70 protein-coding genes, 2 rRNA genes and 1 other annotated feature (1 of these 73 running past the window's edge) are annotated in these 55,883 nt (G+C 48.7%); of the genes, 71 read left to right on the top strand and 1 reads right to left on the bottom strand.

The window, feature by feature from the left end:
* From BM200_RS28450 to pssA, 10 genes are all read left to right on the top strand, one after another.
* Positions 1-129, top strand: a 23S ribosomal RNA gene (locus tag BM200_RS28450); the annotation flags it as partial.
* A gap of 97 nt (positions 130-226) precedes the next feature.
* Positions 227-343 (top strand): 5S ribosomal RNA (gene rrf, locus BM200_RS28455).
* A 633-nt stretch (positions 344-976) separates the two neighbouring features.
* Complete coding sequence (locus tag BM200_RS28465) at positions 977-1,438, top strand: CtsR family transcriptional regulator (protein WP_091190636.1); 462 nt, start codon at positions 977-979, stop codon at positions 1,436-1,438.
* Positions 1,439-1,476: 38 nt separating this feature from the next.
* On the top strand, positions 1,477-2,001 hold the full coding sequence (gene mcsA / locus BM200_RS28470) for a protein-arginine kinase activator protein McsA (protein WP_091190639.1): 525 nt from the start codon (positions 1,477-1,479) through the stop codon (positions 1,999-2,001).
* A 22-nt stretch (positions 2,002-2,023) separates the two neighbouring features.
* Positions 2,024-3,103, top strand: coding sequence for a protein-arginine kinase McsB (gene mcsB / locus BM200_RS28475; protein ID WP_091190641.1), 1,080 nt, complete (start codon positions 2,024-2,026; stop codon positions 3,101-3,103).
* Positions 3,104-3,106: 3 nt separating this feature from the next.
* Positions 3,107-5,560: an ATP-dependent protease ATP-binding subunit ClpC gene (clpC, locus tag BM200_RS28480; RefSeq protein WP_091190643.1), complete on the top strand. Its 2,454-nt coding sequence runs from the start codon at positions 3,107-3,109 to the stop codon at positions 5,558-5,560.
* 146 nt (positions 5,561-5,706) lie between these two features.
* Positions 5,707-6,063: an antibiotic biosynthesis monooxygenase gene (locus BM200_RS28485; RefSeq protein WP_091190646.1), complete on the top strand. Its 357-nt coding sequence runs from the start codon at positions 5,707-5,709 to the stop codon at positions 6,061-6,063.
* A gap of 185 nt (positions 6,064-6,248) precedes the next feature.
* Positions 6,249-7,616 (top strand): DNA repair protein RadA, encoded by a 1,368-nt coding sequence (gene radA, locus BM200_RS28490; protein ID WP_091190648.1) that lies wholly within the window; start codon positions 6,249-6,251, stop codon positions 7,614-7,616.
* Between the two features lie 10 nt (positions 7,617-7,626).
* A complete protein-coding gene (gene disA, locus BM200_RS28495) occupies positions 7,627-8,703 on the top strand; it encodes a DNA integrity scanning diadenylate cyclase DisA (protein ID WP_091190650.1) in 1,077 nt (358 codons plus the stop codon).
* An 87-nt stretch (positions 8,704-8,790) separates the two neighbouring features.
* Positions 8,791-9,534, top strand: a complete 744-nt coding sequence (gene pssA, locus BM200_RS28500; protein ID WP_091190652.1) for a CDP-diacylglycerol--serine O-phosphatidyltransferase — start codon at positions 8,791-8,793, stop codon at positions 9,532-9,534.
* A 147-nt stretch (positions 9,535-9,681) separates the two neighbouring features.
* On the opposite strand, the gene BM200_RS28505 is transcribed toward pssA, so the two are convergent.
* Positions 9,682-10,077: a nucleoside triphosphate pyrophosphohydrolase family protein gene (locus BM200_RS28505; RefSeq protein ID WP_091190766.1), complete on the bottom strand. Its 396-nt coding sequence runs from the start codon at positions 10,075-10,077 to the stop codon at positions 9,682-9,684.
* A 150-nt stretch (positions 10,078-10,227) separates the two neighbouring features.
* On the opposite strand from BM200_RS28505, the gene BM200_RS28510 reads away from it, so the two are divergent.
* The 61 genes from BM200_RS28510 to truA all read left to right on the top strand — a co-directional run.
* Positions 10,228-11,319 (top strand): PIN/TRAM domain-containing protein, encoded by a 1,092-nt coding sequence (locus BM200_RS28510; protein WP_091190654.1) that lies wholly within the window; start codon positions 10,228-10,230, stop codon positions 11,317-11,319.
* A gap of 49 nt (positions 11,320-11,368) precedes the next feature.
* Positions 11,369-12,079 carry a 2-C-methyl-D-erythritol 4-phosphate cytidylyltransferase gene (ispD, locus tag BM200_RS28515; RefSeq protein WP_091190656.1) on the top strand — a complete coding sequence of 237 codons (711 nt, stop codon included), beginning with the start codon at positions 11,369-11,371 and terminating at the stop codon, positions 12,077-12,079.
* Entirely contained in the window at positions 12,076-12,564 is a 489-nt protein-coding gene (gene ispF / locus BM200_RS28520; RefSeq protein ID WP_091190658.1) for a 2-C-methyl-D-erythritol 2,4-cyclodiphosphate synthase, read from the top strand. The genes ispD and ispF overlap by 4 nt, the downstream gene beginning before the upstream one ends.
* Before the next feature lie 33 nt (positions 12,565-12,597).
* On the top strand, positions 12,598-14,061 hold the full coding sequence (gene gltX, locus BM200_RS28525) for a glutamate--tRNA ligase (protein ID WP_091190661.1): 1,464 nt from the start codon (positions 12,598-12,600) through the stop codon (positions 14,059-14,061).
* A gap of 231 nt (positions 14,062-14,292) precedes the next feature.
* Positions 14,293-14,424, top strand: a complete 132-nt coding sequence (locus tag BM200_RS30695; protein ID WP_281248458.1) for a hypothetical protein — start codon at positions 14,293-14,295, stop codon at positions 14,422-14,424.
* Positions 14,425-14,595: 171 nt separating this feature from the next.
* Positions 14,596-15,258 carry a serine O-acetyltransferase gene (cysE, locus tag BM200_RS28530; RefSeq protein WP_091190664.1) on the top strand — a complete coding sequence of 221 codons (663 nt, stop codon included), beginning with the start codon at positions 14,596-14,598 and terminating at the stop codon, positions 15,256-15,258.
* Positions 15,255-16,670, top strand: coding sequence for a cysteine--tRNA ligase (gene cysS / locus BM200_RS28535; RefSeq protein ID WP_091190666.1), 1,416 nt, complete (start codon positions 15,255-15,257; stop codon positions 16,668-16,670). The genes cysE and cysS overlap by 4 nt, the downstream gene beginning before the upstream one ends.
* Before the next feature lie 35 nt (positions 16,671-16,705).
* The gene (locus BM200_RS28540; RefSeq protein WP_425434640.1) at positions 16,706-17,203 is read left to right on the top strand and encodes a Mini-ribonuclease 3; all 498 of its coding nucleotides are present in this window, start codon (positions 16,706-16,708) and stop codon (positions 17,201-17,203) included.
* Between the two features lie 23 nt (positions 17,204-17,226).
* On the top strand, positions 17,227-17,955 hold the full coding sequence (gene rlmB, locus BM200_RS28545) for a 23S rRNA (guanosine(2251)-2'-O)-methyltransferase RlmB (RefSeq protein ID WP_091190770.1): 729 nt from the start codon (positions 17,227-17,229) through the stop codon (positions 17,953-17,955).
* 3 nt (positions 17,956-17,958) lie between these two features.
* Complete coding sequence (locus BM200_RS28550; RefSeq protein ID WP_091190668.1) at positions 17,959-18,483, top strand: NYN domain-containing protein; 525 nt, start codon at positions 17,959-17,961, stop codon at positions 18,481-18,483.
* A gap of 229 nt (positions 18,484-18,712) precedes the next feature.
* The gene (gene sigH, locus BM200_RS28555; RefSeq protein ID WP_091190671.1) at positions 18,713-19,363 is read left to right on the top strand and encodes an RNA polymerase sporulation sigma factor SigH; all 651 of its coding nucleotides are present in this window, start codon (positions 18,713-18,715) and stop codon (positions 19,361-19,363) included.
* Positions 19,364-19,692: 329 nt separating this feature from the next.
* The gene (rpmG, locus tag BM200_RS28560) at positions 19,693-19,842 is read left to right on the top strand and encodes a 50S ribosomal protein L33 (RefSeq protein WP_015847242.1); all 150 of its coding nucleotides are present in this window, start codon (positions 19,693-19,695) and stop codon (positions 19,840-19,842) included.
* A 17-nt stretch (positions 19,843-19,859) separates the two neighbouring features.
* The gene (gene secE / locus BM200_RS28565) at positions 19,860-20,069 is read left to right on the top strand and encodes a preprotein translocase subunit SecE (RefSeq protein WP_091190672.1); all 210 of its coding nucleotides are present in this window, start codon (positions 19,860-19,862) and stop codon (positions 20,067-20,069) included.
* A gap of 23 nt (positions 20,070-20,092) precedes the next feature.
* Positions 20,093-20,626: a transcription termination/antitermination protein NusG gene (nusG, locus tag BM200_RS28570; protein WP_091190675.1), complete on the top strand. Its 534-nt coding sequence runs from the start codon at positions 20,093-20,095 to the stop codon at positions 20,624-20,626.
* A 49-nt stretch (positions 20,627-20,675) separates the two neighbouring features.
* Positions 20,676-21,101 (top strand): 50S ribosomal protein L11, encoded by a 426-nt coding sequence (gene rplK, locus BM200_RS28575; RefSeq protein ID WP_091190677.1) that lies wholly within the window; start codon positions 20,676-20,678, stop codon positions 21,099-21,101.
* 136 nt (positions 21,102-21,237) lie between these two features.
* Positions 21,238-21,930, top strand: a complete 693-nt coding sequence (rplA, locus tag BM200_RS28580) for a 50S ribosomal protein L1 (RefSeq protein ID WP_091190679.1) — start codon at positions 21,238-21,240, stop codon at positions 21,928-21,930.
* A 21-nt stretch (positions 21,931-21,951) separates the two neighbouring features.
* Positions 21,952-22,103 (top strand) — a sequence feature (ribosomal protein L10 leader region).
* Between the two features lie 57 nt (positions 22,104-22,160).
* A complete protein-coding gene (rplJ, locus tag BM200_RS28585) occupies positions 22,161-22,661 on the top strand; it encodes a 50S ribosomal protein L10 (RefSeq protein ID WP_091190681.1) in 501 nt (166 codons plus the stop codon).
* 94 nt (positions 22,662-22,755) lie between these two features.
* Entirely contained in the window at positions 22,756-23,115 is a 360-nt protein-coding gene (gene rplL, locus BM200_RS28590) for a 50S ribosomal protein L7/L12 (protein ID WP_015847236.1), read from the top strand.
* A 101-nt stretch (positions 23,116-23,216) separates the two neighbouring features.
* A complete protein-coding gene (locus tag BM200_RS28595) occupies positions 23,217-23,819 on the top strand; it encodes a class I SAM-dependent methyltransferase (RefSeq protein WP_091190684.1) in 603 nt (200 codons plus the stop codon).
* Positions 23,820-24,116: 297 nt separating this feature from the next.
* A complete protein-coding gene (gene rpoB / locus BM200_RS28600; protein ID WP_091190686.1) occupies positions 24,117-27,680 on the top strand; it encodes a DNA-directed RNA polymerase subunit beta in 3,564 nt (1,187 codons plus the stop codon).
* Between the two features lie 120 nt (positions 27,681-27,800).
* Complete coding sequence (gene rpoC / locus BM200_RS28605; protein WP_425434641.1) at positions 27,801-31,400, top strand: DNA-directed RNA polymerase subunit beta'; 3,600 nt, start codon at positions 27,801-27,803, stop codon at positions 31,398-31,400.
* Positions 31,401-31,642: 242 nt separating this feature from the next.
* A complete protein-coding gene (locus BM200_RS28610; RefSeq protein ID WP_091190691.1) occupies positions 31,643-31,873 on the top strand; it encodes a ribosomal L7Ae/L30e/S12e/Gadd45 family protein in 231 nt (76 codons plus the stop codon).
* 155 nt (positions 31,874-32,028) lie between these two features.
* Complete coding sequence (gene rpsL, locus BM200_RS28615) at positions 32,029-32,448, top strand: 30S ribosomal protein S12 (RefSeq protein WP_091190694.1); 420 nt, start codon at positions 32,029-32,031, stop codon at positions 32,446-32,448.
* 63 nt (positions 32,449-32,511) lie between these two features.
* On the top strand, positions 32,512-32,982 hold the full coding sequence (gene rpsG / locus BM200_RS28620; protein WP_091190695.1) for a 30S ribosomal protein S7: 471 nt from the start codon (positions 32,512-32,514) through the stop codon (positions 32,980-32,982).
* 53 nt (positions 32,983-33,035) lie between these two features.
* Positions 33,036-35,111 (top strand): elongation factor G, encoded by a 2,076-nt coding sequence (gene fusA, locus BM200_RS28625; protein WP_091190697.1) that lies wholly within the window; start codon positions 33,036-33,038, stop codon positions 35,109-35,111.
* Between the two features lie 115 nt (positions 35,112-35,226).
* Complete coding sequence (tuf, locus tag BM200_RS28630) at positions 35,227-36,417, top strand: elongation factor Tu (protein WP_015847228.1); 1,191 nt, start codon at positions 35,227-35,229, stop codon at positions 36,415-36,417.
* A gap of 191 nt (positions 36,418-36,608) precedes the next feature.
* Positions 36,609-37,676 (top strand): ABC transporter substrate-binding protein, encoded by a 1,068-nt coding sequence (locus BM200_RS28635; RefSeq protein ID WP_091190699.1) that lies wholly within the window; start codon positions 36,609-36,611, stop codon positions 37,674-37,676.
* 69 nt (positions 37,677-37,745) lie between these two features.
* Entirely contained in the window at positions 37,746-38,660 is a 915-nt protein-coding gene (locus BM200_RS28640; RefSeq protein ID WP_091190702.1) for an ABC transporter permease, read from the top strand.
* Complete coding sequence (locus BM200_RS28645) at positions 38,660-39,454, top strand: ABC transporter ATP-binding protein (protein WP_091190704.1); 795 nt, start codon at positions 38,660-38,662, stop codon at positions 39,452-39,454. Before BM200_RS28640 ends, BM200_RS28645 begins: the two co-directional genes overlap by 1 nt.
* A gap of 399 nt (positions 39,455-39,853) precedes the next feature.
* Positions 39,854-40,162, top strand: coding sequence for a 30S ribosomal protein S10 (gene rpsJ, locus BM200_RS28650; protein ID WP_005544556.1), 309 nt, complete (start codon positions 39,854-39,856; stop codon positions 40,160-40,162).
* 39 nt (positions 40,163-40,201) lie between these two features.
* On the top strand, positions 40,202-40,825 hold the full coding sequence (rplC, locus tag BM200_RS28655) for a 50S ribosomal protein L3 (RefSeq protein WP_091190705.1): 624 nt from the start codon (positions 40,202-40,204) through the stop codon (positions 40,823-40,825).
* A 25-nt stretch (positions 40,826-40,850) separates the two neighbouring features.
* Positions 40,851-41,474, top strand: coding sequence for a 50S ribosomal protein L4 (gene rplD, locus BM200_RS28660; RefSeq protein WP_091190708.1), 624 nt, complete (start codon positions 40,851-40,853; stop codon positions 41,472-41,474).
* On the top strand, positions 41,474-41,767 hold the full coding sequence (gene rplW / locus BM200_RS28665) for a 50S ribosomal protein L23 (RefSeq protein WP_091190709.1): 294 nt from the start codon (positions 41,474-41,476) through the stop codon (positions 41,765-41,767). The genes rplD and rplW overlap by 1 nt, the downstream gene beginning before the upstream one ends.
* 17 nt (positions 41,768-41,784) lie before the next feature.
* A complete protein-coding gene (gene rplB, locus BM200_RS28670; RefSeq protein ID WP_091190712.1) occupies positions 41,785-42,615 on the top strand; it encodes a 50S ribosomal protein L2 in 831 nt (276 codons plus the stop codon).
* Between the two features lie 66 nt (positions 42,616-42,681).
* Positions 42,682-42,963, top strand: a complete 282-nt coding sequence (gene rpsS / locus BM200_RS28675) for a 30S ribosomal protein S19 (protein ID WP_091190714.1) — start codon at positions 42,682-42,684, stop codon at positions 42,961-42,963.
* Between the two features lie 42 nt (positions 42,964-43,005).
* The gene (gene rplV, locus BM200_RS28680; protein ID WP_015847219.1) at positions 43,006-43,341 is read left to right on the top strand and encodes a 50S ribosomal protein L22; all 336 of its coding nucleotides are present in this window, start codon (positions 43,006-43,008) and stop codon (positions 43,339-43,341) included.
* Positions 43,342-43,354: 13 nt separating this feature from the next.
* On the top strand, positions 43,355-44,017 hold the full coding sequence (gene rpsC / locus BM200_RS28685) for a 30S ribosomal protein S3 (protein ID WP_015847218.1): 663 nt from the start codon (positions 43,355-43,357) through the stop codon (positions 44,015-44,017).
* A 2-nt stretch (positions 44,018-44,019) separates the two neighbouring features.
* On the top strand, positions 44,020-44,454 hold the full coding sequence (rplP, locus tag BM200_RS28690) for a 50S ribosomal protein L16 (protein WP_091190717.1): 435 nt from the start codon (positions 44,020-44,022) through the stop codon (positions 44,452-44,454).
* Positions 44,444-44,644, top strand: coding sequence for a 50S ribosomal protein L29 (gene rpmC, locus BM200_RS28695; protein ID WP_091190718.1), 201 nt, complete (start codon positions 44,444-44,446; stop codon positions 44,642-44,644). Before rplP ends, rpmC begins: the two co-directional genes overlap by 11 nt.
* 50 nt (positions 44,645-44,694) lie before the next feature.
* Positions 44,695-44,958 carry a 30S ribosomal protein S17 gene (gene rpsQ, locus BM200_RS28700; RefSeq protein WP_015847215.1) on the top strand — a complete coding sequence of 88 codons (264 nt, stop codon included), beginning with the start codon at positions 44,695-44,697 and terminating at the stop codon, positions 44,956-44,958.
* 46 nt (positions 44,959-45,004) lie between these two features.
* On the top strand, positions 45,005-45,373 hold the full coding sequence (rplN, locus tag BM200_RS28705) for a 50S ribosomal protein L14 (RefSeq protein ID WP_015847214.1): 369 nt from the start codon (positions 45,005-45,007) through the stop codon (positions 45,371-45,373).
* A gap of 58 nt (positions 45,374-45,431) precedes the next feature.
* Positions 45,432-45,785 (top strand): 50S ribosomal protein L24, encoded by a 354-nt coding sequence (gene rplX, locus BM200_RS28710; RefSeq protein WP_091190720.1) that lies wholly within the window; start codon positions 45,432-45,434, stop codon positions 45,783-45,785.
* A gap of 31 nt (positions 45,786-45,816) precedes the next feature.
* On the top strand, positions 45,817-46,359 hold the full coding sequence (gene rplE / locus BM200_RS28715) for a 50S ribosomal protein L5 (protein WP_091190722.1): 543 nt from the start codon (positions 45,817-45,819) through the stop codon (positions 46,357-46,359).
* A gap of 26 nt (positions 46,360-46,385) precedes the next feature.
* Positions 46,386-46,571 carry a type Z 30S ribosomal protein S14 gene (locus BM200_RS28720; RefSeq protein ID WP_013312154.1) on the top strand — a complete coding sequence of 62 codons (186 nt, stop codon included), beginning with the start codon at positions 46,386-46,388 and terminating at the stop codon, positions 46,569-46,571.
* 31 nt (positions 46,572-46,602) lie between these two features.
* A complete protein-coding gene (gene rpsH / locus BM200_RS28725; RefSeq protein ID WP_091190725.1) occupies positions 46,603-47,001 on the top strand; it encodes a 30S ribosomal protein S8 in 399 nt (132 codons plus the stop codon).
* Between the two features lie 30 nt (positions 47,002-47,031).
* Complete coding sequence (gene rplF / locus BM200_RS28730; RefSeq protein ID WP_091190727.1) at positions 47,032-47,574, top strand: 50S ribosomal protein L6; 543 nt, start codon at positions 47,032-47,034, stop codon at positions 47,572-47,574.
* A gap of 61 nt (positions 47,575-47,635) precedes the next feature.
* A complete protein-coding gene (rplR, locus tag BM200_RS28735) occupies positions 47,636-48,004 on the top strand; it encodes a 50S ribosomal protein L18 (RefSeq protein ID WP_091190728.1) in 369 nt (122 codons plus the stop codon).
* Between the two features lie 30 nt (positions 48,005-48,034).
* The gene (gene rpsE / locus BM200_RS28740; protein WP_091190731.1) at positions 48,035-48,532 is read left to right on the top strand and encodes a 30S ribosomal protein S5; all 498 of its coding nucleotides are present in this window, start codon (positions 48,035-48,037) and stop codon (positions 48,530-48,532) included.
* Positions 48,533-48,545: 13 nt separating this feature from the next.
* Entirely contained in the window at positions 48,546-48,725 is a 180-nt protein-coding gene (gene rpmD / locus BM200_RS28745) for a 50S ribosomal protein L30 (RefSeq protein WP_091190734.1), read from the top strand.
* Positions 48,726-48,769: 44 nt separating this feature from the next.
* Positions 48,770-49,210, top strand: coding sequence for a 50S ribosomal protein L15 (gene rplO, locus BM200_RS28750; RefSeq protein WP_091190736.1), 441 nt, complete (start codon positions 48,770-48,772; stop codon positions 49,208-49,210).
* Positions 49,211-50,512, top strand: a complete 1,302-nt coding sequence (gene secY / locus BM200_RS28755) for a preprotein translocase subunit SecY (protein WP_091190738.1) — start codon at positions 49,211-49,213, stop codon at positions 50,510-50,512.
* Positions 50,513-50,603: 91 nt separating this feature from the next.
* The gene (locus BM200_RS28760) at positions 50,604-51,254 is read left to right on the top strand and encodes an adenylate kinase (protein ID WP_091190740.1); all 651 of its coding nucleotides are present in this window, start codon (positions 50,604-50,606) and stop codon (positions 51,252-51,254) included.
* Positions 51,254-52,012 carry a type I methionyl aminopeptidase gene (map, locus tag BM200_RS28765; protein WP_091190742.1) on the top strand — a complete coding sequence of 253 codons (759 nt, stop codon included), beginning with the start codon at positions 51,254-51,256 and terminating at the stop codon, positions 52,010-52,012. The genes BM200_RS28760 and map overlap by 1 nt, the downstream gene beginning before the upstream one ends.
* A 6-nt stretch (positions 52,013-52,018) precedes the next feature.
* Positions 52,019-52,300, top strand: coding sequence for a KOW domain-containing RNA-binding protein (locus BM200_RS28770; protein WP_091190745.1), 282 nt, complete (start codon positions 52,019-52,021; stop codon positions 52,298-52,300).
* A gap of 2 nt (positions 52,301-52,302) precedes the next feature.
* Complete coding sequence (gene infA / locus BM200_RS28775; RefSeq protein WP_015847200.1) at positions 52,303-52,518, top strand: translation initiation factor IF-1; 216 nt, start codon at positions 52,303-52,305, stop codon at positions 52,516-52,518.
* Positions 52,519-52,562: 44 nt separating this feature from the next.
* Entirely contained in the window at positions 52,563-52,676 is a 114-nt protein-coding gene (gene rpmJ, locus BM200_RS28780; RefSeq protein ID WP_003333770.1) for a 50S ribosomal protein L36, read from the top strand.
* An 18-nt stretch (positions 52,677-52,694) separates the two neighbouring features.
* The gene (gene rpsM / locus BM200_RS28785; protein WP_091190746.1) at positions 52,695-53,063 is read left to right on the top strand and encodes a 30S ribosomal protein S13; all 369 of its coding nucleotides are present in this window, start codon (positions 52,695-52,697) and stop codon (positions 53,061-53,063) included.
* A 20-nt stretch (positions 53,064-53,083) separates the two neighbouring features.
* Positions 53,084-53,479, top strand: a complete 396-nt coding sequence (rpsK, locus tag BM200_RS28790; RefSeq protein WP_015847198.1) for a 30S ribosomal protein S11 — start codon at positions 53,084-53,086, stop codon at positions 53,477-53,479.
* A gap of 126 nt (positions 53,480-53,605) precedes the next feature.
* Entirely contained in the window at positions 53,606-54,550 is a 945-nt protein-coding gene (locus BM200_RS28795; protein WP_015847197.1) for a DNA-directed RNA polymerase subunit alpha, read from the top strand.
* Positions 54,551-54,598: 48 nt separating this feature from the next.
* On the top strand, positions 54,599-54,964 hold the full coding sequence (gene rplQ / locus BM200_RS28800) for a 50S ribosomal protein L17 (protein ID WP_091190749.1): 366 nt from the start codon (positions 54,599-54,601) through the stop codon (positions 54,962-54,964).
* A gap of 426 nt (positions 54,965-55,390) precedes the next feature.
* Positions 55,391-55,883, top strand: the 5' portion of a protein-coding gene (truA, locus tag BM200_RS28805) for a tRNA pseudouridine(38-40) synthase TruA (RefSeq protein ID WP_091190751.1). The gene runs 254 nt beyond the window's last position; the window shows 493 of its 747 coding nt (coding positions 1-493); its start codon is at positions 55,391-55,393; its stop codon lies off the right edge, out of view.

The raw sequence follows: 55,883 nt of genomic DNA on the forward strand, positions 1-55,883 counted from the left end.
GAAGCCCCCCTCAAGATGAGATTTCCCAATTAGTAAGACCCCTTGAAGACGACGAGGTTGATAGGTTCGGGGTGGAAGCACAGCAATGTGTGGAGCTGACGAATACTAATCGGTCGAGGGCTTATCCTAATAAATACGAAGTAGTTGTACTTCGAAAGCATAGGCTTTGAACTTAAGGAATTCAAACTTTCGCATCCAGTTTTCAAGGCGCAAATAACGCCTTACGTTTGGTGGCGATGGCGGAGGGGAACCACGCGTTCCCATACCGAACACGACCGTTAAGCCCTCCAGCGCCAATGGTACTTGGACCGCAGGGTCCTGGGAGAGTAGGACGTCGCCAAGCAATGAAGAGCCTGTCGCATTTAGCGGCAGGCTTTTTGTTTCCACTACTCCTCACTTATCAACGGTTCATCCACACCCTGAACAGCTGATCCACACTAGGATTAAGCTGCTTTTTTGTTTTGATATCCACATGTGAATAGTCGCTCAATTGCAATTTATCTGTCGCTTTGTAGATAAAGTTGTGTATAAATGGTGAAATCCCTGTATTCATGCGCTTTAGCGGTAGGGATAACTGAATAACCTGGTGGATAGAGCTCGTGCGAACAAACCTTTTGTCCGCAGCCTGTTTACAATACGCAGCATATGGTTGAATAACTATATAGAGCACGTGCATCGTTTGATCTTTTATACACGGGCTTATTCACAAGTGTGTGTATTCCGTGGAGGAATAGCTTGGAATACACCGGCTGCTGCTTGTTATTGAGACGGACTGTGTATAAATCAGCTCCATCCGCACCATGATAGATAATGGCGATAGTATGAGTGTCAAATTATCAGAAAATTGAAATTCCATGTATTGACCTTTCCTGATTTTTGCGTATAATAAAGTTAAAGTCAAAGAAAGTCAAAGTCAGTTGGGGCAGCATTTCCTTAAATGCATCCACAGCTCATGTCGCCAGGAGGTTGGTAAATTTTGCGTAACATTTCCGATCTCATCGAGCAGTACTTGAAGCACATGTTGCAGGAAAGCCCGGAAGGCGCCGTTGAAATTCAACGCAATGAACTGGCAGACAAGTTTTCCTGCGTTCCGTCGCAGATCAATTATGTAATCAGTACCCGGTTCACTTTAGAGAAGGGCTACATGGTTGAAAGCAAGCGCGGCGGCGGCGGTTATATCCGTATTCAACGGGTAGACCTGCCGGCGCTTAAGACGATCCAATTCCATATCCATCAAACGATTGGTGATTGTGTCGAGCAAAGCGTGGCGGAGGGGCTGATTTATCAGCTGGAAGAGGCAAGACTAATTACGAAACGGGAAGCGAATCTGCTTCGGGCCGCGGTTGACCGCGATACGATTGCTGTAAAGCTGCCGCTTCGTGATGAGATCAGAGCCAGGTTACTACGCTCCATGCTGATATCTTTATTAGCCAAATAAGCGCCTGAGAAGGTTACACCGGAAGGAGGGGATTCGGCTTGATTTGCCAAGAATGCGGCAAGAAGCCGGCAACGCTTCATTTTACGAAAATCGTGAACGGTGAAAAAACCGAATTTCACATCTGTGAATCCTGTGCGAGGGAACGGGGAGAAGGCATCCCCGGCGCTCCAAACGGTTTCTCTATTCACAGTCTGCTGTCGGGCCTTCTCGATTTCGATCCGAGCAGCACCACTGGCGCTAACAGCGCCAAGCAACAAGAAATGATCCGTTGCGAGCATTGCGGATTGACGTATACGCAATTCAGCAAGATCGGCAGATTCGGCTGCAGCAACTGCTACCGCCAATTTTCCGATAGGTTAGATCCATTGCTGAAACGGGTACATGGCAATTCGGTACATGTCGGTAAAATACCGAAGCGTTCCGGCGGCCAAATTCAGTACAAGCGAGAGATTGAACAGCTGCGGCGAGATTTGCAAAGCCGTATCGAACAAGAAGAATTTGAAAGCGCGGCTCATATTCGTGATCGAATCCGTGAGCTGGAGCGTAAAATAGTAGATCTGTAAGGCGCACGAAGGAGGGTTACTCTTGGCGAGTCGTCGTTTCTCTGAGCAAGCGTTAAGCGATTGGATGAAGGGAGTTGGACCTGACTCCGAAATCGTCATAAGCAGCCGAGTACGCATTGCGCGAAACTTGAGGCACTTTCCATTCCCGATGCTTGCTACCAATCAGCAGTCGCTTGAAGTGATGAATCAGCTTACTGCAATAGCGCAATCCGGCAAGCTGGATCCAGTCGGTCGTTTCGAAACCATTATTTTGTCGGAGCTAAGCGAGCTGGAGAGAAGGGTATTAGTGGAGAAGCATTTGATCAGCCCGAACCTGGCAAATGAGTCACGAGGAGGGGCGGTCATCCTAAGCGAAAATGAATCGGTCAGCATCATGATTAACGAAGAAGATCATCTTCGTATTCAATGTCTGTATCCGGGCTTTCAGGTCAAAGAGGCCTGGACATTGGCCAATCAGATCGATGATATTTTTGAAGAGGAAGCTAATTACGCATTTGATGAGAAGAGAGGGTATTTGACCACCTGCCCGACGAACGTCGGGACTGGTATTCGCGCTTCGGTGATGATGCATCTGCCGGCGCTTGTGCTCACTCAGCAGATTAACCGCATACTGTCGGCTGTCACGCAGGTTGGGCTCGCTGTCCGGGGGATGTATGGGGAAGGCAGCGAGGCGCTAGGTAATCTGTTCCAAATCTCGAATCAGATTACGCTTGGTCAAACCGAGAGCGAGATCATTGATAATTTGCATGGTGTAGCCCATCAGATTATCGAGCATGAGAAGGCAGCCCGCCAAAGGTTGATGTCCGAGTCCCGGCTGAGAATTGAAGACCGGGTAAGACGATCCTACGGCATTCTGTCTTATGCGGCGGTCATGGATTCCAAAGAATCTGCACAGCGGCTGTCTGATGTAAGGCTTGGCGTTGATCTGGGATTACTTGAGCACGTCACAAGCCAATCTTTAAATGAATTAATTGTAATGACACAGCCCGGGTTCCTGCAGCAGACGTTCAACGAGAAGATGAGCGCTGATCAGCGGGATTACCGCAGGGCCGAATTAATCCGCAATCAATTGCGGGGTCAAACCGAGCATGGGGGTGCATGAAACATGATGTTTGGACGATTTACGGAGCGAGCGCAAAAGGTACTTGCCTTGGCGCAGGAGGAAGCGGTTCGTCTTGGTCACAATAATATTGGTACAGAGCATATTTTGCTCGGCTTGATTCGCGAAGGGGAAGGCATTGCAGCGAAGGCTTTAATTGGGCTTGGTCTTGGACTTGAGAAAATTCAAGATGAAGTCGAAGCGTTGATCGGACGTGGTCAAGAGCAGCCTACGAATATTGCCTACACACCACGAGCGAAGAAAGTTATCGAGTTATCGATGGATGAAGCAAGAAAGCTTGGCCATACGTACGTAGGGACAGAACATATTCTGCTTGGTCTGATTCGTGAAGGGGAAGGCGTAGCAGCCCGGGTTCTTAACAACCTAGGCATCAGCCTGAACAAAGCGCGTCAGCAAGTGTTACAGCTGCTTGGCAGCAGCGAAGCGGTATCCAGCAACCATGGCTCTCCTTCCAATGTGAGCACGCCTACGCTGGACGGATTGGCTCGTGACCTGACAGCTTACGCTCGTGAGGGTAATCTGGATCCGGTTATCGGCCGAAGCAAGGAAATCGAGCGAGTCATTCAAGTGCTCAGCCGCCGTACAAAGAACAATCCGGTTCTGATCGGTGAGCCTGGCGTTGGTAAAACAGCAATCGCCGAGGGTCTTGCTCAGAAGATTATTGCAAACGAAATTCCGGAAACACTTCGCGACAAACGCGTCATGACGCTGGATATGGGTTCGGTTGTAGCTGGTACCAAATACCGCGGCGAATTCGAAGACCGTTTGAAAAAAATTATGGATGAGATCCGTCAAGCCGGCAACATTATCCTGTTCATTGATGAGCTTCATACGCTTATTGGTGCAGGCGGTGCTGAGGGCGCAATCGACGCTTCCAATATTCTGAAGCCAGCACTTGCACGCGGTGAGCTGCAGTGCATCGGCGCAACAACGCTTGATGAGTACCGCAAATACATCGAGAAGGATGCCGCGCTGGAACGCCGCTTCCAGCCGATTACGGTTGATCAGCCGTCGCCGGAAGAAGCGATTCAAATTCTTCACGGACTGCGAGACCGTTATGAAGCGCATCACCGGGTGAAAATTACCGATGAAGCGATTGTTCAAGCGGTGAAGCTGTCTGACCGTTACATTACAGACCGCTTCCTTCCGGATAAAGCAATCGACTTGATCGACGAGGCGAGCTCGAAAGTAAGACTTAACTCGTACACGGTACCGCCTAACCTGAAACAACTGGAGAACCGTCTGGAGGATATCCGCAAGGAGAAAGACGCAGCGGTTCAAAGCCAGGAGTTCGAGAAAGCGGCAGCCCTTCGGGATACGGAGCAAAAAATCCGTGAAGAGCTCGACGTGACGAAGAACCAATGGAAAGAAAAACAAGGCCGCACGGATTCCGAAGTAACGCCTGAAGATATCGCACAAGTGGTTGCAAGCTGGACCGGCATTCCGGTTAGCAAGCTTGCGGAAGAAGAGACAGAGCGTCTGCTCAATATGGAATCGATTCTCCATGACCGTGTCATCGGTCAAGAGGATGCTGTTAAGGCAGTGTCCAGAGCGATCCGCAGAGCACGTGCAGGTCTGAAAGATCCGAAACGTCCGATCGGCTCGTTTATTTTCCTCGGTCCTACAGGGGTTGGTAAAACCGAGCTGGCCCGCGCACTCGCGGAAGCGATGTTTGGTGACGAGAATGCGGTTATCCGTATCGATATGTCGGAATATATGGAGAAGCATTCGACCTCCCGTCTCGTCGGAGCGCCTCCAGGTTATGTCGGCTATGAAGAGGGCGGTCAGCTGACCGAGAAAGTCCGCCGCAAACCTTATTCCGTTGTCCTCCTCGACGAAATCGAGAAGGCGCATCCGGAAGTATTCAACATCCTGCTGCAAGTACTGGAAGACGGCCGTTTGACCGATTCCAAAGGCAGAGTGGTTGACTTCCGCAATACGCTGATCATTATGACGTCGAACGTTGGCGCGGATCAAATTAAACGCAACTCTTCGCTTGGTTTTACAGCGGTACACGATTCGGGCCGCGAATTTAATCAAATGAGAGATAAAGTTATGGCAGAGCTGAAGAAAAGCTTCCGTCCGGAGTTCCTGAACCGGATCGACGAAACGATTGTGTTCCATTCGCTGGAGCAAGAGCATATCGCTCAAATCGTAACGCTGATGTCCGAAGAGCTTCGCAAACGGCTGCGTGAGCAAGAGGTTGACTTCGTCCTCACGGACGCGGCGAAGGCCTTCCTCGCGAAGGAAGGCTTCGATCCTCAGTACGGTGCTCGTCCGCTGCGCCGTGCCATTCAGAAGCATATCGAAGACCGGCTGTCTGAGGACCTCTTGCTTGGCAAGATCCGCAAAGGCGATTCCTTCACGATCGACGAGAAGGATGGCGAGTTGACGGTGAACAAGTCCGAAGCGGTATCGGAAGAGCCTGCTACGAAATAATGCGTTAATCAACAAGGCTGCCTGGTGAGGTTACTGGGCAGCCTTGTTTTTCAATCCATTTGACAATGAGAATCATTATCGTATATGCTGGCTGTAAGGATAGAAAGCTGAAAAATGTGAAGTTTGGAATGATGGAGGGACTTATTATGATCGTTGTTACGAATACGATAAAAATAAAAAAAGGTCACGGCGAAGAGGTAGCCGAACGGTTCCAGAAAACAAAAGGCATTGAACAATCTGCAGGCTTTTTACGAATGGAGGTTATGCTGACGGAAGGACTGGCCGACTTTGATGAACTGAAAGTCTGCACGACCTGGGAGAACAAAGCTTCCTTTGAGGGCTGGGTCAGCAGTGACTCTTTCAGGCAAGCACACGCCCACAAAGGGAGTAAGCAGGCCGAAGGAGGAAAAGGGCAGGAAGGCGAAGGGGAGCAAATCATGCTCGGCTCGCACCTGACGACGCATCGCATTCTCGTGTCAAGAGATGCAGCGGCGATCTCGTAATTTTAAGGAGCAGCATAAGTTTTGCGTTGAAAACACAAGCTTTCTTTATTCCATTATTGGAGTAGGGAAAGCTTTTTTGTTATCTGGAAACAGGGATCCGTACATTAGTTCGTAAGAAGGGGTTTATACCCTCCGGATAAAATGGTAAACTTTTAAATGGTAACGCTTGTTAAAAGGAGCCTTGTATGGCAAAAATAAAGCTGAAGTTTGTATGTACTGAATGCGGGACGGAATCGCCGAAATGGCTGGGGAAATGTCCGGGCTGCCAGTCTTGGAATACGATGGTAGAGGAAAAAGAGACCGTTATCAAGACACAAGGTGTCGGTCTTCGTGTGGCTCAGACGAAAGAAAAGCCGCAATCCATCATACACATAGAAAGTGGGCAGGAACCGCGGATTGAAACCAGGTTGCATGAGCTTAACCGTGTACTGGGCGGAGGCGTTGTACCGGGCTCGCTCATTCTGGTAGGGGGAGATCCCGGAATCGGAAAATCAACGCTGCTGTTGCAAACCTCGCATGCCCTGGCATCCAAAGGATTAAAGGTGCTCTATATTTCCGGGGAGGAATCGGTCCGGCAGACCCGTCTGCGTGCTGACCGGCTTGGTGCTCTGACGGAATCGCTGTTTGTCCTATGCGAGACGAATATGGAACAAATTAATGATGCGATAGAAACGGTGCAGCCGGACTTTCTCGTCATTGACTCCATCCAAACGGTTTATGATCCCAGTGTCCAATCGGCACCGGGGAGCGTCGCACAGGTCAGGGAATGTACGGCGCATTTCATGCGCGTAGCAAAGATTAACGGGATTGCAACCGTGCTTGTCGGACATGTAACGAAAGAAGGCGCGATTGCAGGTCCTCGTTTGCTGGAGCATATGGTTGACTGCGTGCTTTATTTCGAAGGTGAGCGTCATCATACATACCGGCTGCTTCGTGCGGTTAAGAACCGGTTCGGGTCCACTAACGAGATCGGCATTTTTGAAATGGGTGAAGAAGGCTTGCGTGAGGTGCTCAATCCGTCAGAGCTGTTCTTGTCGGAACGCCCGCTTGGCGTATCCGGCTCTACGGTAGTAGCCAGCATGGAAGGAACAAGGCCAGTGCTCGTTGAGCTTCAGGCGCTTGTCGCTGCAACGAACTTCCCGTCGCCGCGGCGGATGTCTACAGGGATTGACCATCACCGGATGGCCTTAATTATTGCAGTATTAGAAAAGCGGATCGGCATGTTTCTACAAACGCAGGATGCCTATTTGAATGTAGCGGGCGGCGTGAAGCTGGATGAGCCGGCAGTCGACTTAGCTGCGGCTGTATCGCTGGCATCAAGCTTTCGTGATGCACCGACTCGGCCTTACGACGTTATTTTCGGCGAGATCGGCTTAACAGGCGAAGTACGGGCGGTGTCCCGTGCCGAGCAGCGGGTGAAGGAAGCGGAGAAGCTTGGCTTCAAGCGCGTCATTATGCCGGAGAAGAGCTTGAAAGGCTGGAAGGCGCCAGAGGGCATTGAGATTATCGGCGTGAGTACGGTTGCAGAAGCGCTGTCCGCGGCACTTGGATAGGGGGCAAATGATGAAGGAACAAAGTCAGCTAGAAATAATGAATCAGCTTTTGCAGTTAGTTGCACCAGGCACCCCGTTCCGTGATGGGCTTGATAATGTACTTCGGGCCAAAACGGGGGCGCTAATTGTAGTAGGGTATAGTCCCGAAGTGATGGAAGTCGTTGATGGAGGATTCTCCATCAATTGTGATTTCTCGCCTAACTATTTGTATGAACTGGCCAAGATGGACGGGGCGATTATCCTTAGCGAGGATATGAAACGGATCCTGTATGCCAATACACAGCTTATCCCGAACAACTCGATCCCTTCGATCGAGACCGGTATACGCCACCGTACAGCGGAGCGTGTGGCGAAGCAAACCGGTAAGCTTGTTGTATCGATCTCCCAGCGCCGTAATATCATTACGTTGTATCAAGGCAATTTGCGTTATTCGCTCAAAGAGATGGGGGTAATATTGACCAAGGCCAATCAGGCGATTCAGACGCTTGAGAAATACAAGGTTGTACTTAGCCAGTCACTGACCAATCTGTCCGCTCTTGAGTTCGAGGAGCTGGTGACGCTGCAGGAAGTAGCGCATGTTGTTCAGCGTGTAGAGATGGTGCTGCGGGTCAAAATGGAAATCAAGCGGTATGTCACGGAGCTTGGTACCGAAGGACGCCTAATCGCCATGCAGATGGAGGAACTTGTTAACGGCGTTGATGAAGATGCCTGGTACTTGCTTAAGGATTATGCCAAAGATAATTCGGATGAAAAGATTCGCGAAGTACGGGCAGCACTCAAGAAGCTTAGCTCTGAGGATCTGCTTGATGCGCCGCCAATCATCCGCCTTCTCGGGTATACCCATACGGCAGCGATGGCGGAGGAAGCCGTATCGCCGCGCGGCTACAGACTGCTGAATAAAATACCTCGTCTGCCATTAATTATAATGAATAACCTCATTGAACGGTTCGGCCGGCTGCCTCACATTCTGATGGCAACCATTGATGAGCTTGATGAAGTAGACGGAATTGGAGAGGTTCGGGCACGTGCCATTAAGGACGGCTTGAAACGGATCCAGGAGCAGATGTTCATTGACAGACAAATTTAAATCTCATACAATGGATGGAATGTGTACCGAATTCCGATCATACATTAGTAAACGGTTTTAGGGCATAGTAGAGAAGAGGTGGAATAGATGATCACAAAGTCGATACCGAGCCTTCTCACGGTCGGGAACTTATTCCTAGGAATAGCCGCCATTATTCTCGTGTTTAATGAAAAGCCGGAAACAGCCGCGATGATGGTTATTATTGCGATGCTGCTTGACGGCGTGGACGGCCGTGTAGCACGTGCGCTGAACGCGCAAAGCGAGTTCGGCAAAGAGCTCGATTCGTTATCCGATGTGATCTCGTTCGGCGTAGCGCCGGCTTTTATTATGTATGTCGTAGCCTTTCAAGAACTTAACCCAACCATAGCCTGGATTATTACTGCGCTGTTTCCGATCTGCGGTGCATTGAGGCTGGCACGATTTAATGTGGTAGCCGGGAAACCGGGATACTTTATCGGCCTTCCTATTCCTGCTGCCGGAGGCGTGTTGTCCACGCTTGCGCTGTTCCAGGATGATATTGCAGTTTCGGTATTGTTAGCGAGCACGTTTGTGTTGTCCCTGCTTATGGTTAGTACGATTAAATATCCGAACTTTAAAAAAATCGGCATTTCCAAGGGTGCCATGTGGGCGATTCCATTTGTAATCGCATTGGCTATTTTCCTTGGGATCCAATTCCCTGATCAGTTATCTAAAATTATCTTTGTACCGATGCTGTTATATGCGCTTTATGGCTTAAAAAAAAACGTTGACGGACGTCTGAAGAAACGCGTCCGCAAACGCCGCGGCAAAGATGTACAGGATGAAAATGTACAATCGGAGACGACTGCATAAATAACCCCACAAAGTGAAGCAAAATGCTCTGAAGCTTATTCCGAGTACTTTGCAGGGACCCCGGGTAAAACCGAAAATATAAAAAGAAGGGAGCTGTTCCTTGGACTCGTCATAGACGAGAACGAGGGACAGCTCCTTTTTTGATGATTACGTTAAGTTAAACAATCCAAGTGTTGAGCATTTGTCATATTCATTGGCGACAACTTCGTCTAATTGAATATCCAGCAGATTGCACATCGCGGTCATGTAGAACAGATTCCGTCCGAGTTCGGATTTGAGCACGTCGCGGCAGGATTCACACACATCTCCGGAGATATGGCTTTGAAGCGTAGATTTAGCACTCTCGAGATTGGGTTCATCTGCATACTCTTGCTTGCGCGCGTTGAGCTCAATACAACCGCAATCCGTCACGGCCTTCGTAACTGCACGGTTAACGGACGCACCGGATTGACCAAATTTGGACATGACATCTAACAAGCTGCGATGTCTAAGCAATAGTTCCGATACTTGCTGCTGGAATTGCTCCAGCGTTGGAGCGCTCATCGATTCCACCTCTTTCATCAGCTTCATCTGCTATAACTGCTAATTCCATTATAAGCATACCTTGCCATCATTTCAAAATGAAAAATCATTCACGATCCTACGGTTTAGCCCGTCCATTATTGGAACATAATTGTAATGGAGGTGGTATTTATGATGAAACGAATGATTCAATTGGCCGGTTTACTATTTGGAGGACTGGCAGGATTAGAAGTGCAGGGCAGAACAAATGGCATAGAGAGCTGGACGCAATCGTCCCTTGGTATTTGGCAGGGAACAAGTTTGTATTATTTCGCGATTGGAGCACTTTTTGGACTTCTTGTTGCGAGTATGGCCGCAGGGCGTATTATCCGGTTTATGCAGCGCGGAATTGAGCAAACAGCTGAAATGCCGATGAAAGATTTGCTGGCCGGGGGCGGAGGACTCCTCGCGGGACTGCTCTTGTCCGTACTCTTATATCCGGCGGTATCAAAGCTTGGCGGTCCGGGTCTGTTGATTCCGGCAGTGATGTCCCTCTTCTTCGGTTATTTAGGTCTTCGGATCGGTCTTCACAAGAAGGACGAGCTGGCGGCTGCGGCTACGGTTATTCTGGAGCAGCGTGCAATTCAGCCGGCAGTGGATGAGACAAGCGGGTTTGAAGAACATAAAATTTTGGACACCAGCGTGATCATTGACGGCAGAATTGCGGATATTTGCAAAACCGGCTTTATCGAGGGCACTCTTGTTATCCCTGAGTTCGTGCTGGAAGAGCTGCAGCATATTGCGGATTCTTCGGACCTGCTCAAACGCAACCGCGGACGGCGCGGGCTCGATATTTTGAACAAAATTCAAAAAGAGCTTGATGTCCGGGTGCTGATCTACGAGGGAGACTTTGAAGAAATAAGCGAGGTGGACAGTAAATTGGTCAAACTGGCGAAAGTACTCAAAGGCAAGGTTGTTACGAATGACTTCAACTTGAACAAGGTATGCGAGCTGCAAGGGGTATCGGTACTCAATATTAATGATCTGGCCAATGCAGTGAAGCCGGTCGTCCTTCCCGGAGAAGAAATTATCGTACAAGTTATTAAGGACGGCAAAGAACATGGGCAAGGCGTTGCCTATCTCGATGACGGCACGATGATTGTGGTCGAAGGCGGACGCGACTATATCGGCACAACGATGGAAGTGCTGGTCACAAGTGTTCTTCAAACATCGGCAGGCCGAATGATATTCGCAAAACCGAAGCTGTTGGAAAAAGCGCTGTAACCTTGTATAGTAGGGAGTAGTTGTTTATACGTACGAGGGAGATTAGGCTATGAATGCACATTGGGGAGCGGTTGTCGTTGCGGCCGGACGCGGTTCGCGGATGGGAACCAAAGAAAGCAAACAGTATTTGCCGCTGCACGGAAAACCTATTCTCGTTCATACACTGGAGCTGTTCCAGTCGATGGACGAGATTGCGGATATAGCGCTTGTGGTTGGTGCTGACGATGTCGAGCGCTGTACCCGGCTGGTACAAGAGTACACGCTGGGCAAGGTCACTGCAGTGGTGGCTGGCGGCAGCGAGCGGCAGCACTCGGTCCATGCCGGGATCAAGGCGTTGTCACAGGCTGCTGAGTGGGTCATGGTGCATGACGGCGTCAGGCCGCTGGTTACGCGGAAGGCGATACGTGCCTGCTGCGAGAAGGCTGAGCAGAGCGGCGCAGCTGTCCTTGCCGTACCGGTCAAGGATACAATTAAACAGGTAGATGACACAGGTCTGATCGTTTCAACACCGGACCGCCGAAGCTTGTGGGCGATACAAACGCCGCAAGCTTTTCGTCGTGATTTGCTGACGGAAGCGCATGAACGTGCGGCCGAGGAGCTTTTTCTCGGTACGGATGATGCCATGGTGGTGGAAAGGACAGGCGCGCCAGTCGTTATTGCGGAAGGCGACTATACGAATATTAAAATTACGACGCCGGACGATCTGCCTTGGGCGGAGTTTTTGTTAGAGAAACGAAAGAGAGAGGAGAACGAACAATGATTCGAGTAGGACAAGGCTTTGACGTGCATCAACTGGTGGAGGGACGCCCTTGTATTATCGGTGGCGTTACGATTCCTTATGAGAAGGGATTGCTTGGCCATTCCGACGCGGACGTGCTGCTGCATGCCATTTCAGATGCGATTTTGGGGGCGCTTGGACTTGGCGATATCGGCAAGCATTTCCCGGATACTTCTGAGGAATTTAAAGATGCCGACAGCCTGAAGCTGCTGGAGCACGTATGGTCGCTTGCGAAGGAGCGGGGGTATAAGCTGGGCAACTGTGATTCCACGATTATCGCGCAGCGTCCAAAGATGGCACCGTATATTCCGCAAATGGCGGAAATTATTGCACGCGCGCTGGAAGCAGACATCGAGCAGGTGAATGTGAAGGCGACGACGACCGAACAGCTTGGTTTTACCGGCAGAGGCGAAGGAATTGCGTCCCAATCGGTTGTCTGCTTGATCAAGGATGGTATAATCAAGTAACGGTTTAAGTTATACGAGAGGGGTATTCTAGCCATGACACAAGAAGTGAGAGTCCGCTATGCACCGTCCCCGACGGGTCATTTACATATCGGTAATGCCAGAACGGCCTTATTTAATTATTTGTATGCACGCAGCCTTGGCGGCAAATTCATTATCCGGATTGAAGATACAGACGTGAAACGCAATGTGGCGGGCGGGGAAGAAAGCCAGCTGAAATATTTGAAATGGCTCGGCATCGATTGGGATGAGAGCATTGATATTGGCGGAGGCTATGGTCCTTACCGCCAAACGGAGCGCCTTGATATTTACAAGGAGTATTGGCAGGATCTGATTGACCGCGGACTTGCATACCGCTGCTATTGCACGGAGGAAGAGCTTGAACAGGAGCGGGAAGAGCAGATGAACCGCGGCGAGACGCCTCGTTATTCCGGACGCCACCGCAATCTGACGGAGGATCAGCGTCAGGCCTTTGAAGCGGAAGGCCGCGTAGCAAGCGTGCGTTTCCGTGTGCCGGAAGGCAAGACCTATGCGTGGGACGATATGGTGAAAGGCTCGATCAGCTTCGATACAACGGAGATGGGCGACTTCGTTATCGTGAAGAAGGATGGTATTCCGACGTACAACTTCGCCGTTGTTATCGACGATTACCTGATGAAGATCAGCCATGTGCTGCGCGGTGAGGACCACATCTCCAATACGCCTCGCCAACTGATGATTTATGAAGCGCTTGGCTGGGAAGTTCCAAAGTTTGCCCATATGACATTGATCGTGAATGAAAGCCGCAAGAAGCTCAGCAAACGCGATGAGTCGATCATCCAGTTCATCGAGCAGTACGACGATCTCGGCTACCTGCCGGAAGCGTTGTTTAACTTTATTGCCCTGCTTGGCTGGTCGCCTGAAGGTGAGCAGGAAATTTTCTCGCATGAGCAGCTCGTTGAAGTGTTTACCGCTGAGCGACTGAGCAAAAGCCCTGCCGTGTTCGATACGCAGAAGCTGAGCTGGATGAACGGAGAATATATGAAAAAGATCGACCTCCAGCGTCTCGTTGACCTGTGTCTGCCGCATCTGCAAAAAGCCGGCCGCATTGGGGAGCAGCTTGACGGAGCAGACCGTGAGTGGGTAACGGCTCTTGCTGCCCTGTACCAGGACAAACTCCGTGCGGCATCGGATATCGTCGCGCAGACAGAGTTGTTCTTCCGCGATACGGTTGTGGATGAAGAGGAAGCTTCGGCAGTTCTTGCAGAAGAGCAGGTGCCGGCTGTACTGGCCGCTTTCCTTGCAAAGATCGAAGAGAATGAAGCCTCCGCCTTTACCGTTGACGGCATTAAAGACTGGATCAAGGCGGTTCAGAAGGAAACAGGCTTCAAGGGCAAGCAGCTATTTATGCCGATCCGTGCCGCGCTTACCGGCCAGACGCATGGCCCTGACCTTAACCAGTCGATTGCCCTGCTTGGACGCGACAAGGTCATTAACCGTCTTAACGGCCGTCTGGGCTAAGGAATACCCGGGGCGACAAGGTTGACAAGCCATGGGATAAATTCCTTGTCACCCTCATAGGGATTCTGTATACTGTTACTAATTACAACTCGATGACTTATAAAAGCCATGAACAGGAAAAGTACGTTTTGCCGGATTTTCAGAGAGGACAATCAGCATTAGCCTAAAGCCGATATGTTATTGGCATGTAGGGATGCAGGCTGCAAGTTGTCTAATTCGGGGGGCGGAAAATTGCACCTGGGAGCTTTGTTCCGATCCGTGTCCTTCCACTTCGTATACCGAAGCTGGCGGAGCGGGGTAGGCAGCAACGTATCAGCCAACGTTACAGGCTTTAAGACGAACAGCCGGATAAGGCTGGCCTAAGCTCATATGCGGCTCTAGGTCCGCAACCCTGGTTTGTTCAAGCAGAGTGGAACCGCGACGTTACACGCCCGCCTCTGCAGCATTTCGATGCTGCGGGGGCTTTTTTTATTTTCACCTTAATTGCCTTGTTTTCTTGCGGGGGGCCGCTGCACATGGGAGAGGAGAACACGCATGTTTCGCCATTTGCATTCAGACATTAATGCAGTATTTGAGAATGACCCGGCGGCGCGAAGCCGGTTCGAAGTCGTATTTACGTATTCGGGCCTGCACGCGATATGGGCGCACCGGATTGCGCATAAGCTTTTCCGCAAAGGATGGTTTACGTTCGCGCGTATCGTCTCGCAGTTCAGCCGCTTCATGACGGGCATCGAGATTCATCCGGGGGCAACCATCGGGGAGCGTTTGTTCATTGACCACGGAATGGGAATTGTTATTGGGGAAACATGCGAGATCGGCGACGATGTCGTTATTTATCAAGGCGTAACGCTTGGGGGAACCGGCAAGGAGAGAGGCAAACGCCATCCCACCATCGGTAATAATGTCGTTATTGGTTCAGGAGCGAAAGTATTAGGCTCGTTCCGTGTTGGCGATAATTCCAATATCGGATCTAATGCCGTCGTGCTGCGTGAAGTGCCGGATAATTGCACGGTTGTGGGCAACCCGGGGCGCGTCGTCAGACGTAATGGGGAACGGGTAGGCGACCGGCTAGACCATAAGCAGCTGCCGGACCCTGTTATTGAGATGTTCCGAGAAATGCAAAAAGAAATAGATGGCTTAAAGTCCGAGCTGGAGAAGCTTCGGGAGCCTGTAGCTGGAGGAGAAACGAGATCATGAATGTGCAAATTTACAATACACTGACACGTGCAAAAGAAACATTCGTCCCGCAGGAGCCGGGAAAAGTAAAAATGTATGTATGCGGACCTACGGTCTATGACTATATTCATATCGGTAATGCGCGTCCGGTTATTTTCTTCGATGTCGTGCGCCGTTATCTTGAATATGCGGGTTATGACGTGAATTACATTGTGAACTTTACGGATGTAGACGACAAGCTGATCAAGAAGGCTGAGCAATTGGGTGTTACCGTTCCGGAAGTTGCAAATAAGTTCATCAAGGCGTTTAACGAAGATATTGCTTCGCTCGGCGTGCATAAGGCATCGCTTAATCCGCGCGTTACCGAGCATATCCCATCGATCGTCGCGTTTATTCAAGGCCTTGTCGACACAGGCTATGCATATGCAAGCGAAGGCGATGTGTATTACCGGACATCGAAGTTCGAGGATTACGGCAAGCTGTCCCATCAGAATCTGGAGGAGCTTCAATTCGGAATCCGGATCGAGATAGGCGACCGCAAGGAAAATCCGCAGGACTTCGTCTTGTGGAAGGGGGCAAAGCCGGGTGAAATTAACTGGGAGAGCCCATGGGGACCGGGACGTCCGGGCTGGCACATTGAGTGCTCCGCGATGGCGCGTGAATATTTGGGTGATACGCTTGATATTCATGGCGGCGGCCATGACCTGCAGTTCCCGCATCATGAGTGCGAGGTTGCCCAATCCGAGGCGCTGACCGGCAAGCCGCTTGCGAACTACTGGATGCATAACGGCTACATTCATATCAATAACGAGAAAATGTCCAAGTCGCTCGGCAACGGGATTACCGTTAACGAACTTGTGAAGCGGGTAAAACCGGCTGCTATCCGTTACTTTATTTTGTCGACGCACTACCGCAGCCCGCTTAACTTCACCGATGAAACGATTGCGCAGGCAGAGAACAGTGTGGAGCGGATTGCGAACTGCGCGTCAAACCTGAGACACCGTCTATCCGCATTTGGAGGTCAGGCGGAAGCGGCGAACGTTGGTACGGAGCTTGGCGAAAGATTGTCGCGGATTAAGGCGCAATTCGAAGCGAAAATGGGCGATGACTTCAATACTCCGGATGCGATTACGGCTGTGTTCGAACTGGTATCAGAAGCGAATCAGTATTTGAACCGCTCGGATGCGACAGCGGAAGGCACTGCTGCTTTGCTTGCGGCGCTTGAGCAGATGAACGCTGTTCTTGGTCTGCTGCCGGAAGCGGGTGCGGATGCAGAACTGCTGGATGAAGAGATCGAAGCTCTAATCGTGGAGCGGACAGAAGTCCGTAAAGCGAAGAACTGGGCGCGGGCCGATGAAATTCGTAACCTGCTCACAGAAAAAGGCATTGCGCTAGAGGACACTCCGCAAGGGATTCGTTGGCGGCGCCTGTAGGCCTCTACCGCCTATCGAATGGAGGAAGTGTTATATTGAACAGTCATGAACGGGAAAAGGAAAGCATGGAGGAAGCGGTGCAGGGGGAGGGAGCAGGAGCGGCCCTTTTGTTCCACCGGCCTGCCAAGAAGACACAGCTCATTAATCCGGTTGTGCTCGCCTATGTGGGAGACAGCGTGTTTGAGCTGCTGGTCAGGCAGTACCTGGTATCGTTTCCTAATCATAAATCGCATCATCTACACCGCGAAGCCACCAAGATCGTATCGGCGAAAGCCCAGCGCAAGCTCCTCGAGAAATGGCAGCCGATGCTGACGGAGGAGGAAGCGGATATCGTAAGGCGCGGCCGTAATACGAAATCGGGGGCGCCGCCGAAAAATGCCGATCCGGCTGATTACCGGCAGGCTACGGCATTGGAATGTCTGGTCGGATATTTGTACTATGAAGGACGGGTAGACCGCCTGCATGAATTGTTTGAAGCGGCAGTTGCACCGTCAATGGAAGAGCAGCAGGATGAGAAGGAGGGGCAAGCGTGACAGAACGTTACAACCAAGAAGAAATGATTGCCGGCAAGCATCCTGTTATGGAGGCGCTTCGTTCCGGACGTGATATTAATAAAATCTGGATCGCTGAAGGGGCTCAGAAAAGTCTGACTCAGCCGATCGTGGCGGAAGCCAAACAACATGGCGTTATTGTACAATTTGTGGACAAGCGCAAGCTGGATACGATGGTGGAGGGTGTGCAGCACCAGGGCGTTGTTGCCCAGGCAGCAGCTTTTGCCTACGCAGAAGTGGAGGATCTGCTCGCTAGAGCGCGTGAGCTGAACGAAACGCCGTTCCTGCTCATTCTTGATGAGATTGAAGATCCGCATAACCTCGGTTCTATTCTGCGTACAGCCGAGTGTACCGGCGTGCACGGCGTTATTATTCCGAAGCGCCGTTCCGTAGGCCTGACCGCATCCGTTCTCAAGACGTCGGCAGGTGCGGCGGAGCATGTACCGGTTGCGCGGGTGACAAACCTGGCGCAGACGATCGACCGCTTGAAGGAAGAAGGCGTGTGGGTAGCAGGCACGGACGTGAGCGCGCCGCAGGATGTGTATAAGACGAAGTTTGATCTTCCGCTTGCGATCGTGATTGGGAATGAAGGCAAAGGAATGGGACGCTTGATCAAGGAAAAATGTGATTTCCTTGTGAAGCTGCCGATGCACGGCCGTCTTAATTCCTTGAACGCATCCGTTGCGGCGGGGGTTCTGATGTACGAAGTGGTCAGGCAGCGCCGGAGTGTATAGCCGATGAACCGGCGCAATGATATTTTGCTGGTGGACGGCTATAATATGATCGGCGCCTGGCCTATGCTTGAGAAGCTGAAAGAAATCGATCTGGAGGAAGCGCGGGACAAGCTGCTGGATATGCTGGCAGACTACCAGGGCTTCTCGGGGATGACGGTGTACGTTGTATTTGACGCCCATCAAGTGCCCGGGCTGGGTGCCACTTACCGGCATCACAAGCTGACGATTGTCTATACCAAGGAGAAAGAAACGGCGGACGAATGCATTGAACGGCTGGTCAGCGAGCTGATGCAAAGGCGCCGCAACGTATTTGTCGCCACTTCCGATCTTGTCGAGCAGCATGTGGCTTTTGGCAAAGGAGCGCTTCGGTTATCAGCCCGGGAGCTTCTCATTAATATTCAGCAAAACCGCAAGCAGATCGAGCTTACGCTGCGCGAAGACACTCCCGGAAAGCGCAACACGCTCGACGGCAATCTTAGCCTTGAGGTGCGCACCAAGCTCGAGCGTCTCCGCCGCGGCGGCAAATAGTCTTCATTTTCATCCATAAAATTACAGAATTTCTATTAATACGACTCTCTCGAAATGGCAAATCGGTTGACGGTGTAAGATTACATAATGTATACTGACTCTATATTTAGTGATGAGAACGGTAGTTTTATCGCTGTATTGTCTTGTTTAATCGTTGTGGCAAGAAGCCACTCCGATAGGTTGCATATGAATCTAGCGGCGTACGCCTTGCAGGCCGGAGGGATAGTTCGTGAGCATCGACCTCAAAAAATGGAGTACGCTTGAGTATGACTGCAGTTCTGACGAGGATATCGTAGAAGCGGTTCGTAACGGCGACAGTCTAGCTCTTGAATATTTGATCAACAAATATAAGAACTTTGTCCGTGCCAAGGCGCGTTCATACTTTCTTATCGGGGCCGATCGGGAAGATATCGTGCAGGAAGGCATGATCGGACTCTATAAATCTATTCGCGACTTTAAAGGGGACAAGCTTGCGAGCTTTAAAGCTTTCGCGGAACTGTGTATTACACGGCAGATAATAACGGCAATCAAGACGGCTACCAGGCAGAAGCATATTCCGCTTAACTCTTATGTTTCGCTGGATAAGCCGATTTATGACGAAGACTCTGACCGTACCTTGCTTGATGTGATTTGCGGTACCCGGGTATCTGATCCGGAGGAGCTTATTATTAATCAAGAGGAATTTGTCGGACTCGAAGACAAGATGTCCGAGATATTGAGCGATCTGGAGCGGAAAGTGCTCATGCTATACCTGGACGGTAGATCGTATCAGGAGATTGCGGTAGATCTCGACAGACACGTGAAGTCGATCGACAATGCTTTGCAGCGTGTAAAGCGCAAGCTGGAACGTTATTTGGAAGTTAGGGATCTCAGTAGTTAGGCTATTAATCTCTATAGGATCTGTAGAGTAGATATGAGCTGTTCTTTCGTTCGGCATCAGGCCAGAGGCGAAGGACAGCTCATTTTAGTTTTAAAAGCTGGAATTATGACGATAATGGTAGAGACGAGCTTCCTGGTGTCGCCATTTTTCCATAATATTCGCTACGGCCCAGCCTATGTTTCCATTGACATGGAATATGCCGTGTGATAAATTGTTTTAGGTAGGCCTTAAATGCGAGGCTTTGTTTCGTATTGGGGTTGATGTTGGGACGACGTAATATCTATTATGCCGTCGTAATCCGTATTTAGCAGTTCGGGAGGTGTAATTCAATGCGGGTAATTATCACGTTGGCATGCACAAACTGCAAACAGAGAAACTATGCGAGCAGCAAGAACAAACGCAATCACCCCGACCGCATCGAGTTGAAGAAGTTTTGCAAGTTCTGTAACGAGCAGACTCCTCATCGCGAGACGAGATAGTCAATGGAGGTGTTGACGTGGCATTTTTGGCTAAACTGAAGCAAAGCTTCGGAACAACGTTTAGTTTCTTTGCCGACAGCTGGGCAGAACTTAAGAAGGTTCGCTGGCCAAACCGTAAAGAGTTGACAAGCTATTCGATCGTCGTACTTCTAACGATCGCGTTTGTGACGATTTACTTTTGGCTTCTTGACATCGGGATCTCGTCTCTAGTTGAACTGATTGTTTAAGAAGGGTCCAAAGGTGGATTGGAATGGAAAAAAGATGGTATGTCGTACACACTTACGCCGGTTATGAGAACAAAGTGAAAGCCAATTTGGAGCGTCGCCTCGAATCGATGGGCATGGAAGATAAGATCTTTCGCGTTCTGGTTCCGATGGAAGAAGAAGTGGTAGAGAAGGACGGTAAGAAAAAGACCGTTCAACGTAAAGTCTATCCCGGCTACGTCCTGGTGGAGATGGTTCAAACTGACGATTCATGGTATGTAGTTCGCAATACACCGGGCGTCACAGGATTTGTAGGGTCGACGGGTTCTGGTTCCAAGCCAATTGCGCTTATGCCAGATGAAGTTGAACAGATTCTGAAGCATATGGGCATGGAAGAACCGAAGCCGAAGATTGAATTCGACCTGAAGGAAACCGTGCGCGTAAAAGAAGGGCCTTTCGCAGACTTTGTTGGTACGATAGAAGAAATTCTACTCGACAAAGCGAAGCTTAAGGTGCATGTCAACATGTTTGGCAGGGAAACCCCTCTTGAGCTTGATTATACTCAAGTGGAGAAGATCTAGTATCTTTGTTTCCAGGTTTGGGATTACCAGTGTAAGGAGGTGTTAAGTCATGGCAAAAAAGGTTATCAAAATGGTCAAACTGCAGGTTCCTGCGGGCAAAGCTAATCCGGCTCCGCCGATTGGTCCAGCACTTGGTCAAGCAGGCGTTAACATTATGGCATTCTGTAAAGAATTCAATGCTCGTACTGCAGATCAAGCGGGATTGATTATCCCGGTTGTTATCACAGTGTTTGAAGACCGTTCCTTCACTTTCGAAACTAAAACTCCGCCGGCAGCAGTATTGCTTCGCGTAGCAGCTGGTATCGAAAAGGGTTCCGGTGAACCAAACAAAAAGAAAGTTGCTACGGTTAACCGTGCGAAAGTACGTGAGATCGCTGAGCAAAAAATGCCTGACCTGAATGCAGCTTCCGTTGAGGCAGCAATGCTTATGATTGAAGGTACTGCACGCAGCATGGGTGTAACTATCGTTGACTAATTGTGCTGCTGACCGCTTGCGGTCACTGCACAGGGCCGTCGATAAGACGGTGTTCGGCAGAGCTTAGGCTTTGCACAAGTGGGAGGAGTCCCATTAGGGGAATTTTCCGCTATAACCACAAAGGAGGAGAACTCAAATGGCTAAACACGGTAAAAAGTATTTAGAAGCAGCTAAGCTGATCAACAGCGAAGCAACTTACGAGTCTTTGGAAGCTATTGAGCTTGTGAAGAAAGCCGCTACAGCAAAATTCGACGAGTCCGTTGAAGTAGCTGTACGTCTGGGCGTTGACCCTCGTAAACAAGACCAAGCGGTTCGTGGCGTTGTTGTACTTCCGCATGGTACTGGTAAAACGAAACGTGTTCTCGTATTCGCGAAAGGCGAAAAAGCAAAAGAAGCGGAAGCTGCTGGCGCTGATTTCGTAGGCGATGCGGACATGATCAACAAAATCCAACAAGGCTGGTTCGAATTCGACGTCTGCGTAGCAACGCCGGACATGATGGCTGAAGTTGGCAAACTGGGTCGTATCCTCGGCGGTAAAGGTCTTATGCCTAACCCTAAAGCGGGTACGGTAACATTCGACGTTACTAAAGCTGTTCAAGAAATCAAAGCTGGTAAAATCGAATACCGTCTGGACAAAGCAGGTCAAATCCATGCTCCAATCGGCAAGGTTTCCTTCGACGCAGAGAAACTTAACGAAAACCTTAAGTCTCTGATCGATGCTCTGAACCGTGCTAAACCGGCAGCAGCTAAAGGGGTTTACCTGAAAAACATCTCCGTTTCTTCGACAATGGGCCCTGGCGCTCGTGTTAACGTAGCGGTTTACCGTTAAGTTAAACAAGAAATCGGAACTAACATTCGAATACGCATACCGTAGACAGTAGGTGCCGCAAGGCTTAATTTCCTACCGAGGTGTTATGATAAATAGACTTGCGCGCGATTAACTTTGCGGCAACAATATATCATGGCCTTCGCAGTCGCTGTGGAGGCCTTTCTCATGCACCCTAAGCAGAGGAAGCTTGTCATATACGGAATGTACAAATATTACGGGAGGTGTACGTTTTGGCAAACGCAAAAATCATCCAAGAGAAACAACAGGCGGTTGAAGTAATCACAGCGAAACTTCGTGAGAGCTCCAGCACGGTCGTTGCTGACTATCGCGGATTGAACGTTGCGCAAGTAACTGAACTTCGTAAACAGCTTCGTGAAGCTGGCATCGAATTCCAAGTACTGAAAAACTCGCTCGTTCGCCGTGCGACTGAAGCTGCGGAATTGACAGAACTGAACAGCATTTTGGTTGGTCCTACAGCCATTGCTTTCAGCGTTGATGATGCCGTAGCACCAGCGAAAATCTTGAACGATTTCGCTAAAAAGAATGACGCGCTGAAATTAAAAGGCGGCGTTGTTGAAGGTAAAGTAGTAGGTGCGCAAGAGATTAAAGCACTGGCGGAACTTCCGTCCCGCGAAGGCTTGCTCTCCATGCTCCTCAGCGTCCTGCAAGCTCCAATGCGCAACTTCGCGCTTGCGGTTAAAGCAGTCGGCGAGCAAAAAGAAACAGCTTAATAAGAGCTGTTGCATAAACCATGTTCAAACTGCTGACCTTCCTCGGAAGGCGGCATAAACCAAAAAAAATTAAACCACTTTCGGAGGTATAACCATGTCTAAAGAGCAAATCTTAGAAGCGATTAAAGTTATGACTGTTCTTGAACTGAACGATCTTGTTAAAGCAATCGAAGAAGAATTCGGCGTTACAGCTGCTGCACCAGTTGCAGTTGTTGCAGGCGGCGCAGCAGAAGTTGCTGAGCAAACTGAATTCGACGTTATCCTTAACAACGCTGGCGCTTCGAAAATCAACGTAATCAAAGTTGTTCGCGAAATCACAGGTCTTGGCCTGAAAGAAGCGAAAGACCTGGTTGACGGCGCTCCAAAAGCAATCAAAGAAAAAGTAGCTAAAGAAGAAGCAGAAGCGGTTAAAGCTAAGCTTGAAGAAGCTGGCGCTGCTGTAGAAGTGAAGTAATTTCGCTTCAAGCTATAATAACGGGCCCCTTGAAACGTCACGTTTCAAGGGGTTCGTTGCATGTTTATGCGATAAAGAGCGATAAGCAGGAGGCCAAAGAGATGTCGGACCACTATTACTCTCAAACTCCGGGAGTGAAGCATGATAGGCAAATACATGAGGCGAATCTTCGAGGCTATTCGCTGCGATTTATGACGGATGCCGGCGTTTTCTCAAAATCAGGTGTCGATTATGGCAGTCGTGTGCTGCTGGATGCGCTCGTTCTTGCGCCATCTGCTCAAGTGCTGGATGTCGGTTGCGGTTACGGGCCCATCGGATTAACTGCGGCGAAACTAGCGCCGGAGGGGCATGTAACCATGATCGACATTAATGAACGTGCCGTTGAGCTCTCACAAGAAAATGCGAAGCTTAACGGAATTACAAATGTTACGATTCTGCAGAGCGATATCTATGAATCTGTGAAGGACAAAAGCTATGATGTGATCTTGACCAATCCTCCTATTCGGGCGGGCAAACAGGTCGTTCATCGTATATTTGAAGAGGGTTATGAGCGATTAAAACCCGGCGGTAAGATGTGGGTCGTCATTCAGAAGAAGCAGGGCGCTCCGTCAGCGGAAGCCAAGCTGGATACATTGTTTGGCGATGTCGAAGAGGTAACGAAGGATAAAGGGTACAGGATTTTTTTGGCAAAAAAGTCTAGTTAACGATTTTCTTGACTTGACTTTTTAGATATGGTAATATTATAAAATGTCAGCATTAAATTGGGCTCAATCTCTTTAGTCAACTAAAATGTCAAGTGCGATTTTTGGCGCGGAATGCATAATACTTGCACATTTGACGTATAATGTTTACATTTTGGGCAAAATTACTTGATATGGAACCATCGCGCCGCGCTGCGTTTGGTTGGCTGCCGGAACACGCTCTTTTTTCGAACTATTCGATAAGGGCTTTTCTTTATTTAAAGTAGTGACGCAGTGATATATCGATGCTGTGAGACAGACATGAGGGGTGAGGTTAAGTTGGCAGGACAACTTGTTCAGTATGGTCGGCGCACGCGGAGAAGTTACGCCCGGATCAACGAGGTGCTGGAAGTCCCGAACCTGATTGAAATCCAACAAAAATCGTACGAAAAATTCTTGGACAATGACTTGCTTGAGTTATTCCAGGATATTTCGCCGATTCAGGACTTTACGGGCAATCTATCGCTTGAGTTTATCGACTATAGCTTAGGCGAACCGAAATATTCGGTCGATGAATCAAAGGAACGCGATGTGACGTACGCTGCTCCACTGCGCGTTAAGGTACGGCTCTTCAACAAAGAAACCGGCGAAGTGAAAGAACAAGAAGTGTTCATGGGCGACTTCCCGCTGATGACAGAGACCGGTACGTTCATTATTAACGGGGCGGAACGTGTAATTGTCAGCCAGTTGGTTCGATCCCCAAGTGTGTACTTCAGCACGAAGGTTGATAAGAACGGGAAGAAAACATACACGGCAACGGTAATTCCGAATCGCGGGGCTTGGCTCGAGCTTGAGACGGATGCTAAAGACATCATTTACGTTCGTATTGACCGGACCCGGAAAATACCGGTGACGGTGCTTTTGCGCGCTCTTGGATTTGGGACCGACGCTGAAATCTTAGAATTGCTCGGCCATGACGAGTATATTCGCAACACGCTGGATAAAGACAACACAGATTCGACCGAGAAAGCGTTGATCGAGATTTATGAACGCCTTCGTCCGGGCGAGCCGCCTACTTTGGATAATGCGAAGAGCTTGCTTGTTGCTCGTTTCTTCGATCCAAAACGTTACGATCTGGCTAACGTCGGCCGTTACAAAATAAACAAAAAGCTTCACATCAAGAACCGTCTGTTTAACCAACGTCTTGCTGAGACGCTGGTTGATCCAGGTACAGGTGAGATCATCGCAGAAGCAGGTCAAATGATTGACCGTCGTCTGCTGGATGAGATCCTCGACAAGCTGGAGAAAAACGTCGGCTTCAAAACATACCATGTTGCTAATGGTGTGCTCGATGCAGATAGCATTCCTCTTCAAACGATCAGTGTATACTCACCGCTTGATGATGCGAAGGTTATCAAAGTCATCTCTAATGGCGTTATTGATAAATCCGTTAAGCATATTACGCCTGCGGACATTATTTCGTCCATTAACTATTTCATTAACCTTCTGCACGGAGTAGGCAACACGGACGATATCGACCATCTCGGCAACCGCCGTTTGCGTTCGGTAGGCGAATTGCTGCAGAACCAATTCCGTATTGGTCTCTCCCGTATGGAGCGCGTTGTGCGCGAAAGAATGTCGATTCAAGACGCTAACGCGATCACGCCGCAAGCATTGATTAATATTCGACCAGTTATTGCGTCGATTAAAGAATTCTTCGGCTCCTCGCAGCTGTCGCAGTTCATGGACCAAACGAACCCGCTGGCGGAATTGACGCACAAACGTCGTCTGTCTGCACTCGGTCCGGGTGGTCTGACGCGTGAGCGCGCAGGCTTCGAAGTACGTGACGTCCATCACTCCCACTACGGGCGTATGTGTCCGATCGAAACACCAGAGGGTCCGAACATCGGTTTGATCAACTCCTTGTCGACATTTGCTCGTATCAACGAGTATGGCTTCATTGAGGCGCCTTACCGTTGGGTTGATCCGAAGACAAGTATCGTTACCGAGCAAATCTCGTATTTGACGGCCGACGAGGAAGATAACTACGTTATCGCCCAGGCGAACGCGAAGCTGACTGAAGAAGGCAAATTTGTCGAAGACAGCGTCATCGTTCGTTACAACAAACAAGCAGATAACATCCTGACTATGCCAAGCGAACGCGTTGACTACATGGACGTATCGCCGAAGCAGGTTGTCTCGGTTGCGACAGCGCTCATTCCGTTCTTGGAAAATGACGACTCCAACCGTGCGCTCATGGGATCCAACATGCAACGTCAGGCCGTGCCGCTTCTTATTCCGAAAGCACCACTCGTTGGTACAGGTATGGAGCACAAATCGGCTAAAGACTCCGGTGTATGTATTGTGTCCAAGTTTGACGGTGTTATTGAACGAGTTTCGGCAAATGAAATTTGGCTGCGCCGTACTGAAGTTTTGGACGGCAAACAAGTGGTTGGCGATCTCGTAAAACATAAACTGCATAAGTTTATGCGCTCTAACCAAGGAACATGTATTAACCAGCGTCCGCTTGTTCGTAAAGGTGATCTGATCAAGAAAGGCGATATCCTCGCTGACGGTCCTTCGACAGAGCAAGGCGAATTGGCGCTTGGCCGTAACGTTGTCGTTGCGTTCATGACTTGGGAAGGCTACAACTACGAGGATGCTATTCTTCTTAGCGAAAAGCTTGTGAAAGAGGATGTATATACCTCGATTCACATTGAGGAATATGAATCCGAAGCACGTGATACGAAGCTTGGACCGGAAGAAATTACGCGCGACATTCCGAATGTCGGCGAAGAAGCGCTCAAGAACCTCGACGAACGCGGTATCATCCGCGTTGGTGCGGAGATCGGCGCCGGCGATATCCTCGTTGGTAAAGTAACACCTAAAGGCGTTACGGAACTGACGGCGGAAGAACGCCTCCTTCACGCGATCTTCGGTGAGAAAGCTCGTGAAGTCCGTGATACTTCGCTTCGTGTACCGCATGGTACCGACGGTATCGTTGTAGACGTTAAAGTATTTACTCGTGAGAACGGCGATGAACTGCCGCCAGGCGTGAATCAGCTGGTCCGTGTATATATCGCACAAAAACGTAAAATCTCCGAAGGCGACAAAATGGCAGGACGCCACGGTAATAAAGGGGTTATCGCCCGCATTATGCCGGAGGAAGATATGCCGTTCTTGCCAGACGGCACACCAGTTGAAGTCGTGCTTAACCCACTGGGCGTACCATCGCGGATGAACATCGGTCAGGTGCTCGAGGTCCATCTTGGTATGGCTTGTAAACAGCTCGGTCTTCATGCAGCAACACCGGTATTCGACGGAGCGCGCGAGTATGACGTATTCGACACGATGGAAGAAGCCGGTATGCAACGTAACGGTAAGACCGTTCTATACGATGGCCGTACAGGCGAGTCGTTCGAACGCGAAGTTACGGTCGGCGTCATGTACATGATCAAACTGGCGCACATGGTTGACGATAAAATCCATGCCCGCTCGACTGGTCCTTACTCCCTCGTTACGCAACAGCCTTTGGGCGGTAAAGCTCAATTCGGCGGTCAGCGTTTCGGCGAGATGGAAGTATGGGCACTTGAAGCCTACGGCGCTGCCTATACGCTTCAAGAGATTCTTACTGTCAAATCCGACGACGTTGTCGGCCGCGTGAAGACGTATGAATCGATCGTGAAGGGTGAGAACGTACCGGAGCCTGGTGTTCCTGAATCGTTCAAAGTATTGATCAAAGAGCTTCAGTCCCTCGGTATGGACGTTAAGATCCTGACCGAGAATGAAGAAGAGATCGAAATGAAAGAAATCGATGACGAAGATGACGGTACGAGCGATAAGCTCAACCTGAACTTGGAAGGTGCCGAAGCAGGCGCTGAATAAGATTTGATTATAGGCTTGCTCGTCCTTCGCCTGAAGGGCGTGCAGCCGCCAATTTGTACGACATAGCCATACATGACGAAGGAGGGTTGCTCCTTGTTGGACGTGAACAACTTCGAGTATATGAAAATCGGGCTTGCCTCGCCGGATAAAATCCGTTCTTGGTCCCGCGGAGAAGTCAAAAAACCGGAGACGATCAACTATAGGACGTTAAAACCGGAGAAAGAAGGTCTTTTCTGTGAGAAGATCTTCGGGCCTACAAAAGACTGGGAATGTCATTGCGGCAAATACAAACGCGTTCGTTATAAAGGCGTTGTCTGTGACCGCTGTGGCGTTGAAGTAACTCGCGCTAAAGTACGCCGCGAGCGTATGGGCCATATCGAGCTTGCTGCCCCTGTATCGCATATCTGGTACTTTAAAGGCATTCCAAGCCGTATGGGCCTTGCGCTTGACATGTCGCCTCGTTCGCTCGAGGAGATTATCTATTTTGCATCCTATGTAGTAACCGATCCTGGTGATACGCCGCTTGAGAAAAAACAACTGCTGTCGGAGAAAGAATACCGCAGCTACCGTGAAAAATACGGTTATGGCTTCCAAGCGAGCATGGGTGCAGAAGCAGTTAAGAAATTGCTTCAAGACATCGACGTAGAGAAAGAACTGGAACAGCTTAAAGAAGAATTGCGCACTGCTCAAGGGCAACGCCGTAATCGTGCGATTAAGCGTCTTGAAGTAATCGAAGCATTCCGTAACTCCGGCAATCAGCCGGAATGGATGATTCTCGACGTACTTCCGGTTATTCCGCCAGAGCTTCGTCCGATGGTACAACTGGACGGCGGACGTTTCGCAACGTCTGACCTGAATGACTTGTACCGCCGTGTAATTAACCGTAACAATCGTCTGAAACGTCTGCTTGACCTTGGTGCTCCAGACATTATCGTTCAGAATGAGAAGCGTATGCTGCAAGAAGCAGTTGATGCCCTCATCGATAACGGTCGTCGTGGACGCCCGGTAACAGGCCCAGGTAATCGTCCTTTGAAATCGCTCAGCCATATGCTGAAAGGTAAACAAGGTCGTTTCCGTCAGAACTTGCTCGGTAAACGGGTTGACTACTCTGGTCGTTCCGTTATCGTAGTAGGTCCAAACCTGAAAATGTTCCAATGTGGTCTTCCAAAAGAGATGGCACTGGAGCTGTTCAAGCCGTTCGTTATGAAAGAGCTTGTTAACAAAGGTTTGGCTCATAATATCAAGAGCGCGAAACGCAAAGTTGAACGCGTTAGCCCTGAAGTATGGGACGTTCTTGAAGAAGTAATCAAGGAGCATCCGGTTCTTCTTAACCGTGCCCCTACGCTTCACCGACTTGGTATCCAGGCGTTCGAACCAATTCTGGTTGAAGGCCGCGCCATTAAGCTTCATCCGCTCGTATGTACCGCTTATAACGCGGACTTTGACGGTGACCAAATGGCTGTTCACGTACCGCTTTCGGCAGAAGCTCAAGCTGAAGCACGTCTCCTGATGCTTGCATCGGGCAACATTTTGAACCCGAAAGACGGCAAACCGGTTGTTACACCATCGCAGGATATGGTTCTCGGATCGTATTACTTGACAATGGACAACAAGGATGCCAAAGGTTCCGGTTCTGTGTTCTCGACTGTGAACGAAGCAATCTCCGCTTACCAGCGTAGTATTGTATCGCTTCATGCTCGTGTATTCGTGCCTGCTAAAGTACTGAAGAAAACGATCTTTACGGAACAACAGCAGAACTCGCTGATTTGTACAACAGTCGGTAAAGTCATTTTCAACGAGATCTTCCCGGAAGATTTCCCTTACATCAACGAAGCTTCCAAAGTGAACTTGCTGCAAGGTACGCCGGATAAATATTTCGTATACGAAAAAGGCAGCGACTTGAACAAAATTGTTGACGAGTTGCCAATTGCCGGCGGTGTCGGTAAAGAGTATCTCGGCAACATCATCGGCGAATGCTTCCGTATCTACCATACAACATTAACGTCGATCATTCTTGACCGTATCAAACAACTGGGCTTCACGTACTCTACACGCGCTGGTATTACCGTAGCGGTATCGGACGTTATCGTTCCGGAGGAGAAAGTGGAGATCCTGAAAGAATCCGACGCAAAAGTAGCTGTCGTTATGAATCAGTACCGTCGTGGTCTGATCACAAACGAAGAACGCTATGACCGTGTTATCGAGATTTGGAGTAAATCCAAAGATCAAATTACGGATATCCTCATGAAATCGATGGATCGTTACAACTCCATCATGCTCATGGTTGATTCCAAAGCACGGGGTAACAAATCGCAGATCGCCCAGCTCGGCGGCATGCGTGGTCTGATGGCGAACCCATCCGGCCGTATCATTGAGTTGCCAATCAAATCGAACTTCCGTGAAGGCCTGACCGTCCTCGAGTACTTCATCTCGACGCATGGTGCGCGTAAAGGTTTGGCCGATACAGCCCTTCGTACAGCTGACTCGGGTTACTTGACCCGTCGTCTGGTTGACGTTGCGCAGGACGTTATCGTTCGTGAAGATGATTGTGGTACTGATAAAGGCTTTGCCGTTAGCAAAATCCAAGACGGTAAAGAAGTTATCGAGGATCTGTATGACCGTATCGAAGGACGTTACGCATTCGAAACGATTCGTCATCCTAAAACGGGCGAAGTTATCGTTAAGAAGAGCGAACTGATCGATTCCGGCAAAGCGGATGCGATTATCGATGCTGGTATTGAGAAGCTTCAGATCCGTTCGGTGCTTAGCTGCCGTGCGCGTCATGGCGTTTGTAAAATCTGCTATGGCCGTAACCTGGCAACAGGCAAGCACGTTGAAATCGGTGAAGCGGTTGGTATTATCGCGGCACAATCGATCGGCGAACCAGGAACACAGCTTACCATGCGTACGTTCCATACCGGCGGCGTAGCCGGCGACGATATTACGCAAGGTTTGCCGCGTATCCAAGAGCTCTTCGAGGCGCGTAATCCGAAAGGTCAAGCGATCATTACGGAGCTCGACGGTGTCGTGAAAGAAATCCGTGAAGCGAAAGACCGCCGTGAAGTTGAAGTACAAGGTGAAGCGGAAACGAAAGTATACGCTATTACGTATGGTTCGCGTATCCGTGTAACCGAAGGCCAGCAAATCGAAGCCGGCGACGAACTGACAGACGGTTCGATCGACCCTAAAGATATGCTGCGCATTAAAGGTATCCGTGGCGTTCAAAACTACATTTTGCAAGAAGTACAGCGCGTATACCGTAACCAAGGTGTAGAAATCAACGATAAACACGTTGAGGTTATGGTTAAGCAAATGCTTCGCAAAATCCGTATCGTTGACGCTGGTGACACTACGCTTCTTCCTGGCGCATTTGTTGACATCCATGAATACGAAGCAGCTAACCGCGAAGCGATCTTCGCAGGCCTTGAGCCTGCGGTTGCGAAGCCGGTATTGCTTGGTATTACTAAGGCATCCCTTGAGACAGATTCGTTCTTGTCCGCGGCTTCGTTCCAAGAAACGACTCGCGTACTGACCGACGCTGCTATCAAAGGTAAAGTCGACCAATTGCTAGGTCTGAAAGAGAACGTTATTATCGGTAAGCTGATCCCGGCTGGTACCGGTATGAACCGTTACCGCAGTATCAAGCTGGTAGGCCTTGAAGATGAGCCGGAAACAACTGAAGAAGGCGAATTGGAATCCGAAGCAGTTACGATTGAATAGTATAGTGTAATAGATGAGAAGAGCGTGGCATTCGGCAGGGATGGTTGGTCTTCCCTGTTGATGCCCGCTCTTTTACATGTATAATAGTTTATGGGCCGTACCTTTAACCGTAGGAATGAATTAACCAATACTTTGCATATGGACAGAGTGCATAACAGCTTGACACATGTAGATGTAGGTGTTACTATATCGAAGTGTGCCTAATTGTGTGATCGCTCTACTGTTAAAGAAAAGGTGATATCATGCAGTTTAAGGTTGGCGCGAAACAGACGACGAAGATGCTTGAGCAAGATAAAGCTATCGAAGTCTATGTAGCTCGTGATGCAGATCCAAGGATGATAGAGAAGATCGTTCATCTTTGCGAGCGGTTGAGTGTTCCGATCAAATGGACGGATACGATGCAAGAACTCGGGGAGACCTGCGGGATTGATGTCGGGGCTGCTATGGCAGCGCTCATACCTGATGAAGAATAATGAAGACATAATTTTTGTTGGTGCAGATTTGAAAGATGATGGACCGGCGAAAATTTTTATTTGTTCTTTTATGAACCGCCTGGATCTGTGGGCTTAATGATTGGGTTAAATGTCTTGCCATAAATAAGACATAATCATGGGAAGGGGGTGGCAACATGCCAACAATTAATCAGCTGGTCCGTAAAGGCCGCCAAGCTAAAGTCGTAAAATCGAAATCGCCTGCTTTGCAAAGAGGGTTTAACGCCCTGAAACGTGAAGCAACGAACATCAGCGCTCCGCAAAAACGCGGTGTGTGCACTCGTGTAGGTACGATGACTCCGAAAAAACCGAACTCCGCACTTCGTAAATATGCGCGTGTACGTTTGACTAACCGCGTAGAGGTAACGGCGTATATTCCGGGTATCGGTCATAACCTTCAAGAGCACAGCGTTGTATTGATCCGTGGTGGACGGGTAAAAGACCTTCCGGGTGTACGTTACCATATCGTTCGCGGTGCATTGGATACAGCGGGAGTTAACAACCGTAACCAATCCCGTTCGAAATACGGTACTAAACGCCCTAAAGCTAAAAAATAATAAGTTGAATATATTCGGATAATATCCGGGTAAAACGACTAACTGAGAAAGGGGGACTTTATCATGCCACGCAAAGGTCCTGTAACAAAACGTGATGTATTGCCAGATCCGCTGTATAACAGCAAATTGGTAACTCGTCTGATCAACCGTATTATGATCGACGGCAAACGCGGTGTAGCTCAAACACTGTTGTATAATGCTTTCACACTGATCCAAGAACGCACGGGTAAAGATCCGATGGAAACGTTCGAAGCAGCATTGAAAAACATTATGCCAGTACTTGAGGTTAAAGCACGCCGTGTAGGCGGTACTAACTACCAAGTGCCTATCGAAGTAAAACCAGAGCGCCGTACGTCGCTTGGTCTTCGTTGGCTCGTTAACTACTCGCGTAACCGCGGTGAGAAAACGATGGAAGAGCGTCTGGCAGCAGAAATCATGGATGCAGCTAACAACACTGGTGCATCTGTGAAGAAGCGCGAAGACACACACAAAATGGCAGAAGCGAACAAAGCGTTTGCTCACTACCGCTGGTAGGATTTTAAATAACCTGATTGAGTTAATCTCAATACACGAGAGGAGACAAATTCATGTCAAGAGAGTTCTCCTTGAATAATACGCGCAATATCGGGATCATGGCGCATATCGATGCTGGTAAAACGACTACTACTGAGCGTATCTTGTTCTATACAGGCCGTACTCATAAAATCGGTGAAGTGCATGAAGGCGCTGCAACGATGGACTGGATGGAACAAGAGCAAGAGCGCGGTATCACAATTACGTCTGCCGCGACTACTGCTCAATGGAAAGGCAACCGCATCAACATTATCGACACCCCGGGGCACGTTGACTTCACAGTAGAAGTTGAACGTTCCCTGCGCGTATTGGACGGGGCCGTTGGCGTATTCAGCGCCAAAGAAGGCGTTGAACCACAGTCTGAAACTGTATGGCGTCAGGCTGACCGTTACGGCGTTCCACGGATCGCTTACATCAACAAGATGGACATCATCGGTGCAGACTTCCTGAATGTTATTAAAGACATGCGTGAACGTCTGCAAGCGAATGCTGTTGCGATTCAATTGCCGATTGGCGCTGAGAGCGATTTCCTCGGCGTTATCGACATTGTTGAGCGCGTAGCTTACAAGTACAAAGACGACCTCGGGAAAGATCCTGAGCAAGTTGAGATTCCTGCTGAGTATGCTGACCAAGTAGAAGAGCTTCGTCTGGAGCTTATCGAGAAGGTAGCTGAGCTGGATGAAGAATTGACTATGAAATATCTGGAAGGCGAAGAAATTACAATTCCAGAGATTAAAGCAGCGCTTCGTAAAGGCGTTTGTGAAGTTAAGATCTTCCCAGTAATCGCAGGTTCTTCTTACCGTAACAAAGGTGTTCAAATGATGTTGGATGCAGTTGTTGACTACCTGCCTTCGCCACTCGACGTACCGGCAATCAAAGGTACACTTGAAGACGGTGAAGAGTCTGTACGTCATTCTTCCGATGAAGAGCCGTTCGCGGCACTTGCATTCAAAATCATGACTGACCCTTATGTTGGTAAATTGACGTTCTTCCGTGTATACTCGGGCGTCCTGAAATCCGGATCGTATGTTCTTAACGCAACGAAGAACAAACGTGAACGTATCGGCCGTATCCTGCAAATGCACGCGAACAGCCGTCAAGAAATTTCCGAAGTATACTCCGGTGATATCGCTGCTGCAGTCGGTCTGAAAGACACGATTACGGGCGACACGCTGTGCGATGAGAAGGACCCGATCATTCTTGAATCGATGAACTTCCCTGAGCCGGTTATCTCGGTAGCTATCGAACCAAAAACGAAAGCTGACCAAGACAAACTCGGTATCGCAATCTCCAAACTGGCTGAAGAAGATCCAACGTTCCGTGCTCATACAGACGAAGAAACGAATCAAACGATTATCTCGGGTATGGGTGAGCTTCACCTTGAAATCCTGGTTGACCGTATGCTTCGCGAATTCAAAGTTGAGACTAACGTAGGTAAACCTCAAGTAGCTTACCGTGAGACATTCCGTACCGCGGCTAAGGTTGAAGGTAAATTCGTTCGTCAGTCCGGTGGTAAAGGTCAATATGGTCATTGTTGGGTGGAATTCACTCCGCAAGAGCCAGGTCAAGGTTTCGTATTCGAGAACAAAGTTGTGGGTGGATCCATTCCTCGTGAATTCATTGGTCCTATCCAAGCGGGTATCGAAGAGTCGATGAAGAACGGCGTAATCGCTGGCTTCCCTCTCGTTGACGTTAAAGCAACTGTAGTAGACGGATCGTACCATGACGTTGACTCCTCGGAGATGGCGTTCAAAATCGCTGGTTCCATGGCGCTTAAAGCTGCTAAGGAAAAATGTAACCCAGTTCTTCTTGAGCCAATCATGAAGGTTGAAGTTACAGTGCCAGAAGAGTACATGGGCGACGTTATGGGTATGTTGAACTCCCGTCGTGGTCGTATCGAAGGTATGGATACTCGTGCAGGTGCACAAATCATCCGTGCTAAGGTGCCTCTCGCTGAGATGTTCGGTTACTCCACAACTCTTCGTTCCGGTACACAAGGCCGTGGCGTATTCTCCATGGAGCTTTCGCACTATGAAGAAGTACCACGTTCGATTTCCGAAGAAATCATCTCCAAACACAAAGGCGCTTAATTATTAAGCGGCTTAACGATACCTTAGGGTATGCTAGGCTGGCGCAATGCTGTTTCGCAGTGTTGTGCTTGGCCCACACATAAAACTTTAGTTATATTAAGGAGGATTAAGTTCAATGGCAAAGGCTAAATTTGAACGTAATAAACCGCACGTAAATATCGGTACTATCGGTCACGTCGACCATGGTAAAACTACTTTAACAGCTGCTATCACTACTGTACTTTCCAAAAAATACGGTGGCGCGGCAATCGCTTTCGACCAAATCGATAAAGCTCCAGAAGAGCGCGAGCGCGGTATCACAATCTCGACAGCTCACGTAGAGTATGAGACTCCTAACCGTCACTATGCTCACGTTGACTGCCCAGGTCACGCCGACTACGTTAAAAACATGATCACTGGTGCTGCTCAAATGGACGGCGCAATCCTGGTTGTATCCGCAGCTGACGGCCCTATGCCGCAAACTCGCGAGCACATCCTTCTGTCCCGCCAAGTAGGCGTACCTTACATCGTTGTATTCCTGAACAAATGCGACATGGTTGAAGACGAAGAGCTCTTGGAACTGGTTGAGATGGAAGTTCGCGACCTTCTTAACGAGTATGAGTTCCCAGGCGACGACACTCCAATCATCCGTGGTGCAGCTCGTGAAGCTCTGCAAAACCCAGATGGTCCTTGGGCTGACAAAATCGTTGAACTGTTCGAGCAAGTTGACACTTACATCCCAACTCCTGAGCGCGACACAGCTAAGCCTTTCCTGATGCCTGTCGAGGACGTATTCACAATCACTGGCCGTGGTACAGTAGCAACTGGACGTATCGACCGTGGTGTGGTTAAAGTTGGCGACGAGATCGAAATCGTTGGTCTGGCTGAAGAAACTCGCAAATCCGTTGTTACGGGCGTAGAAATGTTCCGTAAATTGATGGATTCCGCTCAAGCGGGCGACAACATCGGCGCACTGCTTCGTGGTGTAGACCGTAAAGATATCGAGCGTGGTCAAGTACTGGCTAAACCGGCTTCGGTTAAACCACACACTAACTTCACAGCTCAAATCTACGTTCTGACTAAAGAAGAGGGTGGCCGTCACAAGCCTTTCTTCACTGGTTACCGTCCACAATTCTATTTCCGTACAACTGACGTAACAGGTATCATCAACCTGCCTGAAGGTACTGAAATGGTTATGCCTGGCGACAACATCACAGTTACAGTTGAACTGATCGCTCCAATCGCGGTTGAAGAAGGTACTCGTTTCTCCATCCGTGAAGGCGGCCGTACTGTAGGCGCTGGCGCTGTAGCAACAATCCAAAAATAATAAAGTGCGGCATTAGCTGCGCTTTATCCCAAAAAACCCTCTGCTTTTGGCAGAGGGTTTTTTATTTAGATAATTTGTAATTGAATCCATTGACGTATAAGTTTATATGCTATTAATATTAATGGACAGGCGTCTTTCGACGCTATACGCAGTATTAAGACAATATATCCAACTGAGGGGGCAATCCAGAAGTGAAACAGAAATGGTTGGTACCACTTGCTTTAGTACTTTTGCTCATTACAGCAGCATGCGGAAACAGTGGGAAGAGCAACGAGAGCAGCAACAACGGAACAAATGCATCAAACGCATCCAATGCGGCAGATTCGCAAGATAAGAAATCGTACAAAATCTCTATTTCCCAGATTGTTGAGCATCCATCGCTTGACGCAACAAAAGAAGGTTTTCTTGCCGCATTGAAGGATGCCGGTTTTGTTGAAGGGGAAAACTTGACTGTAGACTTTAATACAGCTCAAGGCGATCAAACAAACAACTTGTCGATCGCTCAAAAAATCGCCGGCGCAAAGGCAGACCTGGCTTTGGGTATCGCAACACCTTCGGCGCAAGCACTTGTGAATGCATACGACAAAGCGGGCAACAAAGCTCCGGTATTGTTTGCGGCTGTAACAGATCCGCTTGATGCGAAGCTGGTTACAAATCTTGATGCTCCGGGCGGTAGCGTAACAGGTGCGTCCGATACTAACCCTGAAGCCGTTGTTCAATTAATGGACTTTATCGCAGCTAACTTCCCGGACGTGAAGAAAATTGGCGTTGTCATTAATAAAGGTGAACCAAATGCCGTTGTTATGACTGCTAATGCAAAACAAGCTTTGGCAAAACACAATATCGAGCTGGTTGAAGCAGCTGTAACGAATACGTCTGAAGTGAAACAAGCCGGTGAATCACTGGTTGGTAAAGTAGATGCTATGTTTATTACTTTGGATAACGTAGTTGTTTCTGGCGTAGATGCACTTCTGCAGCTTGCAAAAGAAAACAAAATTCCGTTCTTCTCCAGCGACCGCGATACCGTTGAAAAAGGCGCGTTCGCGACAGTGGGTTTCAAGTATTATGATCATGGCTACCAAGTAGGCCAAATGGCTGCTGAAATTCTGAAAGGTAAAAATCCAGGCGAGATGAAAGTTACGACGCCTGACAAGCTTGATTTGATCCTTAACCTGAAAGCAGCAGCAGACCAAGGCATTACGGTTACCGATGCTATGAAATCCGGAGTGAAAGATCCGGACAACAACATTATTCAATAACAACATGAGAACGGGGTAAACGCTCCTTGCGTTCATCCCGTTCTCTTATTATGTGGAGGAGGTGCCCCGGTGCCAGTATGGTTAAATGGTGCCTTTGAGCTAGGTTTGCTTTATTCTTTAATGGCTCTAGGCGTTTATATTACATTTCGCATCCTTGATTTTCCCGATCTCACGGTTGATGCAAGTTTTACAACCGGAGCAGGGGTAGCAGCAGTTCTAATTACGAACGGCACTTCGCCATGGCTGGCTTGCCTTGCGGCATTTGGCGCCGGAGCTGCCGCAGGTGCAATTACAGGCTTGCTGCACACGAAAGGTAAAATCAACGGGTTATTATCCGGTATTCTTATGATGATTGCCCTTTATTCCGTCAACATGCGGATTATGGGCAAGCCGAATATCGGACTTATGGGTACCGATATTTCTACGGTATTCTCAGGTGTAAAGGTGCTTGTGCTTATGCCGATCGTAGTTGTTATTATTAAGCTTCTGCTCGATTTGTTCTTCAAGACAGACCTTGGTCTTAGTTTGCGGGCAACGGGCGATAACGAACGGATGATCCGCAGCTTTGGTACAAATACAGATACAACAAAGATTTTAGGTATTGCCCTGTCGAACGGCCTCGTCGCTTTATCGGGTTCGTTTGTTGCACAGCAAAGCGGATTTGCCGATATTTCGATGGGTGTCGGGATGATCGTAATTGGTCTTGCATCGGTTATTATCGGGGAGGCTCTGTTTGGAGCCAAGTCGGTGTTCCGGGCAACTCTTGCGGTAGTACTTGGCTCCATTGTATACCGGATTATTATTGGTCTTGCTTATCAAAGTGAATTCCTCGAAGTATCTGACCTCAAGCTGATTACAGCCGTTATCGTCATTATTGCGCTCGTCTTCCCATCCCTGCAGAAATCGTGGAAGCAAAAGAGATTGGCGCGTAAACGTACGGCAAGTCTTCTGAGCAGCATGGAACAGAGAGGGGGAGGACGCTGATGCTGGAAATATCCAAAGTATCAAAGCTTTTTAACCCGGGTACATTAGATGAAAAGACGGCTCTCGTAGGCGTGAACCTGGCGATGAAGCCGGGAGACTTTATTACCGTCATCGGCAGTAACGGTGCAGGCAAGTCGACATTGATGAATATCATCTCCGGTGTAATGAAGCCGGATACTGGCGAAGTCCGGATCGAGGGCAAAAATATTAGCCATCTACCGGAGTTCAGCAGGAGCAAATGGATCGGACGTGTATTCCAGGATCCAATGGCCGGTACTGCACCTCGCATGTCGATTGAAGAAAATCTGGCGATGGCTTATACGCGTGGTCAGAAACGCGGATTTTCGTTAAGTATTAATCGTGCCCGACGGAGTATATTCCGGGAGCAGCTTTCGCGTCTTGGTATCGGACTTGAGAATCGGTTAAGCGCGAAGGTAGGATTATTATCAGGTGGTGAACGTCAAGCGCTTAGTCTTCTGATGGCAACTTTCACTAAGCCGCAAATTCTATTGCTTGATGAACATACGGCAGCACTTGATCCGGCTCGTGCAGAGCTGATCACAACCTTGACCGAGACGCTTGTACGCGAGATGAATCTAACTACCCTCATGGTTACTCATAACATGGAGCAGGCAATTCGTTTAGGCAATCGTTTGATCATGATGGATAAAGGCAAGATTATCCTCGAAGTAAATGAAGACCGAAAGCAAGATTTGACGGTTCAACGCTTGCTTGGCGAATTCGAACAGATCAGCGGCAAAAAAATGGCCGACGACCGCGTCGTACTTGGCTAAGTGCTTATCATCGGAAACGCAATGGCGATATTCGCTGTTGCGTTTCTTCTATTATATAGAAGAGTATATAGAAGAGATTTTTCAGGTCAAAAATGGATTTGAGAGTTGGCTTGTAATCGTGTATGATAGGCAAAGTGGAAAACACGGTTCGTCCTGGCGGCGGACGCGGGAAAGTCGATCATAAATCGTTGTTGCGCCAAGCTGAGTAAAGATAGGAAAAGACATAACTTTCCCTTGCATTTGCCTAGCTGTTTCGGTATAATATTGAATGTTGGTCTGTGACGTTGCGATGATGTGAGAGGTTGCCGACACACCCGGCCCCTTTGCCATGGGGCATGTGCCGGGTTTTCTCACGGAGTATGTCCGATAAGAAATTGGGCGATAGAAGGAGGGACTTATATGGCAAAGCAAAAGATTCGTATTCGCTTGAAAGCATACGATCACAGAATTCTTGATCAATCCGCTGAGAAAATCGTGGAAACAGCAAAACGTTCCGGTGCAGGCGTATCCGGGCCGATTCCGCTTCCTACGGAAAAGCAAATCATCACTATTCTCCGTGCGGTGCACAAGTACAAGGATTCCCGGGAGCAATTCGAAATGCGTACACATAAACGCTTGATCGATATTGTTAACCCAACGCCGCAAACGGTTGATGCGTTGATGCGCCTGGATTTACCATCCGGTGTAGATATCGAAATCAAACTGTAATAAGTATATTTGATCATTGAAAGGAAATGAGGTGTCAACATGAAAGGTATCTTAGGCAAAAAACTTGGTATGACGCAAGTGTTTACCGCTGAAGGTAATGTCGTTCCAGTAACGGTTATCGAGGCTGGTCCTTGTGTAGTTCTCCAGAAGAAAGATCAAGAGAACGATGGTTATGAAGCCGTACAATTCGGTTTCTCCGATAAGAAAGAGTCTAGAGCGATCAAGCCGGAAATCGGCCACGCGAAGAAAGCTAATACAGCTCCTAAGCGCTACGTTCGTGAAATTCGCGGTATTAATCTGGGCGAATATGAAGTTGGCCAAGAAGTGAAGGCTGATTTGTTCGCAGCAGGCGAGTTTGTTGACGTAACAGGTATTTCGAAAGGTAAAGGTTTTGCCGGCGTTATCAAACGTTGGGGACAAAGCACGGGTCCTATGGCCCACGGTTCCCGTTACCATCGTGGTCCTGGTTCCATGGGTTCCATTCAAGCGAACCGCGTACCAAAAGGCAAACACCTTCCTGGTCACATGGGTCATGAGACAGTTACGATCCAAAAACTCGAAATTATCCGCGTAGACGCTGAGCGTAACGTGCTTCTCGTTAAAGGTTCCATTCCTGGTCCTAAAAACGGTTTCGTTAAAGTAAAACAAACAGTTAAGAACTAATTGCTAAAGAAAGGAGGAACATAAAATGCCTAAAGTTACACTTTATAACGTGAGTGGATCTGAAGTTGGTCAAATCGAATTGGCAGATAGCGTATTCGGTATCCAACCTAACTCTCATGTTCTGCATAGCGCTGTGTTGCTTCAGCAAGCTGCTGAGCGCGCAGGCACGCACAAAACAAAAGGACGCTCCGAAGTTCGTGGCGGCGGTCGTAAACCTTGGAAACAAAAAGGTACTGGCCGTGCTCGTCAAGGTAGCATTCGTTCGCCACAATGGGTTGGCGGCGGTACAGTATTTGGACCGACTCCACGCTCGTATGGCTTCAAACTTCCTAAGAAAGTTCGCCGTCTGGCGATTAAATCCGCTTTGTCTTCGAAAGTGATCGCTAACGAAATCGTCGTTCTTGATCAACTGGCATTCGCGGCTCCTAAAACGAAGGAATTCGTAGCAATCTTGAACAACCTTAAAGCTGATCGCAAAGCGCTTGTTGTTTTGCCAACTTACGATGACAATGTAGCATTGTCGGCTCGCAATATCCCAGGTGTTAAATTCGTCGCTGCTGACGGCATTAATGTTCTGGATGTATTGGTGCATGACAAGCTCATCATCACGAAAGAAGCGGTAGAGAAAGTACAGGAGGTGTTTGCGTAATGAAAAATCCTCGCGATATTATCAAACGCCCTGTTATTACGGAGCGCACAAGTGACTTCATGGCCGTTAAACGCTATGTATTCGAAGTTGACCTTCGTGCGAACAAAACCGAAATTAAAGATGCTATCGAGCAAATCTTTAAAGTAAAAGTAACGAGCGTTAATACAATGCGTGTTGCCGGTAAGCCGAAACGCTACGGTAAATACAATGGCTATAGACCTGATTGGAAAAAAGCAATCGTTCAGCTGAGCGCTGAAAGCAAAGAACTTGAATTCTTTGAAACGTCTGTATAGAAAAGGAGGGAATCTAAGTGCCAATTAAAAAGTACAAACCGACATCCCCGGCTCGTCGTAACATGTCCGTTTCGACTTTTGAAGAGATCACAACAAGCACGCCCGAGAAATCGTTGCTTGCTCCGCTTTTCAAAAAAGCTGGTCGTAATAACCAAGGTAAAATTACAGTTCGTCACCATGGCGGCGGACACAAACGTAAATACCGTATCATCGATTTCAAACGTACTAAAGATGGTGTTGTAGGTAAAGTGGCTTCGGTTGAATACGATCCGAACCGTACATCCAACATCGCTTTGATTCATTACCTCGATGGTGAGAAAGCTTACATTATCGCACCTAAAGGTCTGAAGGTCGGAGATCAAGTTGTTTCCGGTCCTGATGCTGACATCAAAATCGGTAACGCTTTGCCACTTATCAACATCCCTGTTGGTACAGTTATCCACAACATTGAGTTGAAACCAGGTAAAGGCGGACAATTGGTTCGTGCTGCTGGCACAGAAGCTCAACTGCTTGGTAAAGAAGGCGATTATGTTTCTATTCGTCTGTCTTCCGGTGAAGTTCGTCGTATTCTGAGCACTTGCCGTGCAACAATCGGTTCTGTTGGTAACGAAGATCACGAACTCGTGAAAATCGGTAAAGCCGGCCGTTCCCGTTGGATGGGCAAACGTCCTGAAGTCCGCGGCGTAGTAATGAACCCTAACGATCACCCACACGGTGGTGGTGAAGGTCGTGCTCCTATCGGTCGTAAATCCCCTATGTCTCCTTGGGGCAAACCGACTCTTGGTTTCAAAACACGCAAGAAGAAAAAAGCATCGAGCCAATATATTATTCGTCGTCGTACGAAGTAATAATCGCTTGTTTGCAAACTGCGTGACCAACGGTCGCGCTACGTTTCCGCGAAGGGAGGACTCCAAATGGGTCGCAGTTTGAAAAAAGGTCCGTTTATTGACGGCCACCTGCTTAAAAAAGTCGAGGAATTGAACGAGAACAACAAAAAAGTCGTGATCAAGACTTGGTCCCGTCGCTCGACAATTTTCCCACAATTCATCGGTCACACCATTGCAGTCTATGACGGCCGCAAGCATGTACCGGTATATGTAACGGAAGATATGGTTGGACACAAGTTCGGTGAGTTTGCACCAACTCGTACCTACAAAGGCCATTCCGACGATGACAAGAAAACAGGCAGAAGATAATTTGCCTAGAACATTTTTTTATGTATGAGAGGAGGTTCATCCATGCCAGAAGCTAAAGCGCACGCTAATTTCGTACGCATTGCTCCTCGTAAAGCACAGCTGGTTGCGGACTTGATCCGTGGCAAGCAAGTAGGTGAAGCGATCGCGATTTTGCGTCATACACCGAAATCTGCTTCCCCAATCCTGGAGAAGTTGCTGAACTCTGCTATTGCTAACGCCGAGCATAACTACCAATTGGACGTGAACAAACTGGTTATCACGCAAGCATTCGTGAACCAAGGTCCGACAATGAAACGTTTCCGCCCTCGTGCAATGGGACGTGCAAGCCGGATCAACAAAAGAACCAGCCACATCACATTGGTTGTATCTGAAAAATAAGGAGGGATAACGTGTGGGTCAAAAGGTAAATCCGGTCGGTCTTCGTATCGGGATTATCCGTGATTGGGAATCCAAATGGTACGCTGGCAAAGACTTCGGCGATCTTCTTTTAGAAGACGTGAAAATTCGTGAATACCTGAAGAACAAACTGAAGGATGCAGCAGTATCCCACATCGAGATCGAGCGCGCGGCTAACCGCGTTAACGTAACGATTAACACTGCTAAGCCAGGCATGGTTATCGGCAAGGGCGGTTCTGAAGTAGAAAGCCTTCGTACAGAGCTTGGCAAGATCACTAAAGGCAAAAAAGTACACATTAACATTTCCGAAATCAAACAAGCAGATCTGGACGCTATTCTTGTAGCTGAAAGCATCGCGCAACAACTGGAGCGTCGTGTTTCTTTCCGTCGTGCTTTGAAACAAGCGATCCAACGTTCGATGCGCGCAGGCGCTAAAGGGATTAAGACTGCTGTCAGCGGTCGTCTCGGCGGTGCTGAAATTGCTCGTTCGGAAGGCTACAGCGAAGGTACAGTACCGCTTCATACGCTCCGTGCAGATATTGACTATGGCACAGCTGAAGCACATACAACTTACGGCCGTATCGGCGTAAAAGTATGGATCTACCGCGGTGAAGTCCTTCCAGCTAAGAAGAAAGCTCCCCAGGAAGGAGGCAACTAATCATGTTGGTACCTAAACGTGTCAAACACCGTAAGCAACAACGCGGAAGTATGAGAGGTCGCGCTAAAGGCGGCACTGAAGTAGCTTTCGGCGAATACGGCTTGCAAGCTCTTGAACCAACTTGGATTACGAACCGTCAAATTGAAGCGGCTCGTATCGCAATGACTCGTTATATCAAACGTGGCGGTAAAGTGTGGATTAAAATCTTCCCACATAAGCCGATCACTCAAAAGCCTCTCGAAGTTCGGATGGGTAGCGGTAAAGGTAACGTAGAGAAATGGGTTGCAGTCGTGAAACCAGGCAAGATCATGTTCGAACTGGCTGGTGTTTCCGAAGAAGTCGCTCGTGAAGCGATGCGCCTCGCGTCCCACAAACTGCCGATCAAAACGAAGTTCGTGAAACGCGAAGAAGTAGGTGGTGAAGCAAATGAAAGCTAGTGAATTTCGCAACCTAACCTCTGCTGAGATTGAACAAAAAATCGCTGGTTTTAAAGAAGAGCTTTTCAACCTTCGTTTCCAACTGGCTACTGGCCAACTGGAAAGCCCGACACGTATTCGTGACGTGCGTAAGAATATCGCTCGCGCTAAAACCATTTTGCATGAAAGACAACTCGGTATCAGCAGCTAAATAGCTGTCCTTGACTTAGGGTTACCAAGGTTTAAGGAAGGAGGAAGAACATGAGCGAACGCAATGCCCGCAAAGTTCAAATCGGTAAAGTCGTTAGCGATAAAATGGATAAAACAATCGTAGTTGCTGTTGAAACATACAAAAAACACGATTTGTACCATAAACGCATCAAATACACGAAAAAGTTCAAAGCGCATGATGAGAACAATCAAGCGAAAATTGGCGACATCGTGAAAATCATGGAGACTCGTCCGCTTTCGAAAGACAAGCGCTTCAGACTCGTAGAAGTTGTAGAAGTGGCTGTTGTCCTCTAGAAAGTAGTGTAGTCTAAGAGCATTTTTCCGGAAGGAGGACGTTGAAATGATTCAACCATTTACTCGTTTGCGTGTTGCGGACAACTCCGGCGCTAAAGAATTGATGTGTATTCGTGTTCTTGGCGGTACTGGACGTCGCGTAGGCGCTATCGGCGACCTGATCGTATGTTCCGTGAAACAAGCAACACCAGGCGGCGTTGTCAAAAAAGGCGACGTTGTTAAAGCAGTTATCGTTCGTACGAAGCGTGCGGTTCGTCGTAAAGACGGTTCCTACATCGCATTCGATGAGAACGCAGCTGTAATCGTTAAGGAAGACAAGAGCCCACGTGGTACTCGTATCTTTGGACCTGTTGCCCGTGAGCTTCGCGATAAAGATTTCATGAAAATCGTATCGCTTGCACCAGAGGTTATCTAATATAGTCCCTTAAAGGGTCGCAATAGCTTGATTATCAAGCATGCAGGAGGTGTAACTCATGCCAAGGCTGAAAAAAATTCTTGAATCGCATAACAACAAGCTGCACGTCAAAAAAGACGACACGGTAATCGTCATCTCCGGTAAGGACAAAGGCAAAAAAGGCCGTGTAATCGCTGCGTATCCGCGTGAAAACCGCGTACTCGTAGAAGGCGTCAACTTTGTTAAAAAGCATACTCGTCCGTCCCAAGTGAATCCACAAGGCGGAATTATCGAGCAAGAAGCGCCGATCCACGTTTCCAACGTAATGCACATTGATCCGAAGAGCGGCAAAGTAACTCGTATCGGATACAAAGTGCTGGACAACGGCAAAAAAGTTCGGTTCGCAAAACGTTCCGGCGAAGTGATCGACTAATCGTTACTGTAGGAAAGGAGGTCCATAAAAAATGGCAGCAAGATTGAAAGATAAATTTCTTAACGAAATTACGCCTGCATTGATGCAGAAGTTTAACTATACGACTGTAATGCAAGTGCCGAAGATCGAGAAAGTTGTCATCAACATGGGTGTTGGCGAAGCGGTTGCTAACTCCAAAGTGCTTGATGTCGCTGTCGACGAGCTTCGTCAAATTTCCGGTCAAAAGCCGGTTGTAACTCGTGCGAAGAAGTCCATCGCGGGCTTTAAACTTCGCGAGAACATGCCGATCGGGGTTAAAGTTACACTGCGCGGCGAGCGCATGTACTACTTCCTTGACAAGCTGTTCAACATCTCGCTTCCACGCGTACGTGACTTCCGCGGTGTATCGACGAAAGCGTTCGACGGTCGCGGTAACTATACGCTTGGCTTGAAAGAGCAATTGATCTTCCCAGAGATCGAGTATGATAAAGTTGATAAAGTGCGCGGTATGGACATCGTCATCGTCACGACGGCAAAAACGGACGAAGAATCTCGTGAACTGCTTACCCAAATGGGCATGCCGTTTGCGAAGTAATCCACTTTTAGGAGGTGTAATACCCAGTGGCAAAAACTTCGATGAAAGTGAAGCAACAACGTACACCGAAATTTAAAGTGCGTGCCTACACGCGCTGTGAACGTTGTGGCCGTCCGCACTCTGTTTTGCAAAAGTTTAAAATTTGCCGGATTTGTTTCCGCGAGTTAGCATACAAAGGCCAGATTCCTGGCGTTAAAAAAGCAAGCTGGTAATCAGCCTAGTTCGGGAAGGAGGTTAACACAAATGGTTATGTCTGATCCGATTGCAGATATGCTGACGCGCATTCGCAATGCGAATGTTGTTCGTCACGAAACCGTGGAATTGCCCGCTTCGAAAGTTAAGAAGCAAATCGCAGAAATTCTGAAACGCGAGGGCTTCATCCGCGATGCTGAGTATATCGAAGACAACAAACAAGGGATCATCCGTATTTTCTTGAAATACGGCCCTAACCAAGAGCGCGTTATTACAGGTCTGAAACGTATTTCGAAACCAGGTCTGCGCGTTTATACAAAATCGACTGAAATCCCACGCGTTTTGGGTGGCCTTGGAATTGCTATCATTTCCACATCCAAAGGGATTATGACCGATAAAGAAGCACGCCAAGGTAAAGCAGGCGGCGAAGTCGTTTGCTACGTTTGGTAATTAACTAGTCACAAGATTGGAGGTGTAACAATGTCCCGTATTGGTCGTAAACCGATCCAAGTGCCAGCAGGCGTTAGCATTAGCTTGGATAACACGGTTATTACTGTAAAAGGACCGAAAGGATCGCTTTCCCGCGAAATTCACAAAGACATGAAAGTGAACGTTGCGGAGAACGAGATCGTCATCGAACGTCCTTCCGATAATAAATTGCATCGTTCTTTGCACGGCACAACTCGCAGCGTCATCGCTAACATGGTGAGCGGCGTTACTGAAGGCTTCTCGAAAAACTTGGAGCTGGTAGGTGTAGGTTACCGTGCGAACAAAACTGGCGATAAGATCGTTCTTAACGTTGGTTATTCCCACCCAGTGGAGATTGCACCTGAAGCCGGTATTGAGTTCGAAGTTCCAGCGAACACGAAAATCACTGTTCGCGGTATCGACAAAGAGCGCGTAGGCGCTGTTGCTGCTCAAATCCGTTCCGTACGCGAACCTGAACCTTACAAAGGTAAAGGCATCAAGTACGAAGGCGAGCGCATCATCCGCAAAGAAGGTAAAGCTGGTAAGAAGAAATAAGCAGTCTGATTGGGCTGCTTAAAATAGCGGTATAAGGCAGAAGGAAAGGAGTGAACCTTGAATGATTACGAAAGGCGATAAAAACAAGGCTCGTCTGAAAAGACACTTGCGTGTTCGTAAAAAAATCAACGGAACGACTGCTCGTCCACGTCTCTCTGTATTCCGTTCGGCGAAGCATATCTATGCTCAACTGATCGATGACGTACAAGGAGTAACAATTGCTTCCGCGTCCACACAGGACAAAGAACTGGCAGCGTCGATCGGCAACGGAGGCAGCGTAGAAGCTGCTCGTAAAGTCGGAGAATTGATTGCACAACGTGCTCAAGCGAAAGGGATGACCCAAATCGTATTTGACCGTGGTGGTTACTTGTATCATGGCAGAATTCAGGCGCTTGCTGAGGCAGCACGCGAAGCTGGTCTGGAATTCTAGTCGAATTTACTTATAAGGAGGTTAATCGACTTGCGTGTAGATCCAAATACGTTAGAACTGACTGAAAAAGTTGTCCATATCAACCGTGTTGCTAAAGTTGTTAAGGGCGGACGTCGTTTCAGCTTTAGTGCGCTCGTAGTTGTCGGCGACGGCAATGGCTATGTAGGCGCAGGGATCGGTAAAGCGGGCGAAGTACCTGATGCGATTCGCAAAGGTATTGAAGACGCTAAGAAAAACCTGATCCACGTTCCACTCGTAGGAACAACAATTCCACATCTTGTAGTTGGACACTTCGGTGCAGGGGAAGTTCTCCTGAAACCGGCATCCAAAGGTACAGGTGTTATCGCCGGCGGTCCTGTTCGTGCAGTACTCGAACTGGCTGGTGTAGGCGATATCTTGACGAAATCCCTTGGTTCTTCGAACTCCATGAACATGGTTAACGCAACGCTTGAAGGTCTTTCCCGCCTGAAGCGCGCGGAAGATGTTGCGAAGCTTCGTGGAAAAACTGTCGAAGAGCTGTTAGGTTAAGGAGGGGAATAGGATGGCAAAATTGCAAATCACCCTCGTTCGCAGTTTGATCGGCCGCAACGAGAAACAACGTGCAACAGTTGAATCCTTCGGTTTGAAGAAAATTCACCAATCCGTTGTTTTGAATGACAGCGCTGCTGTTCGCGGCATGGTTAATGCTGTAAGCCACTTGGTTAAAGTAGAAGAAGTGTAAGCAAAGCGCTTGCTATAAGAAATAAATAAGGAGGTGCAAGAACGATGAAATTGCATGAACTCGCACCAGCACCAGGCTCCACGCAAGTGGGTAAGCGTAAAGGTCGCGGTATTGGCTCCGGCAATGGTAAAACTGCAGGTCGTGGTCATAAAGGTCAAAATGCTCGTTCCGGCGGCGGTGTACGTCCTGGTTTCGAGGGTGGCCAAAACCCATTGTACCGTCGTTTGCCGAAACGTGGTTTCAATAACCGTTTCCGCACGGAATATGCTATCGTGAACATTGAAGAGTTGAATAACTTTGCAGCAGGTACCGAAGTTACTCCAGAAGTTCTTATTGAGCAAGGGATCATCAAAAATCCTTTGGCGGGCATTAAGATTTTGGGTAATGGCGAAATTAAGGTTCAATTGACTGTTAAAGCAAACAAGTTCTCTCAATCTGCGGTAGAGAAAATCCAGGCTGCCGGCGGTAAAACCGAGGTGATCTAATTGTTTAACACCGTGTCCAACATTTGGAAAGTGGCGGATTTGCGCAGGCGGATCCTCTTCACCCTTTTCATTCTGCTTGTTTATCGCATCGGAGCATTTATTCCGGCGCCAGGCGTTAACAAAGATGTATTCAAACAGATTGACCAAACCGGTGTAAATCTGTTCGGTTTGCTTAACACGTTCTCCGGCGGGGCTCTGTTCCAATTCTCAATCTTTGCGATTGGTATCGCTCCATACATCACAGCTTCGATCATCGTGCAGCTGTTATCGATGGACGTTATCCCTAAATTCGCCGAATGGGCGAAGGAAGGCGAGAACGGGAAAAAGAAACTCGCGCAGATTACACGTTACGGCACGGTAATCCTTGGTTTATTGCAAGGTTTTGCAACAGCAATTGGCTTCAACCGTCAATACAACTACGAAATGGTTCCTGGTGCGAATTTTGTAGATTACTTGCTTATCGCTATCGTCTTGACAGCGGGCGTATCATTCCTGATGTGGCTTGGCGAGCAAATTACGGAGCGTGGTATCGGTAACGGTATCTCGATTCTGATCTTTGCCGCTATCGCAGCAAGCATTCCGCAACATATCCGTACGATTTACCAAACAGAGTTTTCTGACTCAGATGCCAACTTGTTCTGGGGCATCGGCAAGATGGTACTGATCGCTTTAGCGATTATACTGATCATTGTTGGTGTAATCTTCGTACAACAAGGGATCCGTAAAATTCCGGTTCAATACGCTAAACGCGTAGTTGGTCGGAAAATGTATGGTGGTCAATCGACTCACATACCAATGAAAGTGAACGGCGCAGGTGTTATTCCCGTCATTTTCGCAATTTCGTTACTGATGTTCCCGGCAACAATCGCTCAATTTTGGTCTGGTGCCGCTTGGGCTGATTGGATCATGCACAATTTAACGTACAGTGAGCCGCTTGGCATGGTACTTTATGTTCTGCTGATTATCGGGTTCACGTTCTTCTATACATTCGTTCAGATTAACCCGGTTCAAATGGCGGATCAGATGAAGAAGAATGGCGGTTACATCCCAGGCATTCGTCCTGGCAAACCAACTTCCTCTTATTTGACTCGCGTATTGTCGCGGATTACGCTGACGGGTGCGATTTTCCTGGCCGTTATCTCCTTGTTGCCTGTGGCGTTTGGTGCTTTAGCTGGATTGCCTCAATCGGTTCAACTAGGCGGTACCTCGCTTCTGATCGTCATCGGTGTTGCACTTGATACGATGAAGCAAATCGAGAGCCAGTTGATAAAACGCCATTACAAAGGGTTTATCAATAAATAACAATAGGTTCCGACCGGGATTCCGTAACTTCGCTTGTATGCGAGGGACGGAACCCGCACGAGCCTATTGTGCTTAAAGCGAGGAAGACGGAATGAACATTTTATTCATGGGTCCTCCGGGGGCCGGTAAAGGGACACAAGCAGAACGTATCGTTGGCGAGTTTGGCATTCCGCATATCTCGACAGGCGATGCATTCCGGCTTGCGATGAAACAGGGGACTCCGCTCGGTCTTAAAGCGAAAGAGTTTGTCGATCAAGGCAAGCTGGTTCCCGATGAGATTACGAACGGTATTGTCAAAGAACGTCTTGCTCAAGACGATTGCAATAAAGGTTTCTTGCTCGATGGTTTTCCACGTACGCTGCAGCAAGCCGAAGCGCTTGATGTTATGCTGACTGAATTGAACCGCGGCATTGACCATGTAGTTAATTTGAAAGTTGACCGCGGCTTGTTGCTTGCCCGTTTGACTGGCAGACGCATCTGTAAAGCTTGCGGATCGACATACCATGTAATGTTCAACCCACCGAAACAAGAAGGCGTCTGCGACAAATGCGGCGGCGAATTGTACCAACGGTCGGATGACACGGAAGAGAAAGTCGGAACGCGTCTTGACGAGTACATCTCGAAAACCGCGCCGCTTCTTGACTACTACAGCGGTAAAGGTCTACTTCGCGAAGTCGACGGCGAGAAGGAAATCGATACGGTTACGGCCGAGATTGTTTCCTGCTTGCGAGGTTCATTGTAATGATCATTTGCAAATCCGAATCGGAGCTGCGATATATGAGGGAAGCCGGCCGCATTGTAGCGGAGACACATCGGATTATGGCTGAAGCGGTAAAGCCCGGGGTTACAACCCAGGAGCTCGATCAGCTGGCCGAAGCGTACATCCGCAGCCAAGGCGCTGAGCCATCCTTCAAAGGTTACAATGGTTTTCCTGCCAGCATTTGCGCTTCTGTAAATGACGAGCTGGTACACGGTTTTCCCGGACCTCGTAAGTTGAACGAAGGCGATATTATAAGCATCGACATTGGAGCGCAGTATGAAGGCTATCACGGCGACTCGGCCTGGACCTATCCGGTCGGTAACGTTTCGGATGAAGTCAAGCGGTTGCTTGAGGTGACAGAGGAGTCTCTGTACGCAGGGATTAATCTTGTTCGCCCAGATGTTCGTTTATTTACAATATCGCATGCGGTTCAACAGGTTGCCGAAGCGGCGGGCTTTTCGATTGTACGGGAATTTGTCGGACACGGTATTGGTAAGGACCTCCACGAGGAACCGCAAATTCCGAATTACGGCATTCCGGATCGCGGGCCGCGTCTTAAGCCAGGAATGGTGCTTTGCATCGAACCTATGGTCAACATCGGTGAACGCTATGTTCGCACGCTTGAAGACAATTGGACGGTCGTAACGGAAGACGGCTCCTGGTGCGCTCACTTCGAGCACACGGTTGCCGTAACGGAGGACGGATTCGAAATTTTGACGAAACTACCGCAGTCGGTGTAATCTGATATGGATAAACATCCGCAAATCGGTCAAATCGTCAAGGTGCTTCGGGGCAAAGATGAGAACAGCTATGCTGTTATTATTGAAATTGTTGACGAACGCTTCGTTCTTATCGTCGATGGCGATAAACGCAGGTTTGATCAACCGAAGAAAAAGAACGTTCTGCATCTCGAGTTACAACCCGCTATAAGCAGCGAAGTTACAAGCAGCTTGCTTGAAACGGGCAGGGTGACCAATGCCAAGTTACGTTATGTGATTCAGAAGTACGCACATGCGAAAGGAGAATGACGGTGGCTAAGGAAGACGTCATTGAGGTCGAAGGTACGGTAATCGAACCGCTGCCGAATGCCATGTTCAAGGTGGAGCTGGAGAACGGTCATCAAATTCTCGCACATGTTTCCGGAAAACTCAGAATGCATTTTATCCGTATTCTGACTGGGGACAAAGTGGTTATACAGTTATCGCCTTATGATTTATCAAGAGGGCGCATCACCTATCGGAAGTAGACCGCCCGCGGTATACTTGCGAAGGATTCGGGAGGTAATTCACAATGAAGGTTAGACCTTCGGTAAAGCCGATTTGCGAAAAATGCAAAGTCATTCGTCGTAAAGGCAACGTTATGGTAATTTGTGAAAATCCGAAACACAAACAAAAACAAGGATAGAAGGAGGGACAACGGCCTATGGCACGTATAGCTGGTGTAGACTTGCCGCGTGATAAACGCGTGGAAATCGCCCTGACATACATTTTCGGTATTGGCAAAACAACTTCGCAAAAAATCTTGAGCTCTGCTGGCGTTAACGCTGACACTCGTGTTCGCGATCTGACAGAAGACGAACTCGCGAAATTGCGTGAAGCAATTGACAAATCCGTTAAAGTGGAAGGCGACCTGCGTCGTGAAATTTCGCTTAACATTAAACGCCTGATCGAGATCGGTTGCTACCGTGGTGTTCGTCACCGTCGTGGTTTGCCTGTTCGTGGTCAACGTACGAAAACAAACGCTCGTACGCGTAAAGGTCCTCGTCGGACTGTAGCTAACAAGAAGAAATAATAAAGGGGTGAAATAGGGCAATGGCTAAACCTAAAAAAGTCGTTCGTACAAAACGTCGTGACCGGAAAAATATTGAGTCGGGCGTAGCACACATCCGTTCGACATTCAATAACACGATCGTAACGATCACTGACCCTCATGGCAACGCAATCTCTTGGGCAAGCTCCGGTAACCTGGGCTTCAAGGGTTCGCGTAAATCCACGCCTTTCGCAGCGCAAATGGCAGCTGAAGCAGCAGCTAAAGCAGCGATGGAGCATGGCATGAAAGCTGTTGAGGTTATGGTTAAAGGTCCTGGCGCAGGCCGCGAAGCAGCGATTCGTTCGCTTCAAGCAGCTGGTCTGGAAGTTAACCTGATTAAAGACGTAACGCCAGTTCCTCACAACGGATGCCGTCCGCCGAAACGTCGTCGCGTATAGTTGGATCCGCTGTGGTATCAAATAACAACAACTTGTGAATAATGGTTGTGAAGGTTTGGCATACTACGAGGTTTGACTACACAATACGAATGGTAACGGAGCGACGTTTGAAGGAGGGTACTATTAGTGATTGAGATCGAAAAGCCGAAAATCGAGACCGTAGATTTGAATGAGGATGGAACATACGGGCGTTTCGTAGTAGAACCGCTCGAGCGTGGATATGGCACGACGCTTGGAAATTCGCTTCGCCGAATTTTGTTGTCCTCGCTGCCGGGTGCGGCAGTAACATCCGTTCAAATCGACGGAGTGCTTCACGAGTTCTCTACGGTTCCAGGAGTGATCGAGGACGTAACTGAGATCATTCTGAACTTGAAAGGCCTCTCGTTGAAAATCCACTCCGATGAAGAAAAGGTGCTGGAAATCGACGCTGAAGGTGAAGGAATCGTTACGGCAGGGGATATTCGAGCTGACAGCGATGTCGAGATTTTGAACCCTGATCTTCACATCGCCACCTTGGCCTCCGGCGCGCGGCTCCATTTGCGAATTTTTGCCAATCGTGGACGTGGCTACGTCCAGGCGGACCGTAACAAACGGGACGATCAACCGATTGGGGTTATTCCCGTTGATTCGATTTACACGCCAATTACCCGTGTCAATTACAGCGTTGAAAATACCCGCGTTGGTCAAGTAACCAACTACGACAAGCTTACGCTTGAAGTATGGACTGATGGCAGTATTAGACCGGAAGAGGCTGTAAGCCTTGGCGCTAAAATTTTGACCGAGCATTTGGACCTGTTCGTCGGATTGACCGATGAAGCCAAAGACGCGGAAATCATGGTCGAGAAGGAAGAGGACAAGAAAGAGAAAGTTCTTGAGATGACTATCGAAGAACTGGATCTTTCCGTGCGTTCCTACAACTGCTTGAAACGTGCAGGCATTAACACTGTTCAAGAGCTGATCACGAAATCCGAAGAGGACATGATGAAGGTTCGTAACCTGGGCCGTAAATCCCTCGAGGAAGTTCAAGAAAAGCTCGAAGAGCTTGGTCTTGGCCTTCGCATGGAAGAGTAGAATCTTGAACATCTAGAACAGACTTTAGGCAAGGGAGGGGAAATCAAGATGGCATATCAAAAATTGGGCCGTGACGCTAGCGCGCGGAAAGCACTTTTCCGTGATCTCGTTACTGACCTGTTCCTGTATGAGCGCATTCAAACAACAGAAGCTAAAGCGAAAGAGGTTCGTTCGATCGCTGAAAAACTGATCACGAAAGCGAAGAAGGGTGACTTGCACGCTCGTCGTCAAGTAGCTGCTTACGTTCGTCGTGAAACTGTTGACGGAGAGCAAGATGCAATCCAAAAACTGTTCTCCGAGCTGGCCACCCGTTACTCGGAACGTGCGGGCGGATACACACGGATTTTGAAACTGGGACCTCGCCGTGGCGACGCTGCGCCTATGGTGTACCTGGAACTGGTTGACCGTGCGTAACACAAGCGTAATCGGCTCGCCGCTTAGGCGGTTGAGCTAGCGTTTCGCGGTGAGAAAGGGTGGACCTTTGAGGCCACCTTTTTTTATTGCCCTGCATTGAAGGAGTGCTACACTGGCATATTGCTGTTCTGCATAAAAGATTTTGCCTCGATCGCTGTTGTTTCCGGATTTCTTCTAACAACTCGCTTAAGCGGTTGAAATCCGGGAACAAAGGCGAACGCTTAAAAGCTTTCTGCAAGAAAGCTGCTTCGGAAGCATTCACTCGCTTCTTCGGTCAAAAACCTTTTATTCCGCGCACTCCGCCAGTGAAGCACATACTTCGTGCTAGGCAATAAAAAAATAAGGCCGAAAAGGGTTCATCCTTTTTAATTTAAGGGGATTGATTGTTAATTGCATGTCTGATTAACATACGGGAGGTGGTGAAGGATGAGGAATATAGCTGTAACGGTAAGCTACGACGGGACGGACTTTAACGGGTTTCAGTCTCAGCCTTATGGACGGACCATCCAGCAAGAGATCGAGCTGGCCATCAAGAAGCTGACCGGTGAGGATCTTATCATTATCGGTTCAGGCAGAACGGATGCCGGCGTGCATGCGACGGGACAAGTATTCAACTTCTTTACGGAATCCGCGATTCCGGCAGAACGTTGGGCAATTGCTTTGAATACCCGGCTGCCGAAGGATATTGTTATTATGGATGCCTTTGAGGTACCGGAACAATTCCATTCGAGACGCTCAGCTAAACGGAAAACGTATCGCTATACGATTGATATGGGGAAATTTCCGGATGTGTTCTACCGCCGTTACGCGTTCCATCATCCAACACCGCTTAATGTCGAAGCGATGCAGCAGGGGCTCAGCTGCCTTGTGGGGGAGCATGACTTCACTTCATTTACGTCCATTCACTCGACCAAGCCGC

Origin of the sequence: Paenibacillus catalpae (genome assembly GCF_900112695.1) — a bacterium.
Taxonomy (GTDB): domain Bacteria; phylum Bacillota; class Bacilli; order Paenibacillales; family Paenibacillaceae; genus Pristimantibacillus; species Pristimantibacillus catalpae.

Excerpts from the sequence above, each read along its gene's own strand:
- clpC (WP_091190643.1), top strand. The coding sequence starts at position 3,107 with ATGATGTTTGGACGATTTACGGAGCGAGCGCAAAAGGTACTTGCCTTG.
- BM200_RS28485 (WP_091190646.1), top strand. The coding sequence starts at position 5,707 with ATGATCGTTGTTACGAATACGATAAAAATAAAAAAAGGTCACGGCGAA.
- radA (WP_091190648.1), top strand. The coding sequence starts at position 6,249 with ATGGCAAAAATAAAGCTGAAGTTTGTATGTACTGAATGCGGGACGGAA.
- disA (WP_091190650.1), top strand. The coding sequence starts at position 7,627 with ATGAAGGAACAAAGTCAGCTAGAAATAATGAATCAGCTTTTGCAGTTA.
- pssA (WP_091190652.1), top strand. The coding sequence starts at position 8,791 with ATGATCACAAAGTCGATACCGAGCCTTCTCACGGTCGGGAACTTATTC.
- BM200_RS28505 (WP_091190766.1), bottom strand. The coding sequence starts at position 10,077 with ATGAGCGCTCCAACGCTGGAGCAATTCCAGCAGCAAGTATCGGAACTA.
- BM200_RS28510 (WP_091190654.1), top strand. The coding sequence starts at position 10,228 with ATGATGAAACGAATGATTCAATTGGCCGGTTTACTATTTGGAGGACTG.
- ispD (WP_091190656.1), top strand. The coding sequence starts at position 11,369 with ATGAATGCACATTGGGGAGCGGTTGTCGTTGCGGCCGGACGCGGTTCG.
- ispF (WP_091190658.1), top strand. The coding sequence starts at position 12,076 with ATGATTCGAGTAGGACAAGGCTTTGACGTGCATCAACTGGTGGAGGGA.
- gltX (WP_091190661.1), top strand. The coding sequence starts at position 12,598 with ATGACACAAGAAGTGAGAGTCCGCTATGCACCGTCCCCGACGGGTCAT.
- cysE (WP_091190664.1), top strand. The coding sequence starts at position 14,596 with ATGTTTCGCCATTTGCATTCAGACATTAATGCAGTATTTGAGAATGAC.
- cysS (WP_091190666.1), top strand. The coding sequence starts at position 15,255 with ATGAATGTGCAAATTTACAATACACTGACACGTGCAAAAGAAACATTC.
- rlmB (WP_091190770.1), top strand. The coding sequence starts at position 17,227 with ATGATTGCCGGCAAGCATCCTGTTATGGAGGCGCTTCGTTCCGGACGT.
- BM200_RS28550 (WP_091190668.1), top strand. The coding sequence starts at position 17,959 with ATGAACCGGCGCAATGATATTTTGCTGGTGGACGGCTATAATATGATC.
- rpmG (WP_015847242.1), top strand. The coding sequence starts at position 19,693 with ATGCGGGTAATTATCACGTTGGCATGCACAAACTGCAAACAGAGAAAC.
- nusG (WP_091190675.1), top strand. The coding sequence starts at position 20,093 with ATGGAAAAAAGATGGTATGTCGTACACACTTACGCCGGTTATGAGAAC.
- rplK (WP_091190677.1), top strand. The coding sequence starts at position 20,676 with ATGGCAAAAAAGGTTATCAAAATGGTCAAACTGCAGGTTCCTGCGGGC.
- rplA (WP_091190679.1), top strand. The coding sequence starts at position 21,238 with ATGGCTAAACACGGTAAAAAGTATTTAGAAGCAGCTAAGCTGATCAAC.
- rplL (WP_015847236.1), top strand. The coding sequence starts at position 22,756 with ATGTCTAAAGAGCAAATCTTAGAAGCGATTAAAGTTATGACTGTTCTT.
- BM200_RS28595 (WP_091190684.1), top strand. The coding sequence starts at position 23,217 with ATGTCGGACCACTATTACTCTCAAACTCCGGGAGTGAAGCATGATAGG.
- rpoB (WP_091190686.1), top strand. The coding sequence starts at position 24,117 with ATGAGGGGTGAGGTTAAGTTGGCAGGACAACTTGTTCAGTATGGTCGG.
- rpoC (WP_425434641.1), top strand. The coding sequence starts at position 27,801 with ATGAAAATCGGGCTTGCCTCGCCGGATAAAATCCGTTCTTGGTCCCGC.
- BM200_RS28610 (WP_091190691.1), top strand. The coding sequence starts at position 31,643 with ATGCAGTTTAAGGTTGGCGCGAAACAGACGACGAAGATGCTTGAGCAA.
- rpsL (WP_091190694.1), top strand. The coding sequence starts at position 32,029 with ATGCCAACAATTAATCAGCTGGTCCGTAAAGGCCGCCAAGCTAAAGTC.
- rpsG (WP_091190695.1), top strand. The coding sequence starts at position 32,512 with ATGCCACGCAAAGGTCCTGTAACAAAACGTGATGTATTGCCAGATCCG.
- fusA (WP_091190697.1), top strand. The coding sequence starts at position 33,036 with ATGTCAAGAGAGTTCTCCTTGAATAATACGCGCAATATCGGGATCATG.
- tuf (WP_015847228.1), top strand. The coding sequence starts at position 35,227 with ATGGCAAAGGCTAAATTTGAACGTAATAAACCGCACGTAAATATCGGT.
- BM200_RS28645 (WP_091190704.1), top strand. The coding sequence starts at position 38,660 with ATGCTGGAAATATCCAAAGTATCAAAGCTTTTTAACCCGGGTACATTA.
- rpsJ (WP_005544556.1), top strand. The coding sequence starts at position 39,854 with ATGGCAAAGCAAAAGATTCGTATTCGCTTGAAAGCATACGATCACAGA.
- rplC (WP_091190705.1), top strand. The coding sequence starts at position 40,202 with ATGAAAGGTATCTTAGGCAAAAAACTTGGTATGACGCAAGTGTTTACC.
- rplD (WP_091190708.1), top strand. The coding sequence starts at position 40,851 with ATGCCTAAAGTTACACTTTATAACGTGAGTGGATCTGAAGTTGGTCAA.
- rplW (WP_091190709.1), top strand. The coding sequence starts at position 41,474 with ATGAAAAATCCTCGCGATATTATCAAACGCCCTGTTATTACGGAGCGC.
- rpsS (WP_091190714.1), top strand. The coding sequence starts at position 42,682 with ATGGGTCGCAGTTTGAAAAAAGGTCCGTTTATTGACGGCCACCTGCTT.
- rplV (WP_015847219.1), top strand. The coding sequence starts at position 43,006 with ATGCCAGAAGCTAAAGCGCACGCTAATTTCGTACGCATTGCTCCTCGT.
- rplP (WP_091190717.1), top strand. The coding sequence starts at position 44,020 with ATGTTGGTACCTAAACGTGTCAAACACCGTAAGCAACAACGCGGAAGT.
- rpmC (WP_091190718.1), top strand. The coding sequence starts at position 44,444 with ATGAAAGCTAGTGAATTTCGCAACCTAACCTCTGCTGAGATTGAACAA.
- rpsQ (WP_015847215.1), top strand. The coding sequence starts at position 44,695 with ATGAGCGAACGCAATGCCCGCAAAGTTCAAATCGGTAAAGTCGTTAGC.
- rplN (WP_015847214.1), top strand. The coding sequence starts at position 45,005 with ATGATTCAACCATTTACTCGTTTGCGTGTTGCGGACAACTCCGGCGCT.
- rplX (WP_091190720.1), top strand. The coding sequence starts at position 45,432 with ATGCCAAGGCTGAAAAAAATTCTTGAATCGCATAACAACAAGCTGCAC.
- rplE (WP_091190722.1), top strand. The coding sequence starts at position 45,817 with ATGGCAGCAAGATTGAAAGATAAATTTCTTAACGAAATTACGCCTGCA.
- rpsH (WP_091190725.1), top strand. The coding sequence starts at position 46,603 with ATGGTTATGTCTGATCCGATTGCAGATATGCTGACGCGCATTCGCAAT.
- rplF (WP_091190727.1), top strand. The coding sequence starts at position 47,032 with ATGTCCCGTATTGGTCGTAAACCGATCCAAGTGCCAGCAGGCGTTAGC.
- rplR (WP_091190728.1), top strand. The coding sequence starts at position 47,636 with ATGATTACGAAAGGCGATAAAAACAAGGCTCGTCTGAAAAGACACTTG.
- rpmD (WP_091190734.1), top strand. The coding sequence starts at position 48,546 with ATGGCAAAATTGCAAATCACCCTCGTTCGCAGTTTGATCGGCCGCAAC.
- rplO (WP_091190736.1), top strand. The coding sequence starts at position 48,770 with ATGAAATTGCATGAACTCGCACCAGCACCAGGCTCCACGCAAGTGGGT.
- BM200_RS28760 (WP_091190740.1), top strand. The coding sequence starts at position 50,604 with ATGAACATTTTATTCATGGGTCCTCCGGGGGCCGGTAAAGGGACACAA.
- map (WP_091190742.1), top strand. The coding sequence starts at position 51,254 with ATGATCATTTGCAAATCCGAATCGGAGCTGCGATATATGAGGGAAGCC.
- BM200_RS28770 (WP_091190745.1), top strand. The coding sequence starts at position 52,019 with ATGGATAAACATCCGCAAATCGGTCAAATCGTCAAGGTGCTTCGGGGC.
- rpmJ (WP_003333770.1), top strand. The coding sequence starts at position 52,563 with ATGAAGGTTAGACCTTCGGTAAAGCCGATTTGCGAAAAATGCAAAGTC.
- rpsM (WP_091190746.1), top strand. The coding sequence starts at position 52,695 with ATGGCACGTATAGCTGGTGTAGACTTGCCGCGTGATAAACGCGTGGAA.
- rpsK (WP_015847198.1), top strand. The coding sequence starts at position 53,084 with ATGGCTAAACCTAAAAAAGTCGTTCGTACAAAACGTCGTGACCGGAAA.
- rplQ (WP_091190749.1), top strand. The coding sequence starts at position 54,599 with ATGGCATATCAAAAATTGGGCCGTGACGCTAGCGCGCGGAAAGCACTT.